58 protein-coding genes and 1 tRNA gene (2 of these 59 running past the window's edge) are annotated in these 55,944 nt (G+C 63.6%); 21 read left to right on the top strand and 38 right to left on the bottom strand.

The genetic code is table 11. The features are described from left to right. Positions 1 to 334 carry the 3' portion of a hypothetical protein gene (locus G6N43_RS22960; RefSeq protein WP_083157065.1) on the top strand. 14 nt of this gene lie to the left of the window's left edge, so 334 of the gene's 348 nt are visible here — the last part of the coding sequence; the start codon falls outside the window, past its left edge; the stop codon is at positions 332 to 334. A 57-nt stretch (positions 335 to 391) separates the two neighbouring features. On the opposite strand, the gene G6N43_RS22955 is transcribed toward G6N43_RS22960, so the two are convergent. Further along, positions 392 to 586, bottom strand: a complete 195-nt coding sequence (locus tag G6N43_RS22955) for a hypothetical protein (RefSeq protein WP_083157064.1) — start codon at positions 584 to 586, stop codon at positions 392 to 394. 272 nt (positions 587 to 858) lie between these two features. On the opposite strand from G6N43_RS22955, the gene G6N43_RS22950 reads away from it, so the two are divergent. After that, positions 859 to 1,485, top strand: coding sequence for a GNAT family N-acetyltransferase (locus tag G6N43_RS22950; protein WP_083157063.1), 627 nt, complete (start codon positions 859 to 861; stop codon positions 1,483 to 1,485). 85 nt (positions 1,486 to 1,570) lie between these two features. On the opposite strand, the gene mbtN is transcribed toward G6N43_RS22950, so the two are convergent. From mbtN to G6N43_RS22935, 3 genes are read right to left on the bottom strand one after another with little or no spacing between them, the layout of a single operon-like run. Continuing rightward, positions 1,571 to 2,734 (bottom strand): mycobactin biosynthesis acyl-ACP dehydrogenase MbtN, encoded by a 1,164-nt coding sequence (gene mbtN, locus G6N43_RS22945; protein ID WP_083157062.1) that lies wholly within the window; start codon positions 2,732 to 2,734, stop codon positions 1,571 to 1,573. Continuing rightward, positions 2,731 to 4,311 carry a long-chain-fatty acid--ACP ligase MbtM gene (gene mbtM / locus G6N43_RS22940; protein WP_083157061.1) on the bottom strand — a complete coding sequence of 527 codons (1,581 nt, stop codon included), beginning with the start codon at positions 4,309 to 4,311 and terminating at the stop codon, positions 2,731 to 2,733. Before mbtM ends, mbtN begins: the two co-directional genes overlap by 4 nt. Continuing rightward, a complete protein-coding gene (locus tag G6N43_RS22935; protein ID WP_083157060.1) occupies positions 4,308 to 4,577 on the bottom strand; it encodes a mycobactin biosynthesis acyl carrier protein MbtL in 270 nt (89 codons plus the stop codon). The genes mbtM and G6N43_RS22935 overlap by 4 nt, the downstream gene beginning before the upstream one ends. A gap of 189 nt (positions 4,578 to 4,766) precedes the next feature. On the opposite strand from G6N43_RS22935, the gene crcB (G6N43_RS22930) reads away from it, so the two are divergent. The 6 genes from crcB (G6N43_RS22930) (at position 4,767) to G6N43_RS22905 (ending at position 9,197) form a co-directional block, all read left to right on the top strand. Further along, a complete protein-coding gene (crcB, locus tag G6N43_RS22930; RefSeq protein WP_083157059.1) occupies positions 4,767 to 5,285 on the top strand; it encodes a fluoride efflux transporter CrcB in 519 nt (172 codons plus the stop codon). Continuing rightward, positions 5,282 to 5,650, top strand: a complete 369-nt coding sequence (crcB, locus tag G6N43_RS22925) for a fluoride efflux transporter CrcB (protein WP_083157058.1) — start codon at positions 5,282 to 5,284, stop codon at positions 5,648 to 5,650. Before crcB (G6N43_RS22930) ends, crcB (G6N43_RS22925) begins: the two co-directional genes overlap by 4 nt. Positions 5,651 to 5,683: 33 nt before the next feature. After that, entirely contained in the window at positions 5,684 to 6,142 is a 459-nt protein-coding gene (locus tag G6N43_RS22920; RefSeq protein WP_083157057.1) for a universal stress protein, read from the top strand. Positions 6,143 to 6,168: 26 nt separating this feature from the next. After that, entirely contained in the window at positions 6,169 to 7,800 is a 1,632-nt protein-coding gene (pgm, locus tag G6N43_RS22915; RefSeq protein WP_083157056.1) for a phosphoglucomutase (alpha-D-glucose-1,6-bisphosphate-dependent), read from the top strand. Then, positions 7,797 to 9,065 (top strand): MFS transporter, encoded by a 1,269-nt coding sequence (locus G6N43_RS22910; protein WP_083157055.1) that lies wholly within the window; start codon positions 7,797 to 7,799, stop codon positions 9,063 to 9,065. Before pgm ends, G6N43_RS22910 begins: the two co-directional genes overlap by 4 nt. A gap of 56 nt (positions 9,066 to 9,121) precedes the next feature. Further along, positions 9,122 to 9,197 (top strand) — tRNA-Ala (locus G6N43_RS22905). Positions 9,198 to 9,425: 228 nt separating this feature from the next. On the opposite strand, the gene G6N43_RS22900 is transcribed toward G6N43_RS22905, so the two are convergent. The 8 genes from G6N43_RS22900 to G6N43_RS22865 form a co-directional block, all read right to left on the bottom strand. After that, the gene (locus G6N43_RS22900; RefSeq protein ID WP_133056592.1) at positions 9,426 to 9,911 is read right to left on the bottom strand and encodes a hypothetical protein; all 486 of its coding nucleotides are present in this window, start codon (positions 9,909 to 9,911) and stop codon (positions 9,426 to 9,428) included. 45 nt (positions 9,912 to 9,956) lie between these two features. Then, positions 9,957 to 10,388, bottom strand: a complete 432-nt coding sequence (locus G6N43_RS22895) for a PIN-like domain-containing protein (protein WP_083157053.1) — start codon at positions 10,386 to 10,388, stop codon at positions 9,957 to 9,959. A 15-nt stretch (positions 10,389 to 10,403) separates the two neighbouring features. Continuing rightward, positions 10,404 to 11,111: a DUF433 domain-containing protein gene (locus tag G6N43_RS22890; RefSeq protein WP_083157052.1), complete on the bottom strand. Its 708-nt coding sequence runs from the start codon at positions 11,109 to 11,111 to the stop codon at positions 10,404 to 10,406. 71 nt (positions 11,112 to 11,182) lie between these two features. Next, entirely contained in the window at positions 11,183 to 12,445 is a 1,263-nt protein-coding gene (locus G6N43_RS22885) for a tyrosine-type recombinase/integrase (RefSeq protein WP_133056591.1), read from the bottom strand. After that, positions 12,445 to 12,636: an excisionase family DNA-binding protein gene (locus G6N43_RS22880; RefSeq protein ID WP_110810540.1), complete on the bottom strand. Its 192-nt coding sequence runs from the start codon at positions 12,634 to 12,636 to the stop codon at positions 12,445 to 12,447. Before G6N43_RS22880 ends, G6N43_RS22885 begins: the two co-directional genes overlap by 1 nt. A gap of 150 nt (positions 12,637 to 12,786) precedes the next feature. Continuing rightward, positions 12,787 to 14,274 carry a replication initiator gene (locus tag G6N43_RS22875; RefSeq protein ID WP_083157049.1) on the bottom strand — a complete coding sequence of 496 codons (1,488 nt, stop codon included), beginning with the start codon at positions 14,272 to 14,274 and terminating at the stop codon, positions 12,787 to 12,789. Continuing rightward, positions 14,271 to 15,698: an FtsK/SpoIIIE domain-containing protein gene (locus G6N43_RS22870; RefSeq protein ID WP_083157048.1), complete on the bottom strand. Its 1,428-nt coding sequence runs from the start codon at positions 15,696 to 15,698 to the stop codon at positions 14,271 to 14,273. Before G6N43_RS22870 ends, G6N43_RS22875 begins: the two co-directional genes overlap by 4 nt. 110 nt (positions 15,699 to 15,808) lie before the next feature. Then, on the bottom strand, positions 15,809 to 16,192 hold the full coding sequence (locus G6N43_RS22865) for an SCO3933 family regulatory protein (RefSeq protein ID WP_083157047.1): 384 nt from the start codon (positions 16,190 to 16,192) through the stop codon (positions 15,809 to 15,811). A gap of 243 nt (positions 16,193 to 16,435) precedes the next feature. On the opposite strand from G6N43_RS22865, the gene G6N43_RS22860 reads away from it, so the two are divergent. Both G6N43_RS22860 and G6N43_RS22855 read left to right on the top strand, forming a co-directional pair. Beyond that, positions 16,436 to 17,155 carry a helix-turn-helix domain-containing protein gene (locus G6N43_RS22860; RefSeq protein ID WP_083157046.1) on the top strand — a complete coding sequence of 240 codons (720 nt, stop codon included), beginning with the start codon at positions 16,436 to 16,438 and terminating at the stop codon, positions 17,153 to 17,155. A gap of 20 nt (positions 17,156 to 17,175) precedes the next feature. Beyond that, positions 17,176 to 17,646 (top strand): NUDIX domain-containing protein, encoded by a 471-nt coding sequence (locus G6N43_RS22855; protein WP_083157045.1) that lies wholly within the window; start codon positions 17,176 to 17,178, stop codon positions 17,644 to 17,646. Positions 17,647 to 17,664: 18 nt separating this feature from the next. Here G6N43_RS22855 and G6N43_RS22850 read toward each other — a convergent pair whose 3' ends face one another. Then, entirely contained in the window at positions 17,665 to 18,087 is a 423-nt protein-coding gene (locus G6N43_RS22850) for an HD domain-containing protein (protein WP_234810289.1), read from the bottom strand. On the opposite strand from G6N43_RS22850, the gene G6N43_RS30895 reads away from it, so the two are divergent. Next, complete coding sequence (locus tag G6N43_RS30895) at positions 18,040 to 18,162, top strand: hypothetical protein (protein ID WP_263991968.1); 123 nt, start codon at positions 18,040 to 18,042, stop codon at positions 18,160 to 18,162. The genes G6N43_RS22850 and G6N43_RS30895 overlap by 48 nt on opposite strands. A 59-nt stretch (positions 18,163 to 18,221) precedes the next feature. Here G6N43_RS30895 and istB read toward each other — a convergent pair whose 3' ends face one another. The 4 genes from istB to G6N43_RS22830 all read right to left on the bottom strand — a co-directional run bounded on the left by istB (position 18,222) and on the right by G6N43_RS22830 (position 21,957). After that, positions 18,222 to 19,079: an IS21-like element helper ATPase IstB gene (istB, locus tag G6N43_RS22845; RefSeq protein WP_083157898.1), complete on the bottom strand. Its 858-nt coding sequence runs from the start codon at positions 19,077 to 19,079 to the stop codon at positions 18,222 to 18,224. After that, positions 19,076 to 20,437: a Mu transposase domain-containing protein gene (locus tag G6N43_RS22840; RefSeq protein WP_163658056.1), complete on the bottom strand. Its 1,362-nt coding sequence runs from the start codon at positions 20,435 to 20,437 to the stop codon at positions 19,076 to 19,078. Before G6N43_RS22840 ends, istB begins: the two co-directional genes overlap by 4 nt. Before the next feature lie 355 nt (positions 20,438 to 20,792). Further along, positions 20,793 to 21,506 (bottom strand): TetR/AcrR family transcriptional regulator, encoded by a 714-nt coding sequence (locus G6N43_RS22835; protein ID WP_234810038.1) that lies wholly within the window; start codon positions 21,504 to 21,506, stop codon positions 20,793 to 20,795. After that, positions 21,436 to 21,957 (bottom strand): PaaI family thioesterase, encoded by a 522-nt coding sequence (locus G6N43_RS22830; protein WP_083150431.1) that lies wholly within the window; start codon positions 21,955 to 21,957, stop codon positions 21,436 to 21,438. The genes G6N43_RS22835 and G6N43_RS22830 overlap by 71 nt, the downstream gene beginning before the upstream one ends. Before the next feature lie 255 nt (positions 21,958 to 22,212). On the opposite strand from G6N43_RS22830, the gene G6N43_RS22825 reads away from it, so the two are divergent. Both G6N43_RS22825 and G6N43_RS22820 read left to right on the top strand, forming a co-directional pair. Continuing rightward, positions 22,213 to 22,860, top strand: coding sequence for a TetR/AcrR family transcriptional regulator (locus G6N43_RS22825; RefSeq protein ID WP_234810052.1), 648 nt, complete (start codon positions 22,213 to 22,215; stop codon positions 22,858 to 22,860). A gap of 353 nt (positions 22,861 to 23,213) precedes the next feature. Next, the gene (locus G6N43_RS22820; RefSeq protein ID WP_234810039.1) at positions 23,214 to 24,371 is read left to right on the top strand and encodes an MCE family protein; all 1,158 of its coding nucleotides are present in this window, start codon (positions 23,214 to 23,216) and stop codon (positions 24,369 to 24,371) included. Between the two features lie 126 nt (positions 24,372 to 24,497). Here G6N43_RS22820 and G6N43_RS22815 read toward each other — a convergent pair whose 3' ends face one another. Continuing rightward, on the bottom strand, positions 24,498 to 25,679 hold the full coding sequence (locus G6N43_RS22815) for a cytochrome P450 (RefSeq protein ID WP_234810040.1): 1,182 nt from the start codon (positions 25,677 to 25,679) through the stop codon (positions 24,498 to 24,500). Positions 25,680 to 25,823: 144 nt separating this feature from the next. Between G6N43_RS22815 and G6N43_RS22810 the strand changes: the two genes are divergently transcribed. After that, positions 25,824 to 26,939, top strand: a complete 1,116-nt coding sequence (locus G6N43_RS22810; RefSeq protein WP_083150262.1) for an AraC family transcriptional regulator — start codon at positions 25,824 to 25,826, stop codon at positions 26,937 to 26,939. A gap of 20 nt (positions 26,940 to 26,959) precedes the next feature. Here the strand turns inward: G6N43_RS22810 and G6N43_RS22805 are convergent, their stop codons facing one another. The 6 genes from G6N43_RS22805 to G6N43_RS22780 form a co-directional block, all read right to left on the bottom strand. Then, positions 26,960 to 30,055 carry an MMPL/RND family transporter gene (locus tag G6N43_RS22805; protein WP_234810041.1) on the bottom strand — a complete coding sequence of 1,032 codons (3,096 nt, stop codon included), beginning with the start codon at positions 30,053 to 30,055 and terminating at the stop codon, positions 26,960 to 26,962. 122 nt (positions 30,056 to 30,177) lie between these two features. Then, positions 30,178 to 30,600, bottom strand: a complete 423-nt coding sequence (locus G6N43_RS22800; protein WP_083150264.1) for a DUF6188 family protein — start codon at positions 30,598 to 30,600, stop codon at positions 30,178 to 30,180. A gap of 354 nt (positions 30,601 to 30,954) precedes the next feature. Then, complete coding sequence (locus G6N43_RS22795) at positions 30,955 to 31,869, bottom strand: alpha/beta fold hydrolase (protein ID WP_083150432.1); 915 nt, start codon at positions 31,867 to 31,869, stop codon at positions 30,955 to 30,957. Then, positions 31,869 to 32,312, bottom strand: a complete 444-nt coding sequence (locus G6N43_RS22790; RefSeq protein ID WP_083150433.1) for a PaaI family thioesterase — start codon at positions 32,310 to 32,312, stop codon at positions 31,869 to 31,871. Before G6N43_RS22790 ends, G6N43_RS22795 begins: the two co-directional genes overlap by 1 nt. A gap of 58 nt (positions 32,313 to 32,370) precedes the next feature. After that, positions 32,371 to 32,994 carry a TetR/AcrR family transcriptional regulator gene (locus G6N43_RS22785; protein WP_370581713.1) on the bottom strand — a complete coding sequence of 208 codons (624 nt, stop codon included), beginning with the start codon at positions 32,992 to 32,994 and terminating at the stop codon, positions 32,371 to 32,373. Positions 32,995 to 33,769: 775 nt separating this feature from the next. Next, entirely contained in the window at positions 33,770 to 35,737 is a 1,968-nt protein-coding gene (locus tag G6N43_RS22780) for a serine/threonine-protein kinase (protein ID WP_083150265.1), read from the bottom strand. Between the two features lie 178 nt (positions 35,738 to 35,915). On the opposite strand from G6N43_RS22780, the gene G6N43_RS22775 reads away from it, so the two are divergent. From G6N43_RS22775 to G6N43_RS22765, 3 genes are all read left to right on the top strand, one after another. Continuing rightward, positions 35,916 to 36,563, top strand: coding sequence for a TetR/AcrR family transcriptional regulator (locus tag G6N43_RS22775; protein ID WP_083150266.1), 648 nt, complete (start codon positions 35,916 to 35,918; stop codon positions 36,561 to 36,563). Between the two features lie 733 nt (positions 36,564 to 37,296). Further along, positions 37,297 to 37,449 carry a hypothetical protein gene (locus G6N43_RS22770; RefSeq protein WP_163658165.1) on the top strand — a complete coding sequence of 51 codons (153 nt, stop codon included), beginning with the start codon at positions 37,297 to 37,299 and terminating at the stop codon, positions 37,447 to 37,449. A gap of 98 nt (positions 37,450 to 37,547) precedes the next feature. Continuing rightward, the gene (locus G6N43_RS22765; RefSeq protein WP_133056544.1) at positions 37,548 to 37,742 is read left to right on the top strand and encodes a hypothetical protein; all 195 of its coding nucleotides are present in this window, start codon (positions 37,548 to 37,550) and stop codon (positions 37,740 to 37,742) included. Positions 37,743 to 37,749: 7 nt separating this feature from the next. On the opposite strand, the gene G6N43_RS22760 is transcribed toward G6N43_RS22765, so the two are convergent. The 8 genes from G6N43_RS22760 to G6N43_RS22725 form a co-directional block, all read right to left on the bottom strand. Next, positions 37,750 to 38,517: an enoyl-CoA hydratase/isomerase family protein gene (locus G6N43_RS22760; protein WP_083150268.1), complete on the bottom strand. Its 768-nt coding sequence runs from the start codon at positions 38,515 to 38,517 to the stop codon at positions 37,750 to 37,752. A gap of 65 nt (positions 38,518 to 38,582) precedes the next feature. Next, positions 38,583 to 39,719 (bottom strand): acyl-CoA dehydrogenase family protein, encoded by a 1,137-nt coding sequence (locus tag G6N43_RS22755; protein ID WP_083150269.1) that lies wholly within the window; start codon positions 39,717 to 39,719, stop codon positions 38,583 to 38,585. Next, on the bottom strand, positions 39,719 to 41,479 hold the full coding sequence (locus G6N43_RS22750; RefSeq protein ID WP_083150270.1) for an acyclic terpene utilization AtuA family protein: 1,761 nt from the start codon (positions 41,477 to 41,479) through the stop codon (positions 39,719 to 39,721). The genes G6N43_RS22755 and G6N43_RS22750 overlap by 1 nt, the downstream gene beginning before the upstream one ends. Next, positions 41,476 to 42,267 (bottom strand): TIGR03084 family metal-binding protein, encoded by a 792-nt coding sequence (locus G6N43_RS22745; RefSeq protein ID WP_083150271.1) that lies wholly within the window; start codon positions 42,265 to 42,267, stop codon positions 41,476 to 41,478. The genes G6N43_RS22750 and G6N43_RS22745 overlap by 4 nt, the downstream gene beginning before the upstream one ends. After that, positions 42,267 to 43,025: an enoyl-CoA hydratase/isomerase family protein gene (locus G6N43_RS22740; RefSeq protein WP_083150272.1), complete on the bottom strand. Its 759-nt coding sequence runs from the start codon at positions 43,023 to 43,025 to the stop codon at positions 42,267 to 42,269. Before G6N43_RS22740 ends, G6N43_RS22745 begins: the two co-directional genes overlap by 1 nt. After that, on the bottom strand, positions 43,022 to 45,004 hold the full coding sequence (locus G6N43_RS22735; protein WP_083150435.1) for an acetyl/propionyl/methylcrotonyl-CoA carboxylase subunit alpha: 1,983 nt from the start codon (positions 45,002 to 45,004) through the stop codon (positions 43,022 to 43,024). Before G6N43_RS22735 ends, G6N43_RS22740 begins: the two co-directional genes overlap by 4 nt. A gap of 5 nt (positions 45,005 to 45,009) precedes the next feature. Next, a complete protein-coding gene (locus G6N43_RS22730; protein WP_083150273.1) occupies positions 45,010 to 46,608 on the bottom strand; it encodes an acyl-CoA carboxylase subunit beta in 1,599 nt (532 codons plus the stop codon). A 167-nt stretch (positions 46,609 to 46,775) separates the two neighbouring features. Further along, on the bottom strand, positions 46,776 to 47,648 hold the full coding sequence (locus G6N43_RS22725) for an NAD(P)H-dependent flavin oxidoreductase (RefSeq protein WP_234810044.1): 873 nt from the start codon (positions 47,646 to 47,648) through the stop codon (positions 46,776 to 46,778). A gap of 10 nt (positions 47,649 to 47,658) precedes the next feature. Here G6N43_RS22725 and G6N43_RS22720 point away from each other — a divergent pair, with 10 nt between their 5' ends. From G6N43_RS22720 to G6N43_RS22710, 3 genes are all read left to right on the top strand, one after another. Beyond that, positions 47,659 to 47,847 (top strand): hypothetical protein, encoded by a 189-nt coding sequence (locus G6N43_RS22720; protein ID WP_163657905.1) that lies wholly within the window; start codon positions 47,659 to 47,661, stop codon positions 47,845 to 47,847. Between the two features lie 108 nt (positions 47,848 to 47,955). After that, a complete protein-coding gene (locus G6N43_RS22715; RefSeq protein ID WP_083150275.1) occupies positions 47,956 to 48,978 on the top strand; it encodes a LuxR C-terminal-related transcriptional regulator in 1,023 nt (340 codons plus the stop codon). Next, on the top strand, positions 48,975 to 50,147 hold the full coding sequence (locus tag G6N43_RS22710; protein WP_083150276.1) for a helix-turn-helix transcriptional regulator: 1,173 nt from the start codon (positions 48,975 to 48,977) through the stop codon (positions 50,145 to 50,147). Before G6N43_RS22715 ends, G6N43_RS22710 begins: the two co-directional genes overlap by 4 nt. Here the strand turns inward: G6N43_RS22710 and G6N43_RS22705 are convergent, their stop codons facing one another. Genes G6N43_RS22705 through G6N43_RS22680 form a run of 6 tightly spaced genes read right to left on the bottom strand, consistent with a single transcriptional unit; the run spans position 50,148 to position 55,283 of the window. After that, on the bottom strand, positions 50,148 to 50,654 hold the full coding sequence (locus G6N43_RS22705) for a flavin reductase family protein (protein ID WP_083150277.1): 507 nt from the start codon (positions 50,652 to 50,654) through the stop codon (positions 50,148 to 50,150). Continuing rightward, on the bottom strand, positions 50,651 to 51,157 hold the full coding sequence (locus G6N43_RS22700) for a hypothetical protein (RefSeq protein ID WP_083150278.1): 507 nt from the start codon (positions 51,155 to 51,157) through the stop codon (positions 50,651 to 50,653). Before G6N43_RS22700 ends, G6N43_RS22705 begins: the two co-directional genes overlap by 4 nt. Before the next feature lie 15 nt (positions 51,158 to 51,172). Then, entirely contained in the window at positions 51,173 to 52,672 is a 1,500-nt protein-coding gene (locus G6N43_RS22695; protein ID WP_083150279.1) for an aldehyde dehydrogenase family protein, read from the bottom strand. Between the two features lie 16 nt (positions 52,673 to 52,688). After that, positions 52,689 to 54,284, bottom strand: coding sequence for an acyl-CoA synthetase (locus tag G6N43_RS22690; protein ID WP_083150436.1), 1,596 nt, complete (start codon positions 54,282 to 54,284; stop codon positions 52,689 to 52,691). 25 nt (positions 54,285 to 54,309) lie between these two features. Further along, a complete protein-coding gene (locus G6N43_RS22685) occupies positions 54,310 to 54,819 on the bottom strand; it encodes a ketosteroid isomerase-related protein (protein WP_083150280.1) in 510 nt (169 codons plus the stop codon). Between the two features lie 11 nt (positions 54,820 to 54,830). After that, positions 54,831 to 55,283 carry a nuclear transport factor 2 family protein gene (locus G6N43_RS22680; RefSeq protein ID WP_083150281.1) on the bottom strand — a complete coding sequence of 151 codons (453 nt, stop codon included), beginning with the start codon at positions 55,281 to 55,283 and terminating at the stop codon, positions 54,831 to 54,833. Between the two features lie 237 nt (positions 55,284 to 55,520). Here G6N43_RS22680 and G6N43_RS22675 point away from each other — a divergent pair, with 237 nt between their 5' ends. Continuing rightward, positions 55,521 to 55,944: the beginning of an acyl-CoA dehydrogenase family protein gene (locus G6N43_RS22675; RefSeq protein ID WP_083150282.1), read on the top strand. Its footprint extends 827 nt past the window's final position; 424 of the gene's 1,251 nt are visible here — the first part of the coding sequence; the start codon lies at positions 55,521 to 55,523; its stop codon lies beyond the right edge, outside the window.

Here is a 55,944-nt window from a genome sequence, read left to right as displayed (position 1 = left end):
ACGCGTGGTCACTGCGATATGTGCAGGCGCGTTGGCGGGCGCCGCACTGGGGATCGGATCGGGTGTCGCGAACGCCGGTCCGAAATGGCCGGGCCCGCCGCCGCCCTGGCCGGTTCCCGGCCCTGGCGCGAACTTCGGTGGACCGGGCAACCCGCTGCCGCCGGGGCACGGCGGGCTTCCGCCACCCGGGCATCGCAATTACGTCGTGCCGGTCTGGGCGCCACCCGCTCCGCCTCCGCCCTATTGGGCGCCGTGGCTGCCGGTGGAGTGGAACAGCGAGCTGAACGTGTGGGGCGTGCATTGGAACGGAGAGTTCCGAGCCGCACCATTCTGATCGGCGTCTGACGGGCCGCCCCGCCTCCGGGTGGGGCGGCTTTGTCGCTACAGGACCTCAGTCGTCGCTGCGCTGCCGGTCGCCGATGAAGTCCAGGAGCCGTGAGTCGTCGGACGTGAACCGCTCCATCTCTTCGCCTCCGTCGCACCGCAACAGGGCGACCGTCACGGTGTCGCCGTGACGGGAGATCACCTCCCACACGGCACCCGAGTCCTGCCAGCGTTGCAGTTCCGCGACCCGGTCGGCGTCCATGTCTCCACGATTGCACGGGATGGGGCGCTCGCGATGTGGGTACCACCTGAGGTTGTGACGGTCGTTCCCGCATTCGCTGTGCCGATGACATCTGCCGGATCACCCCCGATGGGGCGAAGCACCTCGACGAGGACGTCGTGGCGCGGGTCCGTGAGCATGTCGACCGCTGGATAGAGCTGGAACAGAAGGCGATCGAAGAGTTGTTCGGCGATTAGAGCTGCCCTGGAGGTAGGTAAGCCTCGCCTCAGTTACTCGGGTAGGCTCGGCGGTCAATGACCGACATTGACCAGGCGCCATCACCCGTCCTGCCGCGTGAGCTGACGTCGATATCCGACGAGGTCCGCGCCGTGGGTGCGCCGCCGACGCCCACTCTGGCCGAACCGTACGACGTGCGGCTCGTCAACGCCGAGGCCGACTCGGAGATGGTGTCGGATTGGATGAATCGCCCGCACCTGGTGGAGGCATGGGAGTACCCGTGGCCACCGCAGAGGTGGCAGCGCTATCTCCAGGCGCAACTCGACGGCGAGTACTCGCGCCCGTTCATCGCCAGCTTCCGTGGGCAGCCGTTCGCCTACCTCGAGCTCTACCGCGCGGCGAAGGACTCGATCGCGCCGCGCTATGACGCGGACCCGCACGACATCGGATTGCACGCGGCGATCGCGGATCTGCGGTTCGTCAACCGGGGGATCGCGCCGATCATGTTGCCTCGCTTGGTCTCCAGCATCTTCGAGCTCGAACCGCGGTGCCGTCGCATCATGTTCGACCCGGACCACCGCAACGCCGGAGCGCGTGGGGTCTGCGAGTTCGCGGGCGCCGTGTTTCTCGGTGAGCACGACATGTCGAACCGGCGCATGGCGCTGTACGCGCTGTCGCGCTCACCGTCGGATACACCCGTTTAATCCGCGAGCAGACGCGAAACCCCCCATTTCTGCGCATTTTTGGGGGTTTTCGCGTCTGCTCGCGGAGGGAAACTTGTGAAGGAGTTTAGGGTAGCTGGTTGAACTCGGCGTAGCCGTCGTAGTCCGGCTTCATCGCCGCCGCGACCAGTTCCCACAACACTTCATCGGTGCCGCCGCCGACGCGCGCCAGCTTCATATCGCGCCACCATTTGCCCAGCGGCGTCTCGTCCACCAGATAACCCGACCCGCCGAAGATGTGCATGCACTCGTTGAACACCTCTTCGCCGAGGCGGGCCGCGGTGACCTTCATGGCCGCCGCGGTGCGTAGGTCCAACTTGCCCGTCGCCGCGATGCCGTCGAGCGCATAGCGCAACATGTCGACGCGGGCCTGCAGGTCGGCGATGCGCAACCGCAGCGCCTGATGCTCAAACAGCGTGTGGCCGAACTGTCGGCGAGTCATCATGCGCGCCAGCGTGATTCCGATGACACGCTGAGCGGACGTCGACACCAGGCCGGCCACCGACATTCGCTCCTGCGCCAGTCCCCAGGAGATGGCTGCCAGGCCGATCCCCGCGCGGGCGACCAGAGCGTCGGCGGGTACCCAGGTGTCGATGTGTACGGCGGCGGTGTCCAGCGGTCCCGCACCGACCTTGCGGTACGGCGTCTGAATCTCGCACTGTGCCAACGGGACGGCGACGACGACCACGCTGCCGTGCGTGCTGTTCGGATCGTGGTCGACGCTGCGCGCAACCGCCAACACGTGATCGGCGATCGGCGACAGCGAGACGAACTTCTTGATGCCCTTGACCTCGAAACCGTCGCACACGGAACGGACCTGTGTGCCGACGATCTGCAGGTCGGACCCTCCCGACTGCTCCGAAGCGCCGATGCAGAGCACGGCCTCGCCACGGATGGCCTGTTCGGCGATGTTGCGGAGGTAGTCCGACTTGCCGAAGCGACGCAGGATTGCGATGCCCGCGTCGTGCAGCCCGACGCCGACGCCGATACCCGCTGATCCCAGTGCGCCGAGCTTCCTGGCCAGCGCGATAACCTTTGCGACGTCGCACTGCTGCTGACCAGTCGGCCACTTCGACGCGAAAACACCTGAGTCGCCCAGGTATTCGATGAGCTCGCGCGGAAACCGCTCGGTCTCTTCGGCCTCCGCAGTCCACTTCGTCACCCGGTCGTCGAAGACCCGATCGAGCAGCTCGGTGAATTTTTCCGCCTCAACATCGGCGGGCGCCGTCATCGGCTGGCTCCCTCCAGGTTGCGCTTGACCTCCAACCGGCGCAGCTTGCCGGAGGACGTACGCGGCAGCGCACCGGGTTTCACGAACACGACATCCGCGGGCACCACGCCGCATTCCGACGCGACGCGTGCGACGACGGCGCTGCGCGCCGCGGATTCGTCCTCACCCTTGAACTCCGCCGTGATGACGAGCTTGGGACGTGCCGTCGACTCACCCGTGCCCGTCGCGATGACGCACCCGTCGCGTACACCCTCGATCTTGCCGGCGACGCGCTCCACCTCGGTGGGGAATATGTTGCGGCCTGCGACCGTGATGAGTTCCTTGGCGCGGCCACAGATGACGAGGCCGTCGTCGGTGAGGTAACCGAGATCGCCTGTGGGCAGCCATTCTTGGGAATCGATCGGATCTTGGCCGACGTATCCCGTCATGAGTGACGTGCCACGGACTTCCACCTCGCCGACGTCGCGTCCGGTCACCTCGGTGGAGCGGGTCTCATCGGTGTTCACCCGGACCTCCATGCCGGGGATCGGGTGGCCGAGCACCGCGAACTGCCGGGTGGCCTCGCCCTCGTCGGTGGTGACGGTGACCTCGTCGAGCCGAAGTCCGGTGAACGGTACGGGAATGGTTACCGCACAGGTGGATTCGGCGAGACCGTAGGACGGTGCCAGCGAGTTCGGGTTGAATCCGAACCGGGCCAACTCGGTGGAAAAGCGTGCGTATCCCTCGCAGTCGATGGGCTCACCGCCGTTGAGGGTGAAGCCGAGGTTGCTCAGGTTCAGATCGGACAGACCGCCGGCGTACTTGCCGATGATGTTGAATGCCATGTTCGGCGCCGCGGTCATGGTGGCCTTGCTCTCGTCCAGCCATTTGAGCCAGTTGAACGGGTTGCCCGCGAACGCCTTGGTGGGCGCCTGCCACAGCTCCGCCTGCGACAGCGTGGACACGAGCAGGAATGTCAGCCCCATGTCGTGGTAGAGCGGCAGCCAGCTGTGCGTGCGGCTGCTTTCGTTGATGTTGACTCGCGTCTGGAGTCCGCGCAGGTTCGAGAGTGCGGCAAAGGGCGAAATCTGCGCCGTGCGTGGCGTTCCCGTCGATCCCGCCGTGCCCTGCAGGATCGCGGTATCTGCGGCCCGCGGGCCGTGGAAGGTGGTGGAACGGTGTATGTGCGCGACCTCGGTGAGGTCGTGGACGACGAGGCCCTCGGCGTGTGCGCGCAGCAACTCCAACTCGGCGCCGTGGCTGAAGGCGGTCGTCACTCCGATGCTGCGGAATCGGTCCACCGTGCTCTTGGCCCACTCCTGCGGATGGGCACGCCGGATCGGGCCCGGCAGGATGGACAGTCCCGCGCCTGCGAAGAACGCGCCGGGAATCGCAGCGATGAACTCCACGGTCGGGTCGCCGACAAGCCCGACCGCAGTCGACCCGTCGTCGACGATGCGTTCGGCGACGTTCTCGGATCGCGCGTGGACCTCTTGCCAGGGGTGATGAATCCACTTGTCGTTCTCGGTATCGAGCACCGACAGCTTGGTCGGGGCACCCCGCATTGCTGCCGATAGCGCGTCGGCCAAATCGGTCATGAGTTCCCCTGAGCGGCAGGCACCTTCGCGAGGATGGCCGCTTCGAGGTCACCGACGGTATCGCAGCTGAGCAGGTCCTCTTCGGAAAGTGCCACGCCGAGTTTGTCCTCGATGGCGACCATGCCGACCGCGAAGGCGACGGAGTCGAGGCCGACGTCGTCGATGAGTCTGGACTCTCGGGTGACCCGGGCGATGTCGACGTTCATGTCTTCGCGGAGGATTTCGGTGAGGGCGGTGCTCACCGCTTCGGGAGTAGACGGCTTCACGGCGTGGGACGGTACACCCGAATCGAAGGTGAGGCTAGGCTTACCTTTGCCCTTGGAAGCCCGCTTTCACGCTGCTCGAGCGGTACAGTCACCGCTGGTGATGGATCTTGCCCGGGCCAGGGTCGCTCGAACCGCCGACCGGTTGATAGCTCCTGCCGCCATCCTCGTGGCCGTGTCTAAGGCCTTCACATGACGGGGGATCCGGAGGACGACGATCCGGCTGACGTGGCACGCCCCGCGGACGATTCGCACGCCGAGTTGCCTATCGATCCCGACGCTCCTGCCGTCCGGCCGCTGCATCTACGTCCTTCGGCGTTGGCGTGGATCTTCGCAGGCGGTATCGCGGGGACGGCGCTGCGGTATTACATCGAGAAGCTCATACCGCACGACGGCGCATCGTGGCCGTGGGCGACCTTTCTGATCAACCTCAGCGGCGCCTTCGTCCTCGGCGCGCTGCTGGAGGGACTCGCCCGGCTCGGCGATGACGCCGGATGGCGTCGGCGCACGCGCCTCTGTGCCGGCACCGGATTCTGCGGGGCGTTCACCACGTACAGCACCTTCGCCCTGGAGGTCGTGCTGCTGGAGAGGCACGGCCACCTCGGAACGGCGATCAGTTACGGCGTGCTCAGCGTGGTGGGCGGTGTGATCACCGCCTGGCTCGGCATCGTGGTGGTCGCAAGTGTGCACCGCAGGAGGGCGCCCGCATGATCGCCATCCTCACCTTCCTCGCCGGAGCGTCCGGTGCGGTGACGCGATTCCTGCTCGACTCATGGACGAAGGAGCGGTGGCGGTCGCCGTTTCCGTTGGCCACCGTCGTCATCAACATCACGGGATCGCTGCTCCTCGGCGTCCTCGCCGGGATCGTGCTCTTCCACGGCCAGTCCAGCGCCTGGCAGACGGTGCTGGGGACCGGATTCTGCGGCGGGTACACGACGTTCAGCACCGCGAGTTTCGAAACCGTGCGGCTGGTCCAACAGGGCCGGCGGATGCTGGCTTTGGTGAATGCGGTTGTGTCCTTGGTCCTGTCGGTCGCAGGCTGTGTGTGTGGCTTCGCGCTGGTGTGGGCGGTCTGAACCAGGCGATTCCTCGGATGGAGGTGGCCCCAAATGGACAACACTGACGAACCTCTTCGACCGGCCACCACCGAATTGGTCGTTGGGTGGGACCGGCAGCCGGCGAGTGCGGCCGCATTGCAGTTTGCGGTCGGCCTAGCCCGTCGCCTGAACGCCCATGTGCACGTCGTGCATATCGCCGACTTTGACGACATGCCTGTGGATCCGGATGCGTGGGACTACGAAGAGCAGTTCCACGCCAGTCTCGAAGCTCATGCCGTCGCCGCGCGGGACTTGCTCGATGAACTCGGTGCGAACTGGACATATCACGCCATGCACGGCCGTCCACCCGATGTGCTTGCCGATATGGCCGAGGACGTCGACGCGCTGATGATCGTGCTGGGCGCGCCCCGAGGTGGCGTGCATTCGTTCATCGACTCATTCGCCGGACAGTCCGTGGCACACCAGTTGACACGCAGACACAGCCGTGCGGTGCTCTTGGTCCCCGAGTAGGGCCGAACCGGAGCAGAATCGACGGCATGGCCAATCCTCGCGCCGGTCAGTTGGCGCAACCCGAAGACCTCATCGATGTGGCGCAGGTCGTCACGGCGTATTACACCGTCGAACCCGACCCGGACAACGTCGACCAACAGGTCGTGTTCGGCACCTCGGGTCACCGGGGCTCCAGCCTCGACGGGGCCTTCAACGAGGCGCACATCGTCGCGACGACGCAGGCCATCGTCGAGTACCGGCAGGCGCAGGGCACGTCCGGACCGCTGTTCATCGGACGCGACACGCACGCGCTCTCCGAGCCGGCGTGGGCCTCGGCGCTGGAGGTGCTGGCAGGCAATGACGTCGTCGCGATGATCGATTCGGCCGATCGCTACACCCCGACCCCCGCCGTCAGCCACGCCATCCTGACCTTCAACGACGGCCGCGACGGCGATCTGGCCGACGGGATCGTGGTCACGCCGTCGCACAACCCGCCGCGTGATGGCGGCTTCAAGTACAACCCGCCCAACGGCGGACCCGCCGACACCGACGCCACCGGGGCAATCGCCAAGCGCGCCAACGAGATCCTGCGCAACGGTCTCAAGGACGTGAAACGCGTACCTCTGGCCAGTGCACTAAAGACCGCGCAGCGTCACGACTACCTCGACGCGTACATCGCGGACCTGCCCAACGTCGTCGATCTGCACGCGATCAGCGCCGAGGGGATCCGCATCGGGGCCGACCCGCTGGGCGGCGCGAGCGTCGACTACTGGGGCGCCATCGCCGAGCGGTACAACCTCAAACTCACCGTCGTCAACCCGCTCGTCGACGCCACGTGGCGGTTCATGACGCTGGACACCGACGGCAAGATCCGGATGGACTGCAGCTCGCCCAACGCGATGGCGTCGTTGATCGCCAACCGCGAGAGCTATCAGATCGCCACCGGCAACGACGCGGACTCCGACCGGCACGGCATCGTGACGCCCGACGGCGGACTGCTCAACCCGAACCACTACCTGGCGGTGGCAATCGACTATCTGTACACCAACCGGCCCGACTGGCCGGCGTCCACGGCGGTCGGTAAGACCGCGGTCAGTTCGTCGATCATCGACCGGGTGGTCGCCGGGTTGGGCCGCAAGCTGGTCGAGGTGCCTGTGGGCTTCAAATGGTTCGTCGACGGATTGCTCGGCGGCACCATCGGTTTCGGCGGCGAGGAAAGCGCGGGCGCGTCCTTCCTACGGCGCGACGGCTCGGTGTGGACGACCGACAAGGACGGCATCATCCTCGCGTTGTTGGCGTCGGAGATTCTCGCGAAGACGGGGTCCACGCCGTCGCAACGGTATAACGAGCTTGCCGAAAAGTACGGTGCGCCAACCTATGCGCGTATCGACGCCCCTGCGAACCGTGAGCAGAAGGCCCGGCTCTCGAAACTGTCGGCCGAGCAGGTGACGGCCACGGAACTGGCGGGGGAGGTGATCACCGCCAAGCTGACGACGGCGCCGGGCAACGGTGCGCCGCTGGGTGGACTGAAGGTGACGACGGAGAACGCGTGGTTCGCGGCGCGCCCGTCAGGCACCGAGGACGTGTACAAGATCTACGCCGAGTCGTTCCGCGGGCCGGAGCATCTTGCCGAGGTGCAGGAAGCGGCCAGGGAAGTGGTGAATAAAGTCATCGCGTGAGCTTCGACGCGGAGGGCGACTGTTCGACAGTGGCCGACAAGCCGAGGCTGCCGCGGGAAGTCTGGCTGCTGGTCGCGGCGAACGTGGTGGTGGCGCTCGGCTACGGAGTCGTCTCTCCCGTGTTGCCCCAGTATGCGCGGCACTTCGGCGTCAGCATCAGCGCGGCGACCTTCGTCATCACCGCCTTCGCGCTGATGCGGCTGGTGTCCGCGTCGCCGGCGGGCTGGCTGGTTCAGCGCCTGGGGGAGCGCCGGGTCTACATCAACGGTCTGCTGATCGTCGCGGTGTCCACCACCGTGTGCGCATTCGCGCAGACCTACTGGCAGCTGCTGCTGTTCCGATCGCTGGGTGGACTCGGCTCGGCCATGTTCTCGGTGTCGTCGCTGGCATTGATGATCCGGATCTCGCCGCCTGACGCACGCGGTCGCGTAGCGGGTCTGTTCTCGTCGGGATTCCTGCTCGGCTCGGTGGGTGGCCCGGTGCTCGGTAGCCTCACCGCCGGACTCGGTCTGTCGGCGCCGTTTGCGATCTACGGGGTGGCGCTGCTCATCGCGGCGGCGGTGGTGTTCTTCAGCCTGCGGGGCAGTGACGGACCCCTGTCGGAGGAGTCGGCTGAGCCTGCCGTCACGCTGCGAGAGGTGTTGCGGCACCGCGCCTACCGAGCCGCGCTGTTGTCCAATTTCGCGACCGGCTGGGCCGCGTTCGGACTGCGGATCGCCCTGGTGCCGCTGTTCGTGGTCGATGTTCTCGGTCGCAGCACCGGCGTAGCCGGCTTGGCGCTGGCGACATTCGCCATCGGCAACGTCTCGGTGGTGATCCCGAGCGGCTATCTGTCGGACCGGATCGGCCGGCGCAAGTTGCTCATCGCCGGGCTGATGGCCGCCGCCGTGTCGACGGGCCTGCTCGGGGTGTCGTCGTCGCTGGTGATCTTCTTGGCGACGGCCTACATATCCGGCGCGGCGACGGGCATCTTCGTCTCCCCGCAGCAGGCGGCCGTGGCCGACATCGTCGGGAATCAATCCCGCGGCGGAACGCCGGTGGCCGTGTTCCAGATGATGGTCGACGTGGGGTCGATCGGCGGGTCGTTGATCGTCGGCATGATCGCCCAGCATGCGTCGTTCGGCTGGGCCTTTGCCGTCAGCGGCGCGATCCTTTTCATCGCGGCGATCGGTTGGATCTTCGCCCCGGAGACCCGTGGCCTCCCGCCCGCAGGTCACACGCCGGCTCGTCCGCTCGGCCCGGAAGCCGCGGGCGAAGTGCCCTGATCTGCGATTTTGAAGCCATCCCGCAGGTGGTGTAACTTCGATGGGCACAACTTCACGGGGCTATGGCGCAGTTGGTAGCGCACCACACTGGCAGTGTGGGGGTCAGGGGTTCGAGTCCCCTTAGCTCCACCAGGCAAAACAACACCCGTTCGGGTGCTCAGCAGGTCGTTTGACGACAGTTTTGACGACAGTTCTCGGTCGGCTGCCGCCGATCCCGCCCGCGTGAAGCGAGCGACTGGCTGGGCGTAACGGGGCTCCTGAACCACACTTGAGGTACACAAGCCGCCATTGCATATCGACACCGGCTGAACTCGCGGCTTGGCTTTACAGCCGCCCTGCGAGGCGTCCGATGTGCTGACGTCAACCTTGACGACACCGCGCGGCGGTGTCGTACGTTCGATGATTGATGGTGCACAGGCCGTGCCGGTATACCTGCGAACGACCCGCCTGGGTTTGATAGACCGCCTTTGAAGCGATGAGATCAGCGTGCTGCTGTGCCGCAACCGCGGCACGATGAGCGCGCTTCTCTCGGGTTGCCGCCCACCAGACAATCAGTCCGATCACATACGCTGCCTCGAAGAGCCAGCCCACCACTGTCCGTGCTCCCGACGGGTTCGCCGCACCAGCCTGCACGGCTAGGAAAGTGCCAAGGAGGTATGGCCAGGCAATTACGACGAATGCGAGCAGAAACATGATCGCGAAGGCCAGGAACCCGGTGTCACCACCTGATCGGCGTCGTCGCCCCCAGGACGAACCTGCCGAAAACGGACCGACACCGACCCCAATCCCGCGAGTCGAGATGCCGCCTCGAACGCCAAAAAAGCTACCGCCGACCCCCAGTCGCATGGCGCGACCCTACAACGGAGTTTCCCGACGATGCGGGGTGTTCAGTCACCTCTCTGCGACGCCGGGCTCGAACCTCATCAGTTGCGGCGGACCTTTGCGCAACGAGAGCCACCATGGACCCTCCATCGGCTGTTGGTCAGCGACGTTCGTCCATCGCGTTGTGAGTCGGATCAGCTGGTCCCAAGCTGGCTTACTGCCGACGTCGCCGTGCAGATGAACAACCTTCAATCGATGGGTGATCGCCAGGTCAGCTTCAACCGGTCGTGTTCGCAATCGCCGGTCGTTGGTGATCATGACCCAGCCGCGGTCTCCCACGATCGGTATCCAGTCGGTGTCGAGTATCCCTCGCGGCAACAGTTCCTCAACCGGTGTCCGGCTGAATCTCGCAGTGTCGCGGCGCACTGCAACCATCGCGTTGCCGAGACTGAGCAGGTTCTCGTCGACGACATACCGAACATCACCGATCGCTGCCGCCACCCGCTGCTCCGCTACCTAGGCCGCCGTGAGTCCGTACTTGTCGGTGTAGTCGAGCGCCTGTTGAACGTGATGCAGGCTCAGCCCGTAATCTGCAGCGAGATCTTCGGGCGGCACACCGCCCCTTGCCATTCCGGCAATGGTGACTGGTGACACGCGGCTACCGACGAAGGTCGGCTGGCCACTTAGGCGCGCTGGATTGATGACAATGTCAGGAAAATCCTTGTCGGCAGGAAGCTGGGCGATGATCTGCTCACCCTCGTCATCGTGCTCAAGAATGGCGACATCAGCCAGCCACTTCGCGTCACCTAGCAGGCGCTGCCCGGTGCGAACAATGACCTCTTCATCCGGCAGTCCAACCTCCTCACCACCGATAGTTACGTCGTGGTCATGAACGTCGAGATATGGCCTCATATGCGCAAGCGGGTAGGCGCTTCCGTATAGCCGGCGTAGACCTTCGACGGCGCCACGTAAGCGTGACGTGCGGACGTTCTCACGGTCGCGGAACTCGGCGAGCATCCGAACTTCGACGAATTCGCCCCAGGTGACCCAGTCAGTGTCGCGGGGCACGACCCGCAGGATGGGCTCGTAGGCCGTGCCGCTGCGTTCGTAGCCATTAAGCCACCGCTTTGCTGTGCCGCTGCGGAGTCCGATCAGACGGTCTACCTCGGCGTATACGTAGACCTCACGATCAAGCATTGAGGCGACGGACATGCGCGCAAGCATGACACACCCTATCGGCAGCGGACGACAGGTTTGCCGAGTCGTGTCATTGACCTAACCATTGGACTACAGTCCTAGCCCGTCTCGTCGATGCCGCTCGCACCGAACAGCGACCCCATCGAATCCAAGGCATCCCGTTGAACGGCCTCGATGACCTCGACATACGTTCCGGTTGTCACAGTGATTGAGCTGTGGCGCAAGATCTTTTGCACCGTCGCTGGCTGGACTCCCATAGTGAAGAGCAGCGTCGCACACGAGTGCCGGAGATCGTGGACCCTAAGTTGCGGCACATCCGCCTTCTCGCATAGGCGGTGGAACATGCGGTTGACGTTGCGCGGCTCCAAAGCGCCGCCCTGAGGAGTCGTGAACACCAAGCCGATGTCGCGCCACGTGGAGCCAGCGGCCAGGCGCTCCTCAAGCTGGCGCCGACGGTGGTTAGTCAGGATCGGCACGAGCGTCCGAGGTATTGGCAGAACTGCAACGGACCCTTCAGTTTTGACGTTCTCAAGCTTGAGTTGCCCGTCCACGCGGTGTAACGCTCGCCTGATTGTGATCCGCTCAGCGTCTAGGTCGACGTCGGACCATTGCAGCCCGAGCGCCTCACCGCGGCGAAGTCCCATCGACAATGCGACCGCCCACAGTGCGTAGAGGCGGGTGGCCTCAGCCGTCTTGAGGAAGCGCATCGCCTCGGCCCGCGTGAAAGAGCGCACTTTCCGGTCGTCGGTCACGCGCAACTGGACCAGTCGGGCTACGTTGCGACTCAGCACTTCTTCATCGACCGCATCCTGCAAAGCCGCCCGCAGCACGCGCAGAATGTGACGAATTGAGCTCGCAGACAACGTGTCATTGCAGCACTTGGCAGGTACGAGAGCGCAGCATCGTGCCTGTGACTTGCGCCCTCGCGCCGCATCCTTCCCCTGAGCGCAGCATTGGCATCGGGTCTGTAGTCCGGTCAACCAGGAACGAATGTGCGAGGCCTGCAGTGACTTAAGCTTTCGAGTGCCGATGCCGGGGATGATGTGCAGGCGTACGTCGCCCTCATACGTCGCGTACGTCGTGCGCCGTACGCTCGGTTCTGCGATGTGCTCAAGCCAATAGTTCATGTACTCAGCCACCGTCAACGTCGTTGTTGCAGTCGGTATGCCGCGTCGCTGTTGATCGAGAACCTTGCCCAGTTCGTCCAGGGCGGCGCGCTCGGTGTCGCCGTAAACGCTGATGCGCCTCCGTCGTCCATCTGGCGTGTCGACGAAGACCTTGGCTTCCCAGCGCCCATCAGCCCGCCGATACACGCCACCTTGGCCGTTCGCGTTGCGTCGCGCCTTACCACCATTAGCCATCACGCGGCTCCTTCAATCAAGCCGGAAAGATAGTCATCGAAAGATTGCCGCACGATCCGCCGGCACCTACCGATCTGTACTGACTTGACACGTCCGTCCCAGATGAGCCGGTAAACCATCCATCGACTGACTGCGAGACGATCCGCCGCCGCCTGCACGGTAATCAGCTCAGCACTGAATTCAGTATGCATCCGATCTCCTCTCCGTGTGAAGCAATCCGGAATGCGGCCATCGTCCATTTCGCATTGGTTCGTTGGGAGTGAGTTGTGCTGTGTACGAGGAATTTCCATGTGGTCGCGATGACGTGCCGAACGGGTCATGCGATCGGTTCTCTGGTGTGATCATGTTGACCAGTCCGGTGTTGGGGATTGGTCCTGCGTCCAGCGGTTCGCGCGGACGAGATGGCGATTTTCGATCATTCGGTGCGCTGCCGACACGACTAAAATACGTTCGCCGAGATTGCCCAGCCCGGCTCGATCGAATGCCCATTCCATTTCTTCGGCACCCTGTAGCGCCCGAGGACGTTCGTCGGTCGCGATGTCCGAGCGGTGGTGACGGTGCTCCCGGGTCCACTCAGCTCGGTGCTCGCGTAGCGCACCCATCGTGGTGGAGAAGAGCCGGGACTTGGTGGTGATGTGTCCACGAAAGCCGAGAGTGTGCAGCCAGCGGTCTATCCCCGAGTAGGCGCCGCGATCGGCTAGTTCGAGGATCGTAGTCAGAATCGCCCTCACATGTGTGGTGACGTCCAAGTCGGGAACGGCGAGGGGTGACATCCGTCGGATTCCAACACCAAAGTCGGCGACGGACTTGGTCACGTACTTGGCCAGGTAGGCCGCGACCGATCGACGCGACTGGCGAGGCATTGCCGCGTCGCAGTCGCTACTGCCAGAGTGCAACGGTCGCGCATCAGTCTGTGTGCCGAATTGTATTACCCTGCCGCCGATTTCAGAAGCTCTCGCGGGGTCGGCAACGGTGAGTGCGACGCCGCTTGCGGCCTGATGGATCAGAAGGGCCAGGTCGGTGGCTGTGATCGAGGAGTTGGGTGGTGTTGGGGGTTGGCCCGGCTCGGGCGGCTCGTCGAGGCGGATTACCGCATGGAAGTGCGGAATCGCGCGACGTTGCATCTCGGTCACCTTCACGAAGTTGATCCGGGCAGCAGTGGGGGATTCGCCGAGCGCGCGCAAGCGTCTACGCAAGAGTCGGCGCAGGGCTATGGTGAAGCGCCGCCACAGTTCAGGGGCATGCCAGGCGAACAGGACATGCCCCGTGTAGTCGTAACAGTCCTCGCAGAGAGGCTGACCGACGTGAGCATCGCCTTCATGGTGGATGGAGCTGCACCACAGAGGTCTCCCGTGCTGGCAGCGTTTACGGCCCTGATCGTGGCAGGGGCGAGCCTGGCCCCGCTGGCCGTCATCCCGTGTGGTGTGCACGGCCCCGAAGCTGGGCGCAGTCAACGTGACGAAGACCTGGGGGTGCTCGGCGACCGTTCGCGGCAGGTCGTGGTGGCCACCGTGCAGGCCGGCGTGTACGAGTTGCCAGGTGTCGCGGGCGTAGAGATCGGAGCAGGACGGGCAGGCGATTGCGCGTCGGTTGTTGCACCGGGTCCACACTCGATGCTCGCGACCCAAGCTGTTGGTTCCGATCAGACGGACCGGATTCGCGCAGAACCCAGCGTTCTCCGCGTTATCCCACCAGGTCTGGAAATCGCGAGAGGCGGCTCGCCGCACCATTTGTGCCACTACGCCCGAGGTGTCGGCCCTGGCGGGAAGGCCCGGCAGGGTCGGTACCGACACAGCTGAAGCGACGACATTGACTGGAGTGACGGTCATGGCTGACGATTCCCGTTCTCGGTGGGCCGAGGTAGCGCTCGTACGGGGGAGAAGCGGCTGGCGAGATCGTCGATGTCGGGATCGGTGACGTGGAAGGCGCGAACTCTGAGCGGTTCAGCGTTGCCGTCGATGCAGACGTAACCGACGCCGGGAGTGGAGGTGGAGATTCGGTCGCATAATGCGCCGGCGTCCCGGGCGGCAGTCCCGAGCACCATGGTCGTTTGGGTGGCTTCGCTCATTCGCAGTCCGATCCGGATGGAGAAGAGCTGCCGGAGAGGAAGGACGTCCTTGGAAGGGTCTTGTACCGCGGCAACCACCGAGATACCGACCGCGCGTCCCTGGGATAACAGCAGTCCGAGGAGCTGTTCCGCTTCGGCGCGCAGCTTTCGGTCACCGACATATGCGGTTAGAGAGGCGATTTCGTCGACAGCCAAGATGATTAGCGGTGCGGCGGCGGTGGGGGTGTGTAGGCGGGTCTTTCCCCGCAGCCGTTGCGCACGTTTCTGCATCACCGCGACGACAGCCCGCAGCAGTGCGAGCGTCTGTACGCCGTTGTCATGAGCAAGAGCGGTGAACATCGCCCGTCCGCGCCCGAACTCCATCCCGCCTTTGGGATCCACGACAGCTACGCGTACGCAGCCAGATCGCACCGCGGGGGCAATGGCGGCAATGATGGACCACAGCACCGAGCCCTTCCCGGAGCCGGTCGCGCCTGCGACCAAGATGTGCTGTCCCAGCAGCGGTAAGCTCCACCATTCACCTGCCTCGGTAACCCCGACGCACAGTCGGGACAGGTCTGTTGCAGCGTCGGCGGCGCGACGGGGAAGTCGGATCGGTGTCTCCAGTGGATCGCCGTGATGGGTGCTGACGCTGATCGAGCCCGGTCGGATCGAGCGAATGGTCACACGGCGAGCACTCAGCGCTTCGGCTAACGCGTCACCTCGGGATTGCCAGTCGGCCAACGACTGACCCGTGAGGATCCGGACCTCGAGAACGTCGCTCGTGGCACCGATCGTGACCGAGCGCAGACTCGGCACCATGACGTGACCGTCGAGGCCGGCGGTCAAGCCGCAGAGCTTGCAGACGGTGGCCCATCGTCCGCGATAGATACCCCATGTGCGCCACTGGATGCGCATGCGGACCGTCACCCACTCACGGAAGGTGTTGGGGGATAACAGGAACCAGCTGAATAGTGCGAAGGCTCCTAAGGCCGCCGCGAGTAGGCCGAAGAGCGGACCGTAATTGATGGCGATCCAGACGCTTGTGATGGTCGGAATGCTGATCATCGGAAACAGCACCGATGCCCATACCAGCGCGACCGTCGCTTTGGCGAAGGCTACGACGGCAACCATGACAGCGTCGTCGAAGTCCGATTCGTTGCGGCGAGAGCGGTTGGAGCGATGAGATCGTGAGTAACCAGTCATGACAGACCTCCGACAGGTTCGTGCGGATCAGGACGGGGATTGATGGTTCGGGGGGGGCGCAGCACCGCAGTGCTTGGGTGTTGCGGTGCTGCGCCCACTCGGCGACGGGGTTATGCGGCAGGCTTGCCTGTACCGCTGGGTATGCCGCTTGAAGGTGCGGTCCTGGGCGTGGCGATGACGCCTGCCAGTGGCGCACCTGAAGCGCGGATCGCCTCGGCACGGAACGCGACTCCGCTGCGACTGTCCTGGCTCCACGGCAAGGCAACCAAGCCCTCGATGTGGACCGGCTGGCCGACCGTCACATTCGGGTCGCCGGCAACCGTCACGGTGATGACGTCGCCGCCCGTGGAGTCCAGCGCCATCACTTGGACCTGCCACAGCGGCAGACTTGTCTCGCGATCCAGCTTCGGCTGGCCGGTGTCGAAAGCGATCCGCTGTTCGGGCGCTCGCGTGCACACAAACGACACACCGCCGGTGTCAATACGTAGCTTCATTCCAAATGTCCTTCCCTCTGTTGTCTCGCGACCGCTCGGCCGCGACCACCAGTTCAGGCGGACAACTCGGACATTCCCAGGGCATCAGTTGGACAAAGCGGACAGACGCCGGGACAACGCGGACACTCGGACGACAATCGCGCGCCAACTTCTGTGCTTTGGGCGTCGCTAATGCTGGCACCGCGCTCCTAGCATGAGCAGATCGAGAAGCTACCTGTTCCTAACCACGCACTGACGACGCGAATGAGCGAAAAGGGTTTCAGCGAAACCAGACTCGCAACAGCCGCCGGTGTCGACGTCAAGACGGTGGGCCGCTGGGTCAGGGGTGAATCACTGCCCCAAGCGGTCAACGCGCGCGCCACCGCCGACGCACTGGGCTGCGATCCGCAGACGCTTTGGCCAGACATCTTTCCCACCCTGTGCCCACCTGGTACCGGCACTGTCGCCGTCAGTGTGTACCGAAGCCGCGCGGACGTCCCTGTCGCCGTGTGGACCCAACTGTTCGGCGGCGCCGCCGAGCAGATCGACATCCTGGTCTACGGGGGCACCTTCCTCTTCGACGGCATTCCCAGGTTCTGCTCAATGCTCGCAGTCGCGGCCGAACGCGGAGTCGCCACTCGCTTCATCGTGGGTGATCCCGATTGCGCTGCGGTCAGCCAACGGGGGGACGAGGAGACGATTGGCTCAGTTCTGGCCGCTCGCTGCCAGATCACACTCGCACGACTGGCTTCACTCGCAGATGCCCCGGGCTTGGAGGTGCGCACACACGCCACACCGCTGTACACGTCGATGTTCCGCGCGGACAACACCCTGATTGCCAACCCGCACCTCTACGGTGCTCCTGCCAGCGACAATCCCGTCCTCTTTATTAGACGTGACGACGCGCCCGAGCTGTGGCGCGATCACCAAGTCTCTTTCGAACGGGTGTGGAACACCGCCCAACCATTACCCATCCACGCCTGAACTGCCGATTGGAGAACCGTATGGCCCGGACCGACTACTACAACGACCCCCACGCGCCAGCCGCAAACAGTGTGGTGCCCTCCACCACCGCCGTCGTCACCGATTCACATGATCGCATCGTGCTAATTCGCCGCCGCGACAATAATCTGTGGGCATTGCCGGGTGGCGCAATGGAATTGGGTGAATTCATCGTCGACGCTGCGGTTCGTGAAGTGAAAGAGGAAACCGGTCTCGACGTCGACATCACCGGACTCATCGGTGTCTACACAAGCCCCTGGCACGTGATGGCCTACGCCGACGGTGAAGTCCGTCAACAGTTCTCGCTGTGCTTCACCACCCGGCTTCTGGGCGGACAGTTGCGAGTCGATTCGGAAAGCACCGACATCGCTTGGACATTGCGAGGCGAACTCGATTCATTGGATATCCATCCGTCGATGCGGCTGCGCATTCAGCACTACTTCCAACACCGCAGTAGCCCATACCTCGGGTAGCCCCGCTTTGGGCCGTCTCTAACAGGCGGACGCACCAACCCGCGCTGCCGCCGCCAACAGGCTCGGAGCCGCCCGCCCGATCGCACGATGTACAGGATCGCCATTGGGGTATCGCGACAAAATCTCCGTAACCCGATCTTCAGCCCTTACAGGCGAGCCTTGTGGGCTAGTGGTCAAGTCGGCGCACGTCAGCACGTCCAGTAACAACGAGGAGGGTGCCGTGAACTCGGCTAGCGCGTCTAAGAGGCCGCGCTCCCGCGCCTCGAACACCGCGCCTGTGTGATAGGCCACGAGCGCCACCACCACCGCAGAGAAGCCCTCGTCGCGGACGAAGACTGCGCCGTCGATGGGGTGAAAACCCGTCGATCGAACTGATGGCGCATAGCCGACATCGTGAAGCCACGCGGCAGTCACCACCGCGTCGGCATCAACGGCGCCCAAGCCGACGACCAATCGCTCTGCCGTCGCCGCGACTCCGCGGACATGGGCCCACCGATGTGGCAGATCGGCCAGTGACCGCGCTCATCGAAAGTCCTCAGGTGTGCTCGTTGAAATTCCTCACCTGTGAGCAGCGGTCAGTGTAGTTGTTGGCGGGTGCCGGTGGTGGTGCGGCGCAGGGTTTCGGCGGCGGCCTGGTGGTCGCGGAGGCGGTAGGACTCGCCGTCGAGGTTGATGACCACCGAGCGGTGCAGCAGACGGTCGAGCATGGCTGCGGCGACGGTGGTGTCGCCGAGGATTTCGCCCCACGCACCCACCCCGCGGTTGGTGGTGATGACGATGCTGGTCTTCAAATACCGTTGGGACACAACCTGAAACAATGCGGAGGCAGCCTCGGCGGGCAGCGGTAAATACCCGAGTTCGTCGATAACCAGCAGGGTCGGTCCGGCGTAGAACCGCATCGTGGTGGCCCAGCGTCCCTCGATCGCGGCGCGGTGACACCGTGCGGCGAGGTCGGCGGCGGTCGTGAAGTATGTCCGGTAACCGGCGTGCGCGGCGGCGCGGGCCAATCCCACGGAGAGGTGGGTTTTGCCGGTGCCCGGTGGTCCGATTAACAAGATGTTGGTCGCTGATTGCAGGTAGCGGCAGGTGCCCAGTTCGTCGATGAGCTTGCGGTCGATGCCGGCGGCGGAATCGACATCGAAATCATCGAGGGTGGCCGGGGTGGGCAGGCAGGCGAACCGTAGCCGGCCCGCCAGTCGGCGGGCGGTGCTGGCTTCGACTTCCACGGCCAGCAGTCGCTCCAGGGCCACGGTCAGCGAGAGGTTCTCGGCGGCGGCCTGGTCCAAGACCGCGGGCAGGGCTTCGGCGGCCGCGGCCAGTTTGAGTTCGGCCAGATGCGAACGCAGCTGCTGATACCGCGACGCCGCCGCCGACGGCGACTCGTCGCCGGTGGTCGTGGTGGTGGTCTTTGGGGTGCGGGGTGTGGGGGTCATTGGATGGTCCTGTTCTGGGCGGCCCGCTCATAGGCGGACAGATCGATGACGGTGGAATCGGTTGACGGAGTTGACGTTTCAATTGCCGTGATGGGTAGCTGCCTGAGTTGAAGTAGTTGCGCGGCAGCGGCTTTGGCCGCCGGGCCGGGTGGGATGCGTTCCTTGCGGCGGTGTGGCCGTCCGGTCGCCGCGGTGGCCATCGCCGCGGTGTCCAGGGCGATGACATGACCGCTGTCACGCACCATCACCCCGAGCCCGTCGGCGGCCATTCGGTGCCGGGCGACCACGATCCCGCTCATGGTGGCGATATCGCAGAACTGACCACCGACCGGATGGCTGACCACCACTTGAGCAGTGGCGAGCTCCGGGGGCACCGAGTAGCGGTTGCCGCGGTAAGACACCAACGCCTGCCGCGACGCCGTGCGGGTCTCGGTCACGATCACCGGATATGGGGTTGCCGGCATAGGTTGCAGTGGCTCCGTTTTGGCCACCACCGCGACCGAGGACCGGCCATCAGCGGTGGCCCGCAACCGGGTGTCACCACGTACCCGCGCAAAGCGATCCAGGTCGACCTGGGCCGCCTCAACCGTCATATCGTCGGCCAGGGTGCGCCACCAACGTTGCGCGGCGGTGTGGTTGACCTTCTCCACCACGCCCTTGCGGTTGCCGCGCCGGGCCGGGCAGATCGCCACCGAGACGCCGTAGTGCTTGGCGACCCCGGCGAACGACGCGGTCACCCGGCCCGAGCCGGGATCGCAGACCGTGGCCATCCGGTCGAAGCGCCACACCCGCGTGCACCCTCCCAGGCCACGGCTCACCCGGTCCAGGCCGGCGACCAGATGCGGTTGATCCTCCGACGCCGCCAGGAAGCCGCGCCATTTCCCGGAATGAGCCAGTGATCCGACCAGCAGGTGTGCGGTCTTGCCCCAACCCCACGATGCCGGTGGATCGGGCAATTCCAGCCAGTCCCATTGAGTTTCGTCCCCCGGTGGGTGTGGGATGACGGCGTTCGGGCGCTGTGTGGCTGCGCGGCAGGCTTCACAGACCGGGCGCAGGTTCCGGGTGCGGATGTTGCGGGTCAGGCTCTGATACGACAGCCCGAAGCCCAGTTCCTCGAGTTCGTCGAACAGGGTGCGGGCCCACAGGTGTGGGTCCTCGGTCAGCCTCGCGGTGACGTAGTCGACGAACGGATCGAAGGGGTCCGGGCCGGGGCGGGCTCGCACCCCGGGCTGGCCGTCACCGGCCAGGTACTTGCGGACCGTCTTGCGGTCGAAGCCGGTGTGCCGGGCGATCGCCGAGATCGTCCAACCACGCTTGGCCAGGGCATGTAATTCCACATCGTCCTCCCATGTGAGCATGAGAAAGCGGGCCTCCTTCGGGCAGTACTGCAGGCGTCAGACACCAGCAGCATCGAAGGAGGCCCGCCCTTCTCGGCGGAGCCACACGGGTGGGGAATTTCGATGAGCGTCAGTGGGGAATTTCAGCGAGCGCGGTCACCAGTCGCTCCTCGGCGATCGCCCGTGCACGCGCCGTGTCAGTCACCACGATCAAAGTCTACGAGTAGTTCCGACATGGCATCGACATCAACTGTGCGAAAGATCTACGCCGCGGCGGCTCCCGTCCGCTGGCGCTCCCGTCCGCCACCACGGACCGAATGATCCCCCCTGGATTGAGGCTGTGAGAACTTTCTCTACTGTTATCAAGAACAGGTTCTCAGCCCATTTCGGGATCGCCGTGAGTGGCGTCCACAAAGCGGTCGATGGCCCTATCGATTCGATCCCGAGCGACTTCACCCGATATTCGCCCACTGCTGAACGCCGCCAAATTGGCAAGCCACACATCAGCGATCAGCCCCGCTAGTCGCTGGTTTCTGACCGTGGGCTCCCCGCCGCTCAAAGTCCTTGCCAGCAGGCCTTCAATGACGTCGATCGCTTCGTCTGTGGCCGTGGCGGCAGTGTGGTCGGCGAGGACGAAGGCGCGCGTCACCGCCTCGGTCAAGCGCGGGTCTTGTTGCCATTCGGCATGCAGACAGTCGACGAGCAAGCGAAGACGTTCGCGCGGCGTCGACGCGGTGACGGTCCAATCGCGGCTGTCTCCAAATTCTTGGAACTCGCGGGTCAACGCCGATACCAAGAGATGGATCTTGGAGGGGAAGTACCGGTAGAGCGTGCTGACGCCGATACCGACCTGCGCGGCCACGGCGCGAACCTGCACGGCCTCGTAACCGCCACTAACTGCCAGCATCATCGCCGCGTCTACTGCGCTATTACGGCGGTAGGTGTCGACACCGCAAAGGTCGGCCGCTCTATCGGGGCGGTGCCGTCTCACCTTGGGAGCCATGCTGCCAACGCCATGCTCAGTTGCTGTGATCACCAGTTGATCGGTGAGGCGTGCCGGTGAGCCGATGAAACAGGTCCTCGAATTCACTCACGTCACCGTGCGCAGCGAAATGATCGGCACCCACCGTCACGAAGACTGCGGTGGCGGTGAACCGGGTAATGCCATCGCGACTGACTCCCGTTCCGCTGACGTGAAGGGCACGTCCTTGGCGGCCGGTGATCTGGGCATTAATCCTGTGCGGTTCGTGCAACGGGACCGGTCGCAGATACTCCACTGTCAGACTGCGTGTCACCGCGGGCGTGCCGGCCACCCACAATGTGAAGCCCAGTACGTCGTCACAGGCTGTCGCTACCGCGCCGCCGTGCGCCAGTCCTGGTGCGCCGATATGGCGCTCATCGAACGTCACATCGCTGTAGACCTCGTCACCGTGGCGATAGACAACCAGCTGCAATCCATGCGAATTCGCGGGTCCGCACCCGGTACACGTCGGGGTATGCGGAGGCAGCAGTTGTGGCCCCGGATGTGCTGTGTCACTCATCGTCATCCCCTTGTTCCGCAACGTGATTCGCGATGTCGCCGGGCCCGCATCGGTACTGCAACGACTTTGGGTCGGCAGCTTCCGGACGAGCCAAGACCCTCCCGCGTAGACACGACGGCCATGCCTACTGACCAGGGTGTTCTCCGTAACCGCGGACACACCTACGAACAGTTTCGCTACGCTACTCTTGGTACCATATCTTCACGCCTGCTGGAAACGCCGCCTGCAGGTCCCAATTTCCGGAGGGGCAACCTAGTGAGCACTCAACCGGCGGCGTACGCAGACGACGATGATGACATCGACCCCCGCCGGATCAGGTCGCGTAACCGATTGCTCGACGCGGCGGCCACACTCCTCACCACCGGGGGAATCGAAGCCGTCACGATCGATGCGGTGACCAAAGCCTCCAAGGTCGCTCGCACTACCCTCTATCGGCATTTCACCAGCTCATCGCAATTGCTCGCGGCCACATTCGAGCGCCTGCTGCCGCACGTCACTGCACCGACACCCGACGAGGGGTCGTTGCGCGAGCGACTGATTGAAATACTCAGCCGACAGGCTGCACTTTTTGCCGAGGCGCCGATCCAGGTCACCACGCTGGCTTGGGTCGCCCTCGGGCCCACCGATCCTGCCGCTGACGGCACCGGAGACGAGCACAGCCCAGCTGGCAGCCTGCGTTCCCGGGTCGTCGAGCAGTACCGCAAACCGTTCGACGAGATCCTGTCGAGCGACCAGGCTCGCGAAGAACTTGACGATTTCGACCTCGAATTGGCTGAGTGCCAGCTCGTCGGTCCGCTGGTCTTCGCACGCATGACCGGACTCTGCGCCATCAGCCATGACCAGTGCGTCCGCATCGTCGACGACTTTCTTGCCGCGCACTCGCGCACGCGAACCGAAGCGTGACAGCGAACTTCTTGTAGAGCGGCGGCGTTTGTCTGCCGAGCGCCTCGTCGTGACCGGAACTGCGGGATTGTGGCGGGGTGGATCACGGCTGAGGCCGAGCTGGATTCTTGCTTGTGAATCCGTGCTTTCCCCGACCGCTGGCAAACTTGCATAGCTTTACGCTACTTGGTGTAGCAATACGCTATGTAGCGTTGCGCTACTACAAGTACACTTATGGAGTCCCGCTGTCCGCTATCCAGTGAGCCCGTCATATGAAAACCCCTGTCCGCGTGAGTCGTTCGTCGAATCGCGCCGCTGTTAGTCGCACGCTGAATCACTGGCGGCACCATCCGCCGTTACGAACGGCCGGGACCGTGACGCTGGCCCTGGTCGTAGTGGTGGTATCGACGGTCTACCTGCAATTTCGCGGTGAGTTCAGTCCGGCCATGCACTTGACCCTGGTGTCGGATCGCGCTGGGCTGGTCATGGAGCCCGGGGCAAAAGTGACCTATAACGGCGTCGAAATCGGCCGGGTCGCCGCGGTGCGCGCGATCCAGCAGGGCGACACCACCAAGGCGAAACTGTCCCTGGACGTCGCTCCAAAGTACATCGAGCTGATCCCGGCCAACGTGACCGCCGAGATCAAGGCCAGCACGGTATTCGGCAACAAGTATGTAGCTTTCCGTAGCCCGTCGAGACCGGCATCTGCGCGGGTGTCGAGCTCGCAGGTGATCGACGTGTCGCACGTGACGACCGAATTCAACACCCTGTTCGAAACCTTGATGTCGATCGCGCAGAAAGTCGATCCCGTCAAACTCAACCTCACTCTTGCGGCCACCGCCGAGGCACTGGACGGGCACGGCCTCGACTTCGGCCGATCGATCGTCGCGGGCAATGCTGTCCTCGACGACATCAACCCTCAGATGCCGCAGATCCGCGAAGACACCAGACGCCTTACCGACCTCGCCGACGTTTATGCCAAATCCTCGCCCGATTTTTGGAACTTCCTCAACAATGCAGCGACCACGGCAGGCACGGTCAATGAGCAGCGAGCCGATCTGGATGCGGCGCTGCTGGCTGCCGCGGGGTTTGGCGACACCGGCGCTGACGTCGTGGGGCGGGGAAGTCCCTACCTGGTGCGAGGTCTGGCCGACCTGGTGACGACGACGGACACCTTGAACACCTATAGCCCCGAATTTCTCTGCAGCATAAGAAATTATGCTGCGATCCTGCCGCAGACCGTTGAATCGGCAGGCGGCAACGGCTACTCAATTGACTTCCGTATCGGGCTCACCGGTGCGCCGAATCCGTACGTCTACCCCGACAACCTGCCCCGTTCCAATGCGCGAGGCGGCCCGGGCGGGGCCCCTGGATGTTGGCAGACAGTCACCAAGGATTTCTGGCCCGCCCCGTACCTGGTGGCCGATACCGGCGCATCGTTGGCTCCCTACAATCACCTCGAACTTGGGCAGCCATTGCTTACCGAATATGTGTGGGGGCGCCAGGTCGGTGAAAACACCATCAATCCCTAGGACGGCCGGCCTGCGGACCGACCGGCGCACGACCATGTCGAAGCGGCCGTCAGCGGCCTCGATACGCAGAAGCGCGAGAGTCCAATGGAACTGGGAGCGAGCGACACTGGGCAGCGCGCAGCCGCCTCAGGAAACGGTTCGCCGCCTGACTCGTAAGGGCATCGAGACCGGTCCTCGCAGTGAAGGATTGGTACCCCAGCGCACTGGTCCAGCGAGCTCCAGGCCGTCGAGTTCGTCCAGCAGATGGTCGACCGCTGTGATCACTTCGAGTCGTGCGAGATGAGCGCCAAGACAAAAATGAAGTCCATGGCCGAATGCCAGGTGCCCGGTCGTGTCGCGATGAGGGTCGAACCGATCGGGGTCGCTGAACTTCGCCGGGTCTCGGTTCGCCGAGGCGTAGAAGAGCAACGCCTTTGCACCCTTAGGGATCAGCGTGTCGCCGATCCGATAGGGCGCGGTAGCGGTTCTGGTGACCCACTGCACCGGCGAGCCCCAACGCGCGGTCTCCTCGACCGCAGGGCGAAGCAGGCTGCGGTCGGCTTTCAACGTCAGGAAGAACTCGCGGTCTTCGGCGAGCCTGACGAGCAGCATGCCCAAAAGGTTCGTGGTGGTCTCGTTGCCGGCGACCAGAAGTATGAGCGCGTAGAAGAAAGCTTCCTGATCGCTGAGCTCGCCGGATTCTTTGGCTGCCTGCAACCAACCCAAGAGATCGTCTGCCGACGTGCTGGACCGCCGGCCCATCTCGATGTCTATGAAGCTGCGCATCTGCACGTAGGACTGAAGTAGTGAACCGACGTATCGCATGACCTCGTGCACCGACCGCGGTCCGAATAGTCTCGCGAACTTGTTGGATACGGCGCGGAAGGCCGGCCACTGAGGATGGGGAATACCCAAGATTGTGGCAATGACGTTGATGGGCATGGGGATCGTCAGCGCCGCGACCATGTCAATGACGTCACCGTCTCGCAGTGGCCTGATCGCCTCATCGGACAACGCGCGAATATCTGTGGCCAGAGTCTGTACCGAACGCTTGCTGAACATGGGCGCGGTCAGATGCCGCAGGCGGGTGTGATCGGGTGGGTCTGTGGTGAGTACAGCACTGGTGACAAACGACCGCAGCATGATGCCGTCCCTCGACGAGAACACCTCATTGTTGCGAACGGCCTTGTGCACGTCCTCGTAGCGCCCCATCATCCAGACGCCGAGCCGCTCGTTGACGACCACCGGATGCTCACGAATGCGCAGCAGCTCGGGATAGGGGTCGGCGATGTTCTCGGCGAGCGTCGGATCGAATGTGGTTCGTGGCACCGACTTCGGCGCCGATGCAGTGCGTGGGCGCCGTAGATCGCGGTAAGCCCCTGTCGCAACCGGACGCCACAGATCAGTGACGGAGCTGCGAGTTGCAGAAAGCACCGCGCGTGGTGGGGGCCGTAGAAGATCCGTCGACATAACATGACGTTAGGCCGGTCGCAATGGCTCGATAATGACAGAATCAGACAGACATTTGATATTTTCAGACACATGCCTAGTCCGATGGCCCCGGTGTGGGACGTGGCGCGATCCTCGGCGCCGGGTCGACACATCTTGGAGACCGCGGTACACCACGGCCTCGATCCTGAAATCTGCTTGTCTGGAACAGGACTCACGTCGCAGGGGTTGAGGGACCCGAGCAGCGAGATGCATGCGAGTCAGGAACTGACGATGATTCGCAACCTGATCGGCCGACTCGGCGATCAACCGGGACTGGGTACGGAAACCGGTGCGCGCTACAACTTCGCCGACATGGGCATTCTAGGTTATGCACTGATTTCGAGTCCCACCGTCGGGGACGCGATAGAGGTCGCCTGCCGGTACGCCGCACTCAGTACGGTCTACCTGAGTCTGGCCGCACCAGAACTCAACAACACCGAAGCGGTCATCGGTCTTGATAACGCCCAGGTTCCTCCCGATGTGCGGAGGTTTCTGCTCGAACGCGATTTTGCAATGTTCCTGCAGATCTTGCCGCCGCTCATGCGTGGCGTTGACGCGCCGATCGCGATGCGACTGGAGGTGGCGGATCTGCAGCTGCCGGCAAGTCTGGTGGAGATCGACAACGTGACGGTCACTGTGGAGAACGCGGTGCGCAACGCCCTGATTGTCCCGGCTGATCTGGTGAGCCAACCGATGCCCGCGCCAGAACCCCAGACTGCGGCGATCTGTATCCGCCAGTGCGAGGAGTTATTGAACCGTCGACGAACCCGTCGTGGCGTCTCAGCCTCGGTGCGGATGCGGATGATCCAAGATTCGACCCAGATCCCATCCATGGCAACCATCGCGAGGGAACTCTGCATCACCGATCGCACGTTGCACCGTCACTTGGCGGGAGAGGGAACCAGCTACCGCGCACTCGCAGACGAGGTTCGCGCAGCGCTGGCCGCCGAGCTGTTGAGTTCGGGACTCACTGTCGAGGAAACTGCACGCCGACTTGGCTATTCCGAGACGGCCGCATTCACTCGCGCCCATATTCGGTGGAATGGGCGCCCACCCAGTGAGTCCAAGCGCCGTGGGCGGTCAACGGCTCAACCGTGATGTGAGGGCAAGCTGCATGCTCACGCGCCGACGTCGACTGTCGGGCGGTATTGCGACGGTGCCGCAGTCCTCGGTCTAGTGGCGAGACGTTGTGGCCACCAGCTCCGTTCGCGCAGCAACGTAGCGATGGCGGGTACGGTCAGCGTCCGGACCAGGAAAGTATCCAACAACAGTCCGCAGCCAATGATGAGGCCAGTCTCGATCATGATCGCGACCGAGCCGATCATCAAGCCGAACATGCTCGCGGCGAAGATCAGGCCGGCGGAGGTGATGACCGAGCCTGTGGTGGCGACCGTCCGTAGAACGCCGATACGCAGATTGCTGCCGCTCTCCTCGCGCAGTCGCGATACCAGCAACATGTTGTAGTCGGCACCGACTGCGACCAGAATGATGAAGGCTAATAGCGGTACAGGCCAGGCGATTTCATGACCGAGTATCCATTGGAAAACGATGACTCCGATGCCGAGTGAGGCGAGGTAGTTCAGCACGACGGTGCCAAGGAGATACAGCGGCGCTACGAGCGCGCGCAATAGCACCACCAGGATGAGTCCGACGATGACCAGGGTGGCGATGGCGAGTTGGATGAAGTCGGACGAGAGTAGGCGCTGGATATCAGAATTGACCGCGGGGAATCCGGCGACAGAGATCGTGGCGTTCGCCAGCGAGGTGTTCGGCCTGGCTCCATCGGCGACTTGGGTCATCTGGCGGGCAAGGTCCATCGCTTCGACGCTGTAGGGATCGTTGCTGGTCTCCACTGCGAATCGCGCCGTTTTCCCATCGGGTGACAGGAACTGCTTTGCGACGTCGGCGAATTGGCGGTTCGCAAAGGCGTCTGCGGGCAGGTAGAAGCCGGACGCGGCATCCGACCCCGCCGACGCGCGAGACGAGTTCTGAAGCTGGGTGGCGATTTGGCTCATACCGGATAGCATCTCAATATTGCTGTCCGCCAGCGTCTTTACCCCATCGGCCAGCGCGCGCGAACCGGAGGCGAGCTGGCTGATGCCGTCTTGTAGCCGGGTGATGTTAGCCGCGAGATCCGCGGGCTTTCCCAGCGCGCCGAATGCCTTGTTCATGGCATTGACGGCAGTCTGAACGTCGGCGATGGTGCCGGTTACGGTGGCGTTGGTGGCGGGGTCGTAGCGGTCACCCAGCGCGGCGACCTGGGAGAAGAATCCGTTGTTTCTCAGAGCAACCAGGATCTGGACCTGGTCGCGGATTTGAGCGCACTGGGGAGTTGTGACGCACCAGGGTGACCCATTGAGCAGGTCAACGAGCGGGTTCAGGGTGTCGATGGCGCCTTGTGTGCGTTCGGCCAGCGGGCGGATGCCTGGGCCGGCTTGTATTGCGTTGTCGATACTGGGGCTGGTCGCTGAGAGTTGGTGCAGAAGTGGGGCAAACCGTTGGAAGTCCTGGCCGGCGGACTGTGCTTGGGTGAGCACTGGGCCTAATGGTTTCAGTGCGGTCCGTACAGACGTGTCGAGCTGCGCAAGTCCGTTGGCCAGTTGGTTGGCTCCATCGGTGAGCTTGGCGAGGTCACCGCGGCGGGAATTACCATCGGCGACGGCACCGGCCATCTTGTCGCCGATTTGCCTGTTTTGCCACGATAATTGCGCTTGGTCAAGGCGGGTGCCTGCCGGACGGGTGACTCCGGATATCTTGACCACGCCGGGGATCTGGGAGATGCGCGATGCCATTTCGTCGAGGTCGGCCAGCCCTTTCCCGGTGCGCATGTCGACGGGGTTTTCGACCACCAGGAACTCGGTGATGACGACGTCTTTGCGAAAGTGTCGGTCGAGGAGCTGGTAGCCCTCATTGCTAGCCGTGGTGGGAGGTTGTCCTTTTCGGTCGTCGTAGCTGATCTTCATCGTGGCAGCTGCACCGGAAAGAGCCAAGAGGATCACCAAGCTAGCAACGAGCAACGGCCGAGGGTGACGCACGACCGCCACAGCGACGCTGTTCCAGTACCGGCGGGTGCGGTCGGGCTTGGGTTCCCCGATACCGCGTCGGGCCGCCAACGCCAACACCGGCGGCAACAGTGTCACCGTAGCCAGAAAGCCCACAAGTACGGCAACCGCGCACGCTGGTCCCAATCCGGCGAACACGCTCAGCGTGGCGAAGACCATGGCCAGAAAAGCCAGGGCGACAGTCGCTGCCGACGCGAAGATCACTCGTCCGATGCTGGCCGTCGCGTGAATGACAGCGAGATCGGCAGGGGCACCGGCGCGCCGCTGTTCGTGGTACCGGCTGATCAAAAAGACTGTGTAATCGGTTCCTGCGCCGAGAAGGATCGCGGTCATGAATGCCACGGTGAACTGCGAAACCGGCATGCCAAGCTGCCCGAATGCGGACAAGACACCACGGCCGACGGCCAGACTCAGCCCGATGACTAGCAAGGGCAATAACGCGGTAAACAACGACCGGTAGACCATCAGCAGGATCAACGCGATCAACCCGGCCGTTGCGATCGAGATGAACAGCAAATCGTGTTCGGCAGAAGCGATTTGGTCACTGAAGGTTGCCGGGGGACCGGTCACGCGGACGGTGATGTCCGACCCGTCGAAGGCGCGTTGGGCGGTGGCGCGGACTGCCTGCACCGATTCCGCTGCAGTGGGATCACCCAGAGTCCCGGCCACCCCCACCGGTAGGAACCACGCTTTGCCGTCTGCGCTGACGGCTTGTGCCTTCATCACGGGATCGGCCAGCAAGTCCTGCACCAGCAGCACGTGGGCGTGATCGGCTCTAAGGCGCTCGACGAGCCTCGAGTATCGATCCCGCGCCTGCTGCGTCAGCCCAGCGGGGCTTTCCATGGCGACGAACAGCATCGTCTTCGACCCTTGCTCGCCGAACGCAGCGCTCATGCGGTCAACAGTCTGGAATGACGGCACGTCCCGGGGAATGAGGTCGACCGACTGTTGCCGCACAACGGTTTCGAGCTGTGGGAACAACAGCGCTAGCACCACTGCAATGGCGAGCCACCCACCGATCACGAGCGCCTTGTGGTGAACCGTGAAGGCGGCAAGCCTGGCCAGCCGCGCACTGTATTCCGGCGACGCTGCGGGGTCGGCAAGACGGGAGCGTCGAGAAACGGTCCCGACACCGTGGAGATCATCAGCCACCGTCACGCCCCCTCAAGAGTGGAACTATCGGTATAGCACCGATACTAACGGTTTCCTATTTGCCCGCGCGACCCCCGGGGCAAACGGCGGCTATCTCGGCAACCCGGCTCCGAATCATCGAATCAATTTGCAGCACCGTTAGTTTCGTCATCGACCAGGTCATGGCGAACGACGCGTACACGTCCATGCGGGAGGCAAGCCATGTAGCCATGCCGTTTGCCGTACAGCTCCCACGCCGTCTCGTGACTGTCGGGATCGACATCGATGCAATGCCCGCGGGAGAAGCCCATATGCAGCGCACCCTCGTCATCGCACCAGGCCCGTGTGCACACTGCGCCGGCCAAATCGAGTAGTGGACGCTCCTGAGCCGACACCCGGGCGGGATCGATAAGCACTTCTTCGGACGGATGCGACCCGATCGCCGGCAAGGTCAGCCTCATGGGCCGCGCGATGACGAGTTCGTTGTAGTCGTCGAGACTCAGAACCAGGCCTTCTCGCAACGAAACTCGCTGGACGGTGCGCTGTTCGATCCACTGCGTATGCATGTCGGTCTCCTGTTCAACACTCCGATGTGTCGTATTTATGGTACTGCTAGTATCGGAGCGATACCAGAAGGCCCTATTTTGCAGCTCGTGGGTGCGGCGGTGGTGCTGTGCATTTTTGCTGCGACGGGCACGGCGGGCAACTTCGAGCAAACGAGTCGTTGGGGACCATTCGTCAAGGGGTGCGTTCCTTGTCGTATCCCGCAGCGACCGCGCTATTGGCGTTCGGCATTCTCGTGACCTGGCCGACCGTCGCTCACATCAGCACGCGCCCCTGGGCGTCGCATGTCCTGGTGACTGCATGCCACGACCCGGCCGAGCTTGAACGTGCCCGACAAGCCCTCCCTCTAGCTCGTTTTAGATGACCTCGTCGAGGAAATCGATTACCGCTTCTGAGAACGCGTCGTTGTCGTCTCCGGCGATCATGTGACCCGCGTTGGTCACGTCTACCGTGCGCGCGTGCGGCACGAGGTCGACGAAGTCGTTCACTGTCTTCTCCGACACCACGTCGGACAACAGCCCCCGCACGAGAAGCGTAGGAGCAGATACCTGCCGTGCGCCGTCGACCAACAACATGCTCATCCGGTCGAACTCCGCTGCGCCCTCATCTGGATTACCTTGCAGGAAGTTAAAATTCGATGCCACGAAGGCCGGATCCCACCGCCATACCCAACGGTCGTCGTCGCGCTGCTGCAAGACCTTCCGTAGTCCGTCGAGGCTGCTTGGCTTCGATCTGTGTGGGTTGTACGCGGCGATAACCTCGGCGGCAGACTCAAGATCGGCGAAACCGTCGGGGTGCGCCGCCATGAATGCGACGACGCGCCGTGCGCCCTGCATCTCCATGCGTGGAGTGATGTCCACCAGGACCACGGCGTCCCACAGGTCAGGTGATGCGAGTAGGTGAGTGCCCAGGATCGTCAGACCGCCGAGGGAAGCTCCAATGGCCACAACAGGGTGCCCACCTGCCGCGTGCGAACGCACCGCGAGCAGGTCACCGCCGAGTCGATCAAGGTCATAGCGGCCATCCGGGTCCCAGTCACTGTCCCCGTGTCCGCGCGCATCGTAGGCCGCCGCGAGGTAGCCGCGTGCGTGTAAGCGCTGCGCTGTCGCATCCCACGCGTGACGGCTTTGGCCTCCTCCGTGTAGCAGCAATACGGCTGCCCGCGGCTTCGCGCACGGATACAGGTCGACCGCTAAGGAGACTCCGTCGGTGGTGGGCACTCGCTGGAGACGGGGTCTCACCCTGCGCCGCTTTCCGAGTTCGGGGGTCATCACGAGGCCGACTTCTGAGCCACAACAGTCACAGTGCCCTGGGCAGCGCACACAGCCCGCCCGTCGTTGGTGATATCGATTCTCGCGACACCGCTGCTCTTCCCGAGCGAGATGATCTCGGCTACCGCGACGCACGTGCCGCTGGACACCGGTCGGAGTAGGTTCAGCTTGAATTCGGTTGTTGCGACCCAGGATCCGGCAGGAATGACGGGATAGAACACGACGCCGAGACAGTGGTCAACGAGCGCCGACAGACAGCCACCGTGCAACGAGCCGAAGGGCGTCTTCAAGTCGTCCCGGGCGTCCATCTCGACGACGAGGCGTCCCGCTGAGAAATCGGTATGACGAAATCCTAAGTAGCCAGCCAGGCCGCCGGCCGTCAACGCCGCCCCTTTTAACTGGTCGGCGACCTGCGCGTCGAATGCGGCGAAGTTCGCGGACATGTTCACCTCTCCTCGGTGTGGGGCCTGGTGTTTGAGACACTACGCCTGACTTGTTACATCACGTTGCGTCTTGGCTAGAGACGATTGCGGGTAGAAGAAGACGTTGCAGATAGGTGCGCAGTCCGTCTCTGCTTCGATCCCTTGGGCCACGAACGGTGAGCAGACTCAGCACAGTGCGAAGTATCCATTCCGCGGCGTCATCAACGGAGACCCCGGGCGCCAACTGGTTCCAGTGCGTCGCGAAGAGAGGCCGAAGAAACTCGGTGACGAGTTCGAAAAGCATGGTCGATTTTCCCTCGGCAAGACCCACACCCGCGAGTTCACGATCGCTGCCGAATAGGACTCCGATGATGGGCCTTCGGCGGGCCGCAATCACAGTGTGATCGATGAAATCAACGATCGCAGAACCTAAGTCACTGTGGCCGGACAACCGCGGTTCCATCCGGCGTAGGTATTCTTCGGTGGCGCGAATGATGACCCCAGAGATCACGGCCTCGCGACTCGCGAAGTACCGGTAAACGGTCGCCCGTGACACACCGGCATTTCTGGCGATGTCCTCCATGGTGGTGCCTGCGAGACCCTGCACCTCAAGGCAGCGCTCAGCGGCGTCGAGCAATCGGTCGCGCCCTGATCTCCCATCCGCCGCAGCGAACGCGCCCCAGCGCAATGACTTTGTCGCCACGTGATCAGTATGCACACCACTCAGCACTACGCGATCAACTATGCAACAGAATTTCTAATCTGTCTCAGATGAACGGCAACCCCTGGGCCCCTGAAAGGGGCCCCGCCCGACCACGAGCGTGGTTGTTCGCGGCACCGTTCTCTGCTGGGACCAGCCCGTCGAGCACCCAACGTCGCCACCGGGCTGGACGGCCGCTACGAGCGCCGGAAGGAAGCGGTGGGATAACCATCAATCGAGCCCAGGAGTTCGCCCTGCGTTTTTCTGTGCCCATAAATAGCGGTCTGAGGCGGCCAATCGCCCCGTAAGCCGACCTTCGCCCACCTACGCCGAGACGCCTGTTGTCACGAGACCCCGGCGGCGGTCGCGACGCGCAGCTGGTCGGCTGCCACCCTCCATTTCCGAAGTGTCTGGCCCGCCGATCGGCCGAGTAAAGAGCGCCTTCGGCGCGACTTCGTAGTGGCTTCGCCACCCTTGACACAACCGATCGCAGCGACAGGACGGCCGCATGGGGAGCGGCCCGTTAGTGGCACCGCTTTTACGAGGCGAGTGACGACAGTTTTGACGACAACGCTGACGACAGTTGCTGCCTCAACGACGTCCCCTACACGACAACTTGCGACCTATCGTGCCTGGTCACGGACTCTGCCCGCTCCTGGCAGTGTGGGGGTCAGGGGTTCGAATCCCCTTAGCTCCACAAACTGAAATCCGTTCCGACCTCTTTCGGAGCGGATTTCGTTGTTTGTCGGGTCGGTTTCGCAGCCGCCAACAGGCGACTTCAATGTGGAAGCTCGTATGGCGCTCGGTGGCGAATCACCCGCTCGAGCGCGCGAATGTCGGATTCGATCTGCCGCGACAGCCAATACGCCAGCACGAAACCGGCAATGCCCCCAAGACACAGCACTCTGATCGGGACAATGACTGCGGCGATTTCGGAGGCGGTCAGGAAGCTGACGGCCACAATGCCGAGCAACGGCACCGAGGCCGCGACCGCCAAATAGCGTGGGAGTCGGCGGCTGAGTCCTTCTAGCTGTTCGGCCTCTCCCACACTCGTCTGTCCGTACGCGACCAGTTCCGGGTAGACGCTGCGCACGATGTAGAAGGTGAGCAAGAAGAACGGATATGCGATCGCGATTGCGCCACACACCGTGATTGACAAAAAGAAATGGATCGCAGACCTGGCAGGGATTCCACCCGCAAGATATTGCATAAGTAGGGGAAATGTCAGCGCGCTCACCAGCAGTAAACCGGACACGACCAACACCACTCGATCACCCATGACGAGACAGTCATGGCGCGCTCGGGCCAAGGTTTCTGCGGGCGGTGCCGGCCCCCGTCGCAGGCGTCGTGGGATCAGGATGACGTACCGACACCAATAGACAATCACTGCAGCGCCGAGCGGAAAGAAGATCAGGTTGAGCAGCGTGGTGACCAGAGCAAACCGATTCTGAGCCTGCTCGGAGAGATGGCTGACGATAAGCAGCTGATTGTGCTGGATGTTGTAGGCGCCGGCCAGCATTAGGGGAATCAGGATGGCCAGCGCGGTAACCGGCAGAATGAACGGCCGCAGCCGCAGGCGCCAACTGCGCGCAGGCGGATCCACCAAGTCGCGAGCGTGCGGGTCCAGGCACAGCTGGAGTTGCTCGGCGAGTTCAGCGCCAGAACTCCAGCGTTGATCGCGATCGGCGCTCAGAGCCTTCAGCAGAACTCGTTGCAGCGCGGTAGGACAGTCACCGGGTAGCGCGGCGAGCGCAGCAGACGAAACTCCTTTTGCGCGGGTGGTCAGCATCAGCTCGAGCGCCGTGCTGTCGCCGACCAATCCGGCCGAGCCCGCCCGAGCGGCTTGCGCCGCCGAATCGTCGAATGGCTTCATGCCGGTCAGGAGTTCCCACAACACGACCGCAAGCGAGTAGATATCGCTGCGGGTATCGAGGTCTGCTTGCTCTAGCGTGTGTCCCGGCCGGCAAGCGGTGAGCTGTTCGGGGGACATGTAGGACAGTGAGCCGCCGAAATAGTCGAACGGGCTTGCGCCCTCTACGTTGCGGGAGAAGCTGACGTTGAAGTCCGCGAGTTTGGGGGTGCCGTCGCGCGTGAGCAGGACGTTCGCGGGCTTGACATCGCGGTGCAGGACGCCCCGTGAATTCGCATAGTGCAATGCTCCGGCCAGTCGTTTCCCCAGCCACGCGACAGTCTCGGGCCAGGAAAGGGTGGCGAGCTCAGCGCGGGTGATTGATTGGGTTGGCCGGCTCTCACCGCGTGACTCGAGTGCGATGTCCACCGCGTCGAGCAAGGCCTGACCCGAGTCGGGTCGCTGGTCGCCGGCGAAAATCACCCGACCGACGTCGAGCAGCGTCCCGCCGGGCAAATACTGCATGTACAGCAGCCGCCAGTCTCGATCGCGGAGAACGTGCTGGTCGAAGACTCGGACGATGTGATCGTGATCCAGCTGAGCGAGGGTTTGTGGTTCGTGGCCGCGGTTCGCCGATATCTTGACCGCCACCAGCCGCTGCAGCGAAAGTTGCCGGGCTAGAAACACTCGCGCGAATGCGCCCCTGCCGAGTTCGATGAGCAGATCGAAGTCGTCGAGCCGCTGGCCGACGCTGATCTGCGTGAGGTCCGCGGATGGGCTGACATCGGCAAACGCCGAGCCGAGCGTTCCGGTGCCACTTTCTGTTAATTGGCCGGTTTCGGGCCCCGTGTGCGTTTGAGTGAACCCTGCCGTGTAGCCGGCCGTCGGATCTGTCATGGCAACCTCTTTTTAGGTCGCTTGAATCGTAACGGCTGCGGTACTTGAGCCTGGAAGTTTCTAGTGGTGAGGATGTGCCGAACCGATTGGCGAGCTCCCCGGTGGTTGCTCAGAGTTGACACCCCCACCGATCCTGGGCACTCTGAGTAAGTAGGTAATTACTTTTCTTGGAGTCGCTGTGGCTGAGTCGACGCGGGAGCGCATCCTCAACGAGGCGTTGCGCTTGTTCGGTGAGCAGGGGTTTGCAGGCACTTCGGTCGCCCAGATCGAGCAGGCTGCGGGCCTGTCACCGGGCTCGGGCGCGCTCTATCGCCATTTCAAGTCCAAGGACGAACTTCTCGTCAAGGCCGTGGAAGCCCGAGTCCTGGACCGCGGCCAGTTCGCACAGTTCCTTTCGCCCGATTTCTCGGTGCTCGCGATGCTCGATCTCATCGCGCCCGACACCGACCTCGTCGACCGAGTGGTGTTGTTGTGCAGGATCGGCTTGCAGCGGCTTGATCATGACCGCGACGTAACCCGAATTCTGTTGCGTGACAATACGACACCACGCGAGGCGCTGGATGTGGTGCGACGCGACGAGCACTTGGTGGTGCTGTCGGTACTGTCGCGAGGATTAGCCGAGCTCGCCGGCCCGGACCGAGCCGACGAGGACTGGGAAGCCTTGGCTGTCGTGCTGCAAAGCGCCTTGTCGCACTACTGGTTGGTGAAAGACCTTTTCGGAGGCGAACATCCGTCCTCCATCGATCCCGACCGATACCTGCGGGCGATCGCCGAGATGGTTGTTGCTCGTCTGAAAGTACCTGCCGCGGAGGTAGTCCGACCGTAGGGGAGAGGCCGCGGTCTAGACGATTTCGCCGCCCCGACGAAGTCTTCACGGGCCGCAGCCGTCTGCAGCTTCGGCGGCTACGGCTGAGCGACCGTAGATCCCACGACGGAGTTCGGGCGATTTTCGTCGTGAGGTTCACGGTCGGTGATGAGGTGCTGCGGGCGGCGGGCCCTACCTAGGGATCAACCGCTGGCTGGACCGCGCGACCCCAGTTCACACCGCGGCGTCTAGACCGCACCCGAACGTGAGCCCAGCAGCTTGCCGGACGGGCCACTGCCACAATAGGCCCCAAATTTCCTGGTCAAAGGGGTTGACGGCCCTACAGCGCTATGCTCCAACAGCTATAAGTAAGTAGTTACTTATAAGAGGGAATGAAATGTTCGGATCGCCACGCAACCGCATCCCGGTGTCCACGTGGTTGAGGCTCAGCCTGACCACTGCCGCCCTGACTGCGACCGCTCTGTTGTCGTCCGGGTGCATACCGATCACGGCCACAGTTCTCGTCCCCGTCCCGGCTGTCCCGGTCGTGTGAGTTCTGGTCAGCGTCGCAAGACTGACGGATCGCTCGAGGCTGGCGAATGTACTCGGCGTTCGTTGGGTCAAGTTTCGTTAATGGCAAGAGTCAGGAGTAATCGTGCGTAAGCGGTTGGACCAGAACCTGGCCGACACCGGGGCCGAGAAGATTGATGCCTCGGAAGCGACAGTGACTGGTCACTTATCGAGGAGGAACACAATGTTCGGTTCGTCGCGGACTCGCATCCCGATGTCCACCTGGTTGAGGGTCAGCGTGGCCACAGTGGTCCTGGCCGCGACCGCTGTGCTGTCGTCCGGCTGCATACCAGTGGTGGCCGAGGTTGTCGTCGTCCCTGTCCCGGCGGCGGTGTGAGTTCTGGGTCGATGTCGCAACGCTGGCGGACCGCTCGAGGGGTAACAAGCGCTCGGCGTTTGTTCAAGCTCCGCCAGTTGTGAGGGTCAGGAGTGATCATGGGTAAGCGGTTGGACAATGCTCAGGCCGAGGCCAACGAGGTCGAGGCCCCCGTCGCGAGAGCGACTTCCTTGACAAAGTTGGCGTTGGTCGTGCTTCTCAGCACGACCACGTTGATGTTGACGGGGTGCATTCCGTTGGCGCTGCCGAACTTTTGCGCACCCAACCCGCCGTATTCGATGGGGTGCCCCTAACGGCTGATCAACCTTTGCGTGCCGCTTTGGTGGCGATGAACCCAGTGAGCGCCTCAGCATGCGCCGGCCCGTCAACGAGCTCGTCGATCAACGCATTCTCCCGGCCGAGCGCTGCCCGGACGTTGTCGGTATCGGTGACCGTCAGCAACTGTTTGACCGCCGATAGGCTTTCGATCGGTTGTGCGGCAAGGCGTTCGGCGTAGCCGCGGGTTGTCGCGAGCAGATCATCGGGCTCGCACACTTTCCAGACCAGCCCCATCCCGAGTGCCTCATCGGCGGCAATCCATTCCGACGACATCAGTACCCATGCAGAGTTCTGGCGGCCGATGAGTTTGGGCAGCAGATACGTCGATGCGGCCTCAGGAGCGATGCCGAGACTGGTGAAAGGGCACTTGAGTCGGGCGGTGTTCGACATGAAGGCTAGGTCCGCGAATCCCAGGATGGTGGTACCCAAACCCACCGCAATCCCGTTGACTGCGCAGATGAGAGGTTTTGGAAACTCGATAAGCGTCTCCATCAATCGAGCGAACCCTTTGGCCCCTTGCGAAAAAGGAACGGTGCGGTCTCGGTTCTGCATTTCCTCGAGGTCGGTACCCGCACAGAACGCACGTCCGGCGCCGGTCAGCGTCACCACCGCAACATCGTCATCGAGCGCTGCCTCCTGTAAGGCATCGCTGGTGGCATGGTAGAGCGCCTCATTGAACGCGTTCATCGCTTCAGGGCGATTGAACGTCACCGTGCGGACGCGGTTCGCGTCGGCGACCTTCAGTATGATGACTCCTCTGGAATGGAATACGGCGCGACCTTTTCACCGTGCTGAAAACAAGGTCAGTTGCTCGATCAATACGAGCGCGGCAGCGCAAGGCTGTGCTGGGCCACGTAATTCAGGATCATTTCCCGGCTCACCGGTGCGATCCGAAGTAGCCGGGCCAGACCCCACTGCGGCAGAAGCCCATATTCCTCGGATATCCCGTTGCCGCCGTGTGTTTGAATCGCATGGTCGGCAGCTTCGATCGCTGCCTCGGCGGCGGCGTACTTGGCCATGTTGGCGGCTTCGCCTGCGGGATGACCATTGTCGTAGAGCCACGCGGCCTTCGCTGTCATCATCGCTGCCAGGTCTACTTCGATCTTCGCCTTCGCCAGCGGATGCGAGATCGCTTGGTAGGAGCCGATGGTAGGTCCCCAGACCGTCCGGGTGCGGGCATAGTCGGCCGCCTTCTCCACGGCGTGCCTGCCGATGCCGACGCACACCGCTGCGCCGGTGATGCGTTCGGGGTTCAGCCCGTCGAAGACCTGTCGAAACCCTTCGTGCTCAGTGCCGATCAAGCTCGACGCCGGCAGCCTCACATCGTCGAAGAAGAGCGTGAATTGCTTTTCAGGGACGCTGATCCCAACGGGCAGCCGCTGCGCAACTAGTCTCGCCGCGTCGGTAGGCACCAGGAACAGGGACAGTTGCTCGGGACCGGTTCGAGCCACCACGATCACCGCACTCGCCTCATCGATACCCGAGATGTAGTACTTTGTGCCGTTCAAGACGTAGTCATCGCCATCGCGGGTCGCTGTGGTGGAGATCTGACGCGTGTTGGAGCCGGCGTCGGGCTCGGTGATCGCGAAAACGACCTTGGTGTCGCCGGACGCCATGCGCGGCAGCCATTCCCGCTTCTGCACGTCGGTTCCGTACCGGGCGATGAGTTCACCCGAGATGGCCGAGGACACCAACAGGAGCAGTAGCGGACAGCCGTGCGCAGCGGTCTCTTCGCAGACGATCGTCAGCTCGGCCATCCCCGCGCCGCCGCCACCGAATTCCTCGGGGATGTTGATACCGATGAAACCGTGATCTGCCAGGTCTTTCCAGAGTTCATCGGTTGGCTCGTGTGCGACCGCGCGCTCGGCAAAGTAGGCCGCGCCGTACTTGTCGGTGACGGCACCGACAGCCTTTCGAAGGTCGGAGTGTTCGGCTGATTCGAGGAAATCCATTAGTGCACCAACTTGTCGGGGATCTCGGTGTGCATGGCACGCAAGTACTCGCCGAGACCCTTGGCTTGCGGATCGGTCTTTGTGCAGGAGGCAACCCCTTGGCCGAGGTAGCCGACGAGCACGAAGTTCAACGCTTGCAGATTCGGGAATTCGTAACGTCGGACCGGTAGGTCGCCGATCTCAGGGATCAGCTGGCGGACCCGTTCCGCGGTCAGATGGGTTCGCAGCCAATGCCATCGCTCGGGACTGTCGGTCCAGACTCCGACGTTGGCATTGCCGCCCTTATCGCCTGACCGCGCCGCGACGACTGCCCCGAGCGGACGGCGACTGGTCGGTCCGAAGTCGGCGATCTCATCGCTGACGGTCACCTGCCGATCGTGCGACGCACTGCTGTACGCGGGAGGCGGGATCACCTCGCGCTCTCCGTTGGCGTGTACGACGACATGTTGAACCGCCGAGGCGGGCACGACGGTGGGCCAATAGATCCCGAACTCGCTGGCCGACGTCGGCGGGGTGGTGGTGTGGAAGCCGGGATATCCCGCTAGAGCCAACTCGACCACCGCATTGGAGAATGCGCGGTCGACCTTGGCGCGATCGCTGTCTTTCACGGTGATCCGCAGATGAGCGGTGGCATCGGCAAGACATGTCGGGTCGGGCTTGTCGTAGCGGAGGAGTTGGACGTCGACATCGTCGAAAGCGCCTTGCCCGCCGAGCAGTTCGAAGAGCTCATCGACTGCCCACGCCGCTTTGTCCTCGATTTCGAGGCCCGTCAAAACCATGGTCATGGTGTTGCGGAACCCACCGATGTAGTTCATCGCCACCTTCAGCGTCGGTGGTGGCGGCGTGCCGCGGGTCCCCGACACTCGGACGCGGTCAGGGCTCTCGGGCACGATGGACAAGCTGTCGAAGTGTGCGACGACATCGGGATTGGCGTAGGCCGGCGCGCCGACCTCGTAGAGCAGCTGCGCTATCACGGTCCCGGGGGAGACGAGGCCACCGGTGCCGGGGTGCTTGGTGATGACGAAGCTGCCGTCCGCCGCCAGTTCAGCGATCGGCGAGCCGGGATAGCGCCGGTCGGTCACTTCGGCGAATTGGGAGTAGTTGCCCCCGGTGGCCTGCGGCCCGCATTCGATGATGTGCCCCGCGGCGACTGCACCGGCCAGCGCGTCGTAATCGGTTGGCTCCCAACCATGCCACCACGCACCAACACCGACGACGAGCGCGGCGTCGGTCACCCGGCCGGTGATGACCACGTCGGCTCCGCGACGCAGCGCCGCGGCGATCCCGAACCCGCCCAGGTAGGCGTTAGCGGTGACAGGGGCGACACCGGCGTCGGCCAGCGCGACTCCGGTGTCGAGGTGGGCGAACGGGTGGCCGTCGCTGCGTAGGGCATCCAGCCGAGGCATGATGTCGTCGCCTTCGACGTGGGCGACCTTCAGCTCGACGTTGGCAGCCGCCGCGAGCCGTCGGACTTCGGCGGCCATCCCGGCGGGATTGAGGCCACCGGCGTTGACCACGATCTTGATTCCGCGTTCCGCGCAGTCGGCCGCGACCTGCTGGAACTGTGTCAGAAAGGTTCGTGCATAGCCGGTTTCGGGGTTCTTCTGTCGCGCCTTCCACAGGATGAGCATGGTGAGTTCGGCGAGATAGTCGCCGGTGATGACGTCGATGTCGCCCCCGTCGACGACGGCGCGCATGGCGGAGAGGCGGTCACCGTAAAACCCTGACGCGTTTGCGATCCGCACTGGCCGCGTGCTCATCGCGCCTCCGCGGGTTGGCGGCGGCTCGGGGCGCCGGCGAAGGCCTGGGCCACTTCCATCCAGGTTCGTGCCACCGGACCTTCGATGACGAGGGCGGTCTCGCTGTAATGGCGGCGTTGCGTCACGACAAGGACAAAGTCCTCGGCAGTGCCGCACACCCGGTTCGCACTGTCGCAAGGCCCCCAGGTCCATTGGCCTTCGTCGGGAGCTTTGAGTGCGACATGCACCGGCTCGGTTGGTACCTGGAGGCCATGCAGTTGGTGGGAGAACGCGAAGGTGGCGACACCGAGGTGGGCGATGCTGCGCAATCCGGTGCTGGGCGGGTGAGCGACGCCGAGAGCCTCGTAGATGTCTCTGCCGTGCGCCCAGGTCTCCATGAGTCGCGCCGTGGCACAGGACGCGGCACTCATCTCGGGCCCGAACCACGGCATTCTGGATTTAGGGTCCAATTCGGCGAGCTGACTGAGCAGTTCTGCGCGGGAGTCTCGCAGCCAGCCCAGCATGGCCTCCGGTGTCAGAATCCGGTGGTTCTCGGCGATGCGGTCGGGAAAGTCCATGCCCTCGGCCATCAGGCCATCGGCGAACGTCCGAAACTCGGTGGGGCTTCGAAGCGCCAACAGTGCCGCGTCGTCGAAGAACGCCAAGTGCGTCACCTGATCCTGGATCGTCCAGCCCTTCGCCGGAGTGCCCAGTCCCCACTCGTGGAAGGACAGCTGCGACAACTGGTCGATCAGGTGCTTTGATTCCAGGCGTAGATCGTCGATCAGCATGGCGTAGTCGAGCGCCATCACACCCCTTTCCAGACAGGCCGCCGCTTCTCCTTGAACGCCTGCATGCCCTCCTGGGCGTCAGCGCTGAGATACACCGGCTCCCAGATGTTCTCGGCCAGATCGAAGGCCTCGCTCAGCGGATGTTCGGCCGTCAGTGACACGGTCGCCTTACCGGCCGCGACCGACAACGGAGCGTTGGCAGCGATCTCCTCGGCGAGAGCCTGGGTGACATCAACGAGGTCGGCGGGGTCGACCAGGCGATTGACCAGTCCGATTTGATACGCGCGATCTGCGCTCAACGGCGCCCCGGTCAAGACGAGCTCCATCACAATTCGACGGGGAATCATCAACGGAAGCGGGGCAGCCCAGGGTGATCCGCGGCCCACCTTGACCTCGGTGATGCCGAACGTCGCGGTGGTGCTGGCGACGCAGAGATCGCAGGTCTGGGCAAGCAGGAACCCGCCGGCGAACGCGACCCCGTTGACTGCGGCGATGGTGGGCTTCTCGACGGTGATGTTGCGTCCGAACTGGGGGACGAAATCGACTGGCGGAATGGTCAACTTCTGCTCGGACATCTCCTTGAGATCACCGCCGGCGCAGAATGCTTTCTCACCAGCCCCCGTCAGAACGAGGACACGCGCGTTGTCGTCATCGTTGAACCGGCGAACACCGTCGAACAAGCCGTCGCGCACGGCCTTGTTGAGGCTGTTGCGGGCCTCGGGTCGGTTGATCGTCAGCCACGCGACGCCGTTGCGGACCTCGTATGTGACGCTCACGATTGCCCGTCCGACACCACGGCGAGCACCTGTCCCGATTCCACCTGATGGCCGACGTCGACGGCGATCGACGTGACGATGCCGTCGGCGGGTGTCCGCACCGTGTGCTCCATTTTCATGGCCTCCAGCACCACGATCGCCGTCCCGGCGGCAACCTCTGCGCCTTCGCCAACCTCGATGCGCACAACGGATCCGGGCATGGGAGCCAACAGGGACCCGGCCTCCTGCATAGCGCTGGGGTCGGGGAACCGGTCCACCTCGCTGAAGACAGAACAGCCCAGCGAACTGTCCACGTAATGGGTTGTGCCCGCGACTGTTACGCGGTAGCGACGACGCACACCCTCGATCTCCGCGTCAACCTGTGACGCTGATGCGGAAATGATCCGCACCTGCGGGGTCCAGTCGCCGACCGCCGCGGACAGCGATGAACGACCGAACCGGTAGCCGACTTCAAAGCGCTCCTCGCCGGCGGTGAAGATCGCGGACTGGGGTTGGCTGACCAGGGTCCGCCACCCTGACGGCATCGCCGGGAGGACCGCCGTGCCGGAACGTCGGCCGGCCTGCGCTGCCAAGGCCGCTATCAGGGCATGTGTTCGTTGAGTGACGTCGTCTTCGCCGTTCATCAACCCTGCCGGGTCGTGGCGGTCCAGATATCCGGTGTCGATGGACCCCGCAAGGAATTCCGGCTCGCGCAGGATACCCACGAGGAGGTCTCGGTTCGTGGTGACACCGTGCACACGAGTTTCGGTGAGCGCACGAGCTAGCCGACTGCACGCATCGGCGCGGGTGTCGCCGTATCCGATCACTTTGGCGAGCATCGGATCGTAGAAGGTGCTGACTGTGCTACCCGAAGTGAAGCCGGCGTCCACGCGAATGCCGTCGAACTCGGGAAACTCCAGTGTCGTCAACGTGCCCGATACCGGAATAAAGCCGGCTGCAACGTCTTCGGCGTACAGGCGAACTTCGATGGCGTGGCCTCGAGGGGCGGTGTGCAGCATTTCCTCCGGTAGCGGGGCACCACTCGCGACGAGAAGTTGAGCGCGAACCAAGTCGACTCCGGTCACCAGTTCGGTTACCGGATGCTCGACCTGCAGACGGGTGTTGACCTCGAGGAAATAGAACGTGCCGTCGGGCGCCATGACGAACTCCACGGTGCCCGCACCTTCGTAATCCAGTGCCTTGCCCGCCGCGACGGCGGCGCGCCCCAGCTCGTCCCGCAACGCGTCGTCCACGGCGGTCGAAGGCGCTTCCTCGATGATCTTCTGGTAGCGGCGCTGAATGGAGCACTCCCGCTCACCGAGATGAACAACGGTGCCGTGCGTGTCCCCGAAAATCTGCACCTCGATGTGCCGGGGGGACTCGACGAACTTCTCCAGAAACACCGTTCCATCGCCGAAAGCCGATGCTGCTTCGCGTCGAGCGCTCGAGACCGCTTCCACGAGTTCGCTTTCGGACCGGACTATGCGCATGCCGCGTCCACCGCCGCCGAACGCCGCCTTGACGAGGGCGGGGAACCCGATGGCAGTGGCGGCTGAGCGCAACCGGTCCGGGTCGCCGTCCCGATCGGAGTCGACTGTCACGCCGGGCAGCACGGGCACCCCCGCTGCCCGCATCATGTCCTTAGCGGCAATCTTCGAACCCATCGCGGTGATCGCTGCCGGACTGGGGCCGACGAAGACGACCCCGGCTTCGGCGCAGGCGGTGGCGAATCCCGCGTTCTCGGAGAGAAATCCGTAACCCGGGTGAATCGCTTCCGCACCGGTGCGCTGTGCCGCGGCCAGGATCAGATCTCCGCGAAGGTACGTGTCCGCCGGAGCCGTCCCTGGAAGGTGGACCGACTCATCGGCCTGCGCGACGTAGGGGGCATCACGGTCTGCATCGGAGTACACCGCCACGGTGGAGATATCCATGGCGCGTGCCGTCCGGATGATCCGTGACGCGATCTCGCCACGGTTGGCGATCAGCAGTTTGTTGAACACGGCACTCACATCCTGAACACGCCGTAGCCACGGCGGCCTTCGATGACATTGGAATGTGCTGCAGAGAGCGCCATTCCGAGCACGGACCGGGTGTCCCTCGGGTCGATGACGCCATCGTCGTAGATTCGGGCGGAGACGAAGAACGAATGTGACTCACGCTCGATCTGAGCCTCGATCTGCGCGGTGCGCTCGGCATCGGCCTCATGGTCGAAGGGGCGACCGGCTGCGGCGGCCGCCGCCTTGCCGACGATCGACAGGACACCCGCGAGTTGAGCTGCCCCCATCACCGCCAACTTGGCGTTGACCCAGCTGAACATGAAGCGCGGATCGTATGCGCGCCCGGACATTCCGTAGTTCCCAGCGCCGAACGAGCCGCCCATGTTGATGGTGATGTGGGGGACGGTGCTGTTGGTGACCGCATTGATCATCTTGGCGCCGTCCTTGATGATGCCGCCCTGTTCGTATTCGGTACCGACCATGAAGCCCGTGACGTTCTGTAGGAAGATCAGCGGCGTGTCGGTCTGGTTGGCCAGCAGGATGAACTCGGTGGCCTTCTTGGACTCTTCGCTGAAAAGCACGCCGCGAGTGTTGGCGAGGATGCCGACGGGGAAGCCGTGAATGGAGGACCACCCCGTGGCCAGACTGGTGCCCCATCGCGGCTTGTATTCCGAGAAGCGTGAACCGTCGACGATTCGTGCGATGACCTCGCGGGGATCGAACGGGACGCGGGAGTCTCCCGAGGCGATGCCGAGCAGTTCTTCCTGGTCGTAGAGCGGCTCGTCGATCGGCAGGGTCGGTCCGGGACCGAGCTTGCGCCAGTTGAGATGAGCGACGATGTCGCGACCGATGCGGATGGCGTCGACCTCGTCGACAGCGAAGTAATCACCCAGACCGGAAACCCGGGTGTGCATATCGGCGCCGCCGAGGCCTTCGTCGTCGGCTTCTTCACCGGTGGCCATCTTCACCAAGGGGGGTCCGCCGAGAAACACCTTCGCTTGTTTGTCGACGAGGACCGCGTAGTCACACATCCCTGGGACGTAGGCACCTCCGGCGGTCGAGTTCCCGAAGACGAGAGAGATGGTCGGGATTCCCATGGACGACAGCTCGGTCAGATCGTGAAAGATCTTGCCCGCGTGGACGAAGAGCTCTGACTGGGTCGGTAGGTCGGCGCCTCCGGACTCGACGAGGTTCACGACCGGCAGTCGATTGACTCGTGCAATCTCCAGGGCACGCAGATTCTTTCGCAGCGTGTAGGGATTCATCGTGCCGCCGCGCACGGTGGGATCGTGCGCGATGACCATGCACTCGACCCCGCAGATGACGCCGACACCCGTGACAATGGCGGCGCCCACATTGAATTCGGTGCCCCAGGCGGCGAGCGCGGACAACTCCATGAACGGCGCGTCGCGATCGATGAGGAGCTCGATACGTTCGCGGGCAAGCATGCGCCCGCGTTCGTGGTGACGCTTTACGTATCGTTCCCCGCCGCCGGCTGCCACGAGAGCCAGCTGCTCCTCGAGTGCGGCGACGGCCGCCGACTGGACCTGATGGTTGGCAAGGAACGTTTCGGAGGTGGTGTCGACCTCCGAGGTCAGGACGGTCATCGACTTCCTTCAAGAGATGCGCGGGCAGAGCCGAGAAAGATAGTGAATGCCCATACACTAAGCGAGTAATGGCAAGTCACAAGGGGCACGGTGAAGGAACACCCCCAACTGGTGATGCATCGGATACTTGCGGAGTACGTGAACCAGACGGTCGAGCACCGGGCGGATCATTGGCCACCCCGCACACCCCGTTGTAGGCCTTCGCGAGCACGCTCGTAGTCGGCCACCAACTCGTCGATCACCACGCCGGCGTCGGCGATCTCGTGGACCCCTGACACGCTGTGGCCCGCACTCCACGCATTGCGATTGGTCAACAACCGATCCTGTGCGAAGCTGCCTGTCGCGGCGCCATTCGGCGATGCGTTGGCGTCCAGCCAGCAGGCAAGCAGGCTCGCCGGGATTCCGCCGACCCGGTCGGAGAGCTTGACATCATCCAGCGTGGCGGACACGAGGGCGCGGCGGTAATCGTCGCTGGCCCCGCTCTGGGGTGTTGCGATGAATTTGGTCCCCAGGTAGACGAGATCGGCGCCGAGAACCTCCGCGGCTAGCACCGACTGCCCGTCGCTAATGCCTCCTGCCAGCACCACTGGGCCGTCGAAGATTTCCCGGACGGCACGCACAAAGGCGAACGGGTTGGCCCATCCTGTTTGGCCGCCTGCGCCTGCGCTCAGCAGGACCAGCCCATCGGCGCCAGCGGCGACTGCTCGGGAGGCCTGTTTCAGACTGGCGACGTCGGCGAATACCCGGGCCCCGGCGTCATGGAGCGGCCCGACGACCGGTGCGGGGGAGCCGACACTCGTGATCACCAGCTCCACCCGGTGCCGGATCAGCACTGCCAGGTCCTCGTCCCGGCGCGAGTTGCTCCCGTGCACGACGAGGTTCGGCGCGATAGGTGCCGCTGTGGCGTCGAGATCGGCACTCAGCAGGTGCAGCCAGTCATCGAGCTCGCCGGCACTGGCCGCATTGTGTGTCGGAAACGATCCGATGAGGCCACGCCGGCTGGCCGAAATCACCAGGTCAAGGGTCGAAACGGCGGTCATCGGGGCCACGATGACCGGCATCGACATCCGGTCAGCCCACATGGTGACACGCGAGGAATACGCAAGCATGGCGACCTTGGGTACGAGTGATAGTGAATTCAAAATAACTATTGATGGAATGCAGGTCAACGGCGGTGTGCTCACTGCCGCGCGCCGGCATCCGAATAGACCCAGCTACCGACCCGAAAAGGGCGATTGACAAAGTGACCCACATCACCAATGATTAGCGGGTTAGTAAATCGTGAACCGCTTTTGGTTCGCTTAGAAGGAGACGCGTCCCATCAACACCGGCCTGCCTGCCGAGACCGTGGATTTCGCCGAGTTAGCCGACCGCTTGGCCGCCGCCAGCGATGAGCACACCCGGACGATGGACGCCGCGCGTACGCGCAGCGGTCAAGACCTCAGCGCCCTGCTGGACGCACTGTCGAGGCTGAGACACGACGACTTAGGCGCGGACGTAGTCGATGTCCTGGATTGTGCAGCGCGCGAATTGTGCCAATCGGCGGTCTTCGAGCGGGTGATGGTGTCGCGTGTGGATGGTTCGACGTGGTCGCCTCTGCAGCTTTACGTACTCGGCGGTGATGGCCGTGTCGTCGTCGACGTCGATGCCATCGGTGGCGGCGTCGACGATTTCGAGATCGCGTTGCTGTCTCCATTGGTGGAGGCCGAGGTCGTCCGTCGCAAGCTGCCGGCATTGGTCCTTGACGCAGCGCACGAGCCTCGCGTCCATGCTCCGCTCCTGGAGCGCACCGGCACAAAGGAATACGTCGTGGCACCCGTTGTCGCGAACGGTGTATTGGTCGGGTTGCTGCATGCCGACAGAGCCTCCGATGGCAGGCCGCTGACCGAACTCGATCGAGACCTGCTTCGGATGTTCGCCGACGGTGTTGGACTGGTCTTGGAACGCGGACACCTGGCGGAACGTGAACGCCGACAACGCCGCGCGGTGGTCGAGGCGTGCCAGCTGGCGCGGGACTTCCTGGAGGAATTCGACCTTTCTGCTTCTGGTTCGCCGCTGACATCGTCCGAAGCGCTAAGCGTGACGGCGTCGTCGACGCGGCCGGATCGCGAGAGCCGCTTGGCGCACCACCGTGAGGGAAGCCGTGAGGGAAGTCGACTCTCCAGACTCACCGCCAGGGAGCGCGAGGTGCTGGCGCTGCTGGCCAGTGGCGCCACGAACTCACAACTCGCGGATCAACTCACGGTCGCGGAGAGCACGGTGAAATCGCACGTGAAGCACATCCTCCATAAGTTGGGCGCAGGCAACCGCGCCGCGGCCATCGCCTGCTATCTGCGTGAGGTACGAGACGATGAACGGCGGCCGCGATGAGTGTCTCCATGATCAACGACACGGCGAGGTCCTTGACGGCTTCCCGCGCGGGAAGCGACTGGTGGTCGCGCGAGTTGGACCTGGTGGAACGACTGCGCGCCTTACGTGTACGGATCGACGAGATGGTCGGCGGGACTGTTTCGTTACCCGAAATCCAATGGGACGTGCCGTGGCGATCCGCCGAGACGATTTCGAACCTGACACATGTGTGCATCGACCGGTTGCGCATGTGCTCGGCAAATGATGTGGTGCACGCGAAGCAACTCTGCGATGTGATCCTCGACCTGCAACAGCTGGCGATGGACTGGTACCTGCACGACATCGCGATGCGTGGTCAGCGGTTGGCCGATTGCGCGGTGGGACTGAGCAGACTCAGGGGTCTGCCCAGTTCCACGGCGCTGCTTGACAGCGCCTGCGAAGAATTGGTGCTGCGGTGCGGATTTCACCGAGCGGTGCTGTCGAAGGTCGAAAGCTCCGCGTGGACTCCACTGATGATGCACAACCGGGGCCAGGGGGAGAACCCCTCCTGGTTTCACGAGTGGACAAAGCAGTCGGTACCTCTGATAGGAGAAGCTCCTGAGGCCGAGATGCTGTCACGGCGCCGGCCGTCACTGGTCTACGACACCGCGACCGCACCGGTCTATCGGCCGCTCATCGTGCAGGCGGGTCAGTCGCGATCCTATGTGGTTGCCCCGGTGGTGCTGGGTGCCGACGTGGTCGGGTTCCTGCACACCGACCATCACCCGTTGACCCGCAGGGTCGATGACGCGGACCGGGATGTCATGTGGGCGTTCGCAGATGGGTTCAGCCATCTGTATGAGCGCGCCGTTCTCATCGAACGCCTCAAGACCCAACGCGACAGTGTGCGTGAATTGTTCTTCGGTGCCATCGATCGCATCGACGACCTCTGCCAGTCGGATCTGGAAGCGGCGCGTCACACGGACTCCATTGAGGCCGTCGGCGATGTGCCCGGCCGGGTACCTGTCGGACTCACCGAACGGGAGATGGAGGTGTTTCGTCTGATGGCAAATGGGGCCAGCAATCACGAAATCGCCGAACAGCTCGTCATCACCCAGGGCACGGTGAAGTCACACGTCAAACACATCCTGCGAAAGTACGGTGCGGTCAATCGCGCACAAGCTATCGCATGGGCGCTCAACGGTCGGTGATCATCCCGCGTCGACCAGGGGCATAGTCCGTAGGAACGTCCCGTCGTGGTAAATCAGCGGAGGCGGAGTACTGCCGTCGTGGCTGTCGCACTGCACATGTAATACTCCGCCGATCACCAGGGTGGAGTCACCGGCCGGAATCAGTTGTTGCACACTGAGTCTCATCCATGTCAAAGTCCCGGCCAGCAATGGTTCGCCCGTGCTGAGCAACGACCAGGACCCGGCCTCGGCGAATCTGTGTTCTGCGCTGCGGGAAAACCGCCGTGCTGTCTCGCATTGGTGCTCGCCGAGGATGTGCACCAGCACCGTGTCGGCTCGGCGCAGCGCAGCGATGCTCGACGAGGTATGGGTGATGTTGAAACACACCAGCGGTGGGTCGAGCGACAGCGATGTCAGTGATGTCGCCGTGAATCCGACCGGACCGGTGTCGGCCATCATAGTGATGACGGCGACGCCGGCGGGATGCCGACGCATGGCCGCCCGGTAGGAGTCGGCGGTCACGGTCATGCCGGCCGGGATTCCTGAACTGTCAACCGGTGTGAACCCATGGTGTCCAGTTCCTGCAGGACCGGCCCGCGGATCAGCGCGGCGACGTGAGGGAGCAGCGGACGCAGCATCGCCCCGTCGCAAATGCCGAGTGCATGCAGGTCGGTGATGAGCCCGGCCAGCCCGGCGGGTGTTCCGATGTAAGTGAGTGTGTCGCCACGAGGCACGATGTGCTGAGCCGCCATCTTGTCGCGCGCCCCCGCGGCGTCGTAGTCGATCATCACATCGATGTCGACCAATACGTCGATGCCAGGATGATCACCGCGCGCCGACGCCGAGCGCTGCGCCACCCTTCGCAGGTCGATACCACCGACTCGGAGGTACTCACCTGCCGAGTCGATGCGCATTTCATCGCCGTCGATGACACCGATGCGGACGGGTCCGCCCGCCCGGATGTCGCACATCGTCGCGGCACCGAATGAGTATCGTTCCCTCGTCGGCTGTGCCGGCCCTGAGGACGTCATCGCCTGTACCTCCTGTCACGTCGCCGGATCGATGACGATGGCGAACGCTTTGTTTTCGATTCCGCCGGAGCGATCCAGTGAGATGAACTTCTCCTCGACGTATTCGTCGATCGCATCGGGACCGCCCTCGCGGCCCAGCCCGCTCTCCTTGAACCCGCCGAACGGATAGGCCGGGTGGATCACGTGCCAGTTGTTCACCCACACCATGCCTGCATCGAGGCGTCGCGCGATCGCCAGTGCACGCTGCTCGCTGCCCCAAACGCCCGCAGAGAGGCCGTAATTCGTGTCGTTGGCGATCTGGACCGCGTGGTCCTCCGAGTTGTAGGTCAGCACGGTCAGCACCGGGCCGAAAACCTCTTCGCGCGCGATCCGCATGTCGTTGGTGACGTCGACGAGGATCGTCGGTTCAAACCAATAGCCCTTGTCGAAGCCGGAGCCGGTGGGCACCGAGCCGCCCAGAGCGACGGTGGCACCCTCGGCGGCGGCGTTGCGAACGTATTCGACTATTCGGTCGCGCTGGTGCGCCGAAATGATCGGTCCGACGTGCGTTGCGGGGTGCAGCGGATCGCCGAGCCGCAGTGTCGAGCCGCGAGCGATCAGTTTGTCCACGATCTCGTCGCGTCGTTCGGCGGGAATCAGCAACCGGGTGCCTGCCTCGCATGCCTCGCCGTTGTTGGCCATGCACGCGAACAACGCACCGTCGACGGCCATGTCGATATCGGCGTCGTCCAGAATGATGTTGGCGCCCTTGCCTCCGAGTTCCAGCGTGACGCGGCGGATGGTATCGGCGGACTGGCGGAGGATGCTCTTACCGACGGCGGTCGACCCGGTGAACGCCACCTTGCGTACGCCGGGATGCCCCGCCAGGTGTGCCCCGACCGGTTCACCGTCTCCGGTCACGACGTTCAGCACGCCGGGCGGCAATCCGGCGGCGTCGAATTCTCGCGCCAGCTCGATCGGCAAGATCGGCGCATGCTCATCGGGCTTCAGCACCACCGAATTCCCTGCTGCCAATGCGGGACCGATCTTCCACACCGTGGTCAGCAGTGGAATGTTCCATGGAACGATCGCGGCGACCACACCGATCGGCTGCCGGACCACAAGACCGTTCGCCGGGACGGGTTCGATCGCCGGACCTTCGGTCTCCCATGGGTAGCCCTCGGTGATCGCCGCTACGTACTGCAGCTGCGCTGCGGACAAACCGACATGCAGTGCGCCGGTGATGCGGATGGTGGCGCCGTTCTCCCGGGACTGCAGCGCAGCGAGTTCGTCCGTGCGCGCCGCGAGGCGTTCGGCGACCGTCTTGATCAGCTCTGCGCGTTCCTTGGGCGGTGTGTTGCGCCAGGTCCCTTCATCGAACGTGCCCTGGGCGGCAGAAACCGCGGCGTCGACGTGGCCGACTTCGCCTTTGGACACGGTGGCGACCAGCTCTTCGGTGGCTGGGCTCCGGATCTGGTAGTTCTCGTCGGTATCGATCCACTTGCCGTCGATGTAGAGCGAATAGTGGTTGGTCATTGTGCGAGCTCCTCGGTTAGCCGACCTGGCGGGATTTGTTCTGCCAATAGGGTTTACGCAGTGCCTTCTTGTCGACCTTGCCCGACGGGTTCAGTGGTAGGGCATCGGTGAACAGCACCTGTTTGGGGGCGGGCACACTGCCCAGTGATCGCTTGACGTGGTCGATGAGTTCCTGCTCGAGCGTGCCATCGGCGATCTCACCCGATCGTGTGACGACGACCGCGAGAACCGCCTCGCCCCATTTGTCGTGCGGCACACCGATGACCGCCGCTTGCGCCACGGTCGGATGGGTGCACAGCACATCCTCGACTTGACGGGGGAAGACGTTGAACCCACCGCTGACGACCATGTCCTTCTTACGGTCGACGAGATAGAGGTAGCCATCCTCATCCAGTCGGCCGATGTCGCCGGTGTGTACCCACCCGTTGCGCAGCGTCTCGGCGTTGCGTTCGGGGTCGAGGTAGCCCAGCATCTGTCCGAGTTGCTGCGAGCAGATCTCGCCGACCTCGCCGACAGGAAGGGGGTTGTCGTCGTCATCGCGGATGCTGACCTGTACTGCGAACATCGGACGCCCCGCCGAAGCCAGCCGGGATAGCCAATCCTCCTGTGATTCATCGTCGCCCGCGAGATGCTCGTGCTTGCGCAGGCACGAAATGTAACCCTGTTCGGTTCCCGCATAGGTCTGGGTGAAGATGGGGCCGAACGTGTCGAGCGCCTGACGGAGCCTCTCCGGTGCCATCGGGGCGCCGGCGTAGACGACCGTGTTGAGGCTCGTGATATCGAAACGGCCCAGTGCTGGGTGGTCGAGGAGGAGATAAATGATGGTCGGGACCACCGCGGTGGCGGTGACGCGATGTCGTTCGATGTTGGTGAGCAACGTCTCGACTTCCAACCCCGGAAGCATGACATTGGTGCCACCGCGGATAAAGGTCGGGATCACAAAGATCTGGCTGAAATGGGTGAGCGGCGCACCGTGCGCGAAGACTTCGCCGAACCGGATGTCGCCGATTTCGAGCCCGGCGGCGATCGCGTAATGACTCCACGTGAAGTGTGAATTGACGACGCCCTTGGGTTCACCGGTGCTTCCGGAGGTGAACAGCACGTAGGCCTCGTCGTGCTCACCGATGACGATGTCGGGCCGCATGTCGGAAGCGGCATCGACGGCCGATGCGAAATCGATGGCATCGACAGCGGCCTCGTCCGCAGTGCCGACCCGAATCAGGGTCTGGAGTTTGGGAAGTGAGTCGCGGATCAGGGCGACGGACTCTTCGAACTTGGCGTGGTAGACGAGCACCGAGGCATCCGTCTGTGCCAGGTTGGAGCGGAATCCGTCGGCGGCGGCGCGGGTCGGCATCTGAACCAACACCGCACCCGCCGCCCACACGCCCTGCTGAACCGGGATGAACTCCAGGCAGTTGGGCATCAGCAGGCCGACTCGATCGCCCTTCTGCACGCCCTCTACGATCAACGCATTGGCGATCCGGTTGCGCCACAACAGCAATTCGCGATAGCTGACGTTGCGGTCGCCATCGATGATCGCCACCCGGTCGGCGTAGTACGTGCATGCTCGGTCGAGCACGTCCGGCAGCACGCCCCACGCACCCGTGTTCATTTTGGCCACCGTTCCCGATCCGTCACTACGCCAGGGCGGCGGGGTCGAATCCCTCGACCCAGTACTCGGGCGTGATGATCGGAAGGCCGAGTTCCTGCAGAACCGGAGTGTCGTTCCAGTAGGTGGTCTCGCGGGCGATCCGGCCGTCGGCATCCAGCTGGTGCCAGGTGATTCCTCTGGTGCTCAGTGTCTTGCCACCGGTTGGGACGCCGCGGAAGGTGTCCAGGCCTTCTCCGGTCCAGTCCCACAGAATGACCACGGCAGGGTTCCCGTTGACGCCGGCGAGCTGGAACGCCTCATTGGCGGTGAAAGTGTGGATGCCCACACCGTTCTCACTGTCCTTGTTGGCGAAGGGAGCCAACCGTGGCTCGAGTTCCGCCTTGGTGATCGCAGTGTCGATCACATGATCTGAATCGGCGTGGTCGTCGTAGACCATGTCATCGGCGTAGAGGTCTACGGCGGCACGGGTGTCACTCGTCAGTGCGTTCGTCCAGCGGGCGGCGTGCTGAGCGGCCAGGGTGGTGTCGAGGCTCATTGCTGTTCCCTTCAGACCAGTGCCGGTGTCTTGGCGACGGCAGTGGGATCGACCGGCAGCCCCAGGTCGCGGACTGCGGTGGAGACATCCCAGAAGCTCTCCTCACGCTTGATGCGCCCGTCGGTGTCGTAGATGTGGAAGGTGATGCCGCGGGCACCGGGCACCCTGCCGTTGGTGGGCACACCGACGAACGCCGCCGCCGTTGGTGCTTGCCAGGTCCAGCGGTAGATCGCTGCCCGTTCATCGCCGACGACTTCGTCGATACGGAAGTTGTTGATGCCGATGCCGTTCTCGGTATCGGCGTTCGCGTACGGCGCGAAGACCCGAAGAAGCTCCTCCTTGGAGGTGATCGACTGGCCGAGGATGGGGTCTTCGAAAAGGAAATCGTCGGCGTACAAGGCCACCACGGCCTCGGCGCTCTCGCGGAAGGCTTTCAGCCATTTGACGGCGAACGTGTGACTCATGAGCGTTTCTCCTCGCTGGTGTGCACGACCCCAAAGACGTTAGGGACGGGGTGCGGTTGCCACGACTACCGAGAGGGGGATAGGGACCGCTCCCTGGGGGGAGAACGGATCCAGACTGACGATCCAGACCGTCGTCACTTCCCCGAAGCTGGACTCAGTTACCCCTTGGGAGGGGTGTGGGCGGCCAGTTGCAGGGGCAGCATCACATTCGACCGCAGCACATTCGAGGGAGTGACAATGCTGGAACAAGATCTGACCGACGACGAATTCGAACCCTATTTCGCCAAGGCGCAGGAGGTCTCGGCGTACTTCCGGGAGATCGGACCCAAGTACGACCGGGAAAATACGTTTGCCTACCCGTCGATCGACGTCTTCAAGAAGTCCGGTCTGGGCGCACTTCCGGTACCGAAGGTGTTCGGCGGCGCCGGCGGCAACATCCTGCAGGTCTCCAAGGTGGTATCCGAACTGTCCAAGGGCGATTCGGCGATCACCTTGGCGTACAACATGCACTACATCATGGTGGGCATTGCCGGGAACCTGATGAGTGAAGACCAGAACAGGTACTGGCTGGGGCGGGTAGCGGAGGGAGACCTGGTCTTCGGTCCGTTCTCCGAGCAGCGCGCCGGCTTCTCAGGCCTGGCTGACATGCAGGCGGTCCCTC

The sequence above is a fragment of the Mycolicibacterium moriokaense genome (assembly GCF_010726085.1).
In the GTDB taxonomy this organism is placed as follows: Bacteria; Actinomycetota; Actinomycetes; order Mycobacteriales; family Mycobacteriaceae; genus Mycobacterium; species Mycobacterium moriokaense.
The sequence above is the reverse complement of the archived record's forward strand: the minus strand, read 5'-3'. Positions and strand labels throughout refer to the sequence as shown.

Excerpts from the sequence above, each read along its gene's own strand:
- G6N43_RS22720 (WP_163657905.1), top strand. The coding sequence starts at position 47,659 with ATGACCGGCATCGACATCCGGTCAGCCCACATGGTGACACGCGAGGAA.
- pgm (WP_083157056.1), top strand. The coding sequence starts at position 6,169 with ATGGCCAATCCTCGCGCCGGTCAGTTGGCGCAACCCGAAGACCTCATC.
- G6N43_RS22690 (WP_083150436.1), bottom strand. The coding sequence starts at position 54,284 with ATGAACACGGGTGCGTGGGGCGTGCTGCCGGACGTGCTCGACCGAGCA.
- crcB (WP_083157058.1), top strand. The coding sequence starts at position 5,282 with ATGATCGCCATCCTCACCTTCCTCGCCGGAGCGTCCGGTGCGGTGACG.
- G6N43_RS22725 (WP_234810044.1), bottom strand. The coding sequence starts at position 47,648 with ATGACCGCCGTTTCGACCCTTGACCTGGTGATTTCGGCCAGCCGGCGT.
- G6N43_RS22745 (WP_083150271.1), bottom strand. The coding sequence starts at position 42,267 with ATGGCGCTCGACTACGCCATGCTGATCGACGATCTACGCCTGGAATCA.
- G6N43_RS22770 (WP_163658165.1), top strand. The coding sequence starts at position 37,297 with ATGTTCGGTTCGTCGCGGACTCGCATCCCGATGTCCACCTGGTTGAGG.
- G6N43_RS22855 (WP_083157045.1), top strand. The coding sequence starts at position 17,176 with ATGGCCCGGACCGACTACTACAACGACCCCCACGCGCCAGCCGCAAAC.
- G6N43_RS22830 (WP_083150431.1), bottom strand. The coding sequence starts at position 21,957 with ATGAGTGACACAGCACATCCGGGGCCACAACTGCTGCCTCCGCATACC.
- G6N43_RS22750 (WP_083150270.1), bottom strand. The coding sequence starts at position 41,479 with ATGAGCACGCGGCCAGTGCGGATCGCAAACGCGTCAGGGTTTTACGGT.
- G6N43_RS22900 (WP_133056592.1), bottom strand. The coding sequence starts at position 9,911 with ATGCGACTGGGGGTCGGCGGTAGCTTTTTTGGCGTTCGAGGCGGCATC.
- G6N43_RS22685 (WP_083150280.1), bottom strand. The coding sequence starts at position 54,819 with ATGAGCCTCGACACCACCCTGGCCGCTCAGCACGCCGCCCGCTGGACG.
- G6N43_RS22885 (WP_133056591.1), bottom strand. The coding sequence starts at position 12,445 with ATGGCTAATGGTGGTAAGGCGCGACGCAACGCGAACGGCCAAGGTGGC.
- G6N43_RS22705 (WP_083150277.1), bottom strand. The coding sequence starts at position 50,654 with ATGACCGTGACCGCCGACTCCTACCGGGCGGCCATGCGTCGGCATCCC.
- G6N43_RS22860 (WP_083157046.1), top strand. The coding sequence starts at position 16,436 with ATGAGCGAAAAGGGTTTCAGCGAAACCAGACTCGCAACAGCCGCCGGT.
- istB (WP_083157898.1), bottom strand. The coding sequence starts at position 19,079 with ATGACCCCCACACCCCGCACCCCAAAGACCACCACCACGACCACCGGC.
- G6N43_RS22755 (WP_083150269.1), bottom strand. The coding sequence starts at position 39,719 with ATGGATTTCCTCGAATCAGCCGAACACTCCGACCTTCGAAAGGCTGTC.
- crcB (WP_083157059.1), top strand. The coding sequence starts at position 4,767 with ATGACGGGGGATCCGGAGGACGACGATCCGGCTGACGTGGCACGCCCC.
- G6N43_RS22840 (WP_163658056.1), bottom strand. The coding sequence starts at position 20,437 with ATGCTCACATGGGAGGACGATGTGGAATTACATGCCCTGGCCAAGCGT.
- G6N43_RS22955 (WP_083157064.1), bottom strand. The coding sequence starts at position 586 with ATGGACGCCGACCGGGTCGCGGAACTGCAACGCTGGCAGGACTCGGGT.
- G6N43_RS22810 (WP_083150262.1), top strand. The coding sequence starts at position 25,824 with ATGACGTTAGGCCGGTCGCAATGGCTCGATAATGACAGAATCAGACAG.
- G6N43_RS22800 (WP_083150264.1), bottom strand. The coding sequence starts at position 30,600 with ATGCATACGCAGTGGATCGAACAGCGCACCGTCCAGCGAGTTTCGTTG.
- G6N43_RS22880 (WP_110810540.1), bottom strand. The coding sequence starts at position 12,636 with ATGCATACTGAATTCAGTGCTGAGCTGATTACCGTGCAGGCGGCGGCG.
- G6N43_RS22865 (WP_083157047.1), bottom strand. The coding sequence starts at position 16,192 with ATGAAGCTACGTATTGACACCGGCGGTGTGTCGTTTGTGTGCACGCGA.
- G6N43_RS22920 (WP_083157057.1), top strand. The coding sequence starts at position 5,684 with ATGGACAACACTGACGAACCTCTTCGACCGGCCACCACCGAATTGGTC.
- G6N43_RS22680 (WP_083150281.1), bottom strand. The coding sequence starts at position 55,283 with ATGAGTCACACGTTCGCCGTCAAATGGCTGAAAGCCTTCCGCGAGAGC.
- G6N43_RS22780 (WP_083150265.1), bottom strand. The coding sequence starts at position 35,737 with ATGACAGATCCGACGGCCGGCTACACGGCAGGGTTCACTCAAACGCAC.
- G6N43_RS22790 (WP_083150433.1), bottom strand. The coding sequence starts at position 32,312 with ATGTCCGCGAACTTCGCCGCATTCGACGCGCAGGTCGCCGACCAGTTA.
- G6N43_RS22795 (WP_083150432.1), bottom strand. The coding sequence starts at position 31,869 with ATGACCCCCGAACTCGGAAAGCGGCGCAGGGTGAGACCCCGTCTCCAG.
- G6N43_RS22875 (WP_083157049.1), bottom strand. The coding sequence starts at position 14,274 with ATGACCGTCACTCCAGTCAATGTCGTCGCTTCAGCTGTGTCGGTACCG.
- G6N43_RS22730 (WP_083150273.1), bottom strand. The coding sequence starts at position 46,608 with ATGACCGTCCTGACCTCGGAGGTCGACACCACCTCCGAAACGTTCCTT.
- G6N43_RS22890 (WP_083157052.1), bottom strand. The coding sequence starts at position 11,111 with ATGCTTGCGCGCATGTCCGTCGCCTCAATGCTTGATCGTGAGGTCTAC.
- mbtM (WP_083157061.1), bottom strand. The coding sequence starts at position 4,311 with ATGACCGATTTGGCCGACGCGCTATCGGCAGCAATGCGGGGTGCCCCG.
- G6N43_RS22695 (WP_083150279.1), bottom strand. The coding sequence starts at position 52,672 with ATGACCAACCACTATTCGCTCTACATCGACGGCAAGTGGATCGATACC.
- G6N43_RS22700 (WP_083150278.1), bottom strand. The coding sequence starts at position 51,157 with ATGACGTCCTCAGGGCCGGCACAGCCGACGAGGGAACGATACTCATTC.
- G6N43_RS22710 (WP_083150276.1), top strand. The coding sequence starts at position 48,975 with ATGAGTGTCTCCATGATCAACGACACGGCGAGGTCCTTGACGGCTTCC.
- G6N43_RS22870 (WP_083157048.1), bottom strand. The coding sequence starts at position 15,698 with ATGACTGGTTACTCACGATCTCATCGCTCCAACCGCTCTCGCCGCAAC.
- mbtN (WP_083157062.1), bottom strand. The coding sequence starts at position 2,734 with ATGACGGCGCCCGCCGATGTTGAGGCGGAAAAATTCACCGAGCTGCTC.
- G6N43_RS22765 (WP_133056544.1), top strand. The coding sequence starts at position 37,548 with ATGGGTAAGCGGTTGGACAATGCTCAGGCCGAGGCCAACGAGGTCGAG.
- G6N43_RS22950 (WP_083157063.1), top strand. The coding sequence starts at position 859 with ATGACCGACATTGACCAGGCGCCATCACCCGTCCTGCCGCGTGAGCTG.